We start from the raw sequence: 44,113 nt of genomic DNA on the forward strand, positions 1-44,113 counted from the left end.
GCCGCCCTACATCATCGCAAGCCGGGGTGAGGGCTGCCTTATAATAAATTCCCTACTCCCTTTTAGGGAGCGGCTTGGGGTGAGGGTCGAGGCGTGAAAGCGGCGGGGATTAAAATCCCCGCCCTACATTCAGGCGTATGGCGGTGAATAAAACGGGCGGGTGTAGACACCCGCCCCTACGTCTATGCCCCGCGAATCTCACCGTAGGGGCGACCGGTAGGACGAGTCCTCCACGGTCGCCCGCATCATCGCAACGAGAGGCACGGACTGGACCGTGGCCTACATGGAGTCCTCGAGGTCGGGCACGGACTCCTGGGTCGGCGCGGTCGCCTTTTTCCGCTTCGAGATAATCCGCCGGATGACGATGTACAGCACCACGATGCCGATCGCCACCAGGGCCAGGGTCACGAGGACGCTGACCAGGCGCCCCTCGAAAATCGGCCCCTCGGGCTGCCAGGCCGCGGGGAAGGCCGACGCCCGGAACTTGCCCAGGTAGTGCCTCTCGTCCTCGTCCAGGGACCCGACGACGGCGTTGTAGAGGCCTTCCCGCAGCGGCTCCACGGTGAGGAACCGGTTGCCCCGCGGGGACAAGAGCGGCAGACCGCCGCTCCGCGCCAGCATCTTGCGCGGCATGCCCTCCAGGTCGTAGAGGTACACGGCGGTGTCCGCCTCCTCGGGCGGGACGGTTTCAGGCAAGGCCCCGACGGGCGCGGACTCCTCAGCCCCGGCCGCCTCCTCCACGACCTTCACCGGAACCTCCTCCGCGGTCCCAACCTCCGGCGTGACAGCCTCCTCCGCGGCGGGCTCGGCTTCGACGGGCTCTACCGCGACCGTCTCCACCGTTTCGGGGGCGACCTCCGGCTCCCCGGTCACCTCGACCGCCTCACCGCCGACGGCCTCCGGCGTCGCCCCGGTGACGGCGGTTACATCACCGTCACCTACCGGTGTCGTCTCGTGGGGAACCGCCTCCCCTTCACCGCCGGTGCGCGGCATGAGGACCACCAACCGGCGCCGGTAGGGAACCCAGGCGAAGTCGTATACCCCCTTCGCCACCAGCGTCTGCGCCCCGTCGAGGTCCATGACGTAGAGGGAGCCCTCGCCGTCCACGTAGGCCAGCTCATCGGAACCGGAGCTCCAGGCGAGGGTCTCGGCGGCCGCCGCGTCCCAGGGGTCCTTCACCTCCAGGAGCTTCTCGCCGGAGGCGGAGAAGACGCCGGTGTGCATCCGCCCCTCCTCCTCCTCGACGAGGAGGTACCGGGAGCCGGTCGAGTCCCAGGCCATGCGGTAAAAATCGGTTCCGGTGCGGGTCTGGTCGGCGCCGTCGAAATCCATCAGGTAGGCGTCACGGTCCCGGTCCACGCAGACCAGCCGCGAGCCGCGCACCCGGCCCGAGTAGTCCCGCGCCGCGTAGTAATCGCCCACCTCGTCCACCAGCCGGTAAACGGCGCTGCCGTCCGCCCGGACCGCCGTGAGGGTCCCGGAGTCGGAGATGAAGAGGACCAGGTCGTCGGTCACGAAATCGGGACCCACGGCCACCCCCCCGGCCAGGTAGCGGCTCGTCCCGCCCTCCAGCTCGAAGACCTTGAGGTCGCCCTCCTCCACGTAGGCCAGCATGGTCCCCGATGGGTTCCACTGGGCCGCCCAGACCCACTCGGCGATGAGCTTCTGCTCCCCGCCGGTCTCGTCCAGGAGGATGAGCTGCTGGTCCCGGTCCTTGATGTAGGCCACGGTCCGGCCCACCGCGGAGAAAAGCGGCTCCGTCCGCGTCTTCACCTCCACCCCCGTGTCCACCCCGGTGAAGCACCAGAAGCTGTCGCCGAAGGGCTTGGCGACGCGGTAGGCGATGTGCCGCCCCGAGGGCGACCAGAAGAATTCGTCCACGTCGTCCCGGTGCGCCAGCATCCGGGGCTGGTCGGCGCCGGGCTCCCACAGGTACACCTCGCCCTCGTCCAGGTAGGCCAGCGACGGGTCCTCCTCGCAGCCGGCCGCCAGGGCGGCCAGGGCCGGCAACAGCACGAGGAACCGCTTCGTGAACCAACCCATGTTCATCGCCACCTCAGCTTATCCTTTTGACCAACGCCCAGACGGCGTAGAAGGGGAGGAAGACCAGGAGCAGGGGCCAGGTGAACACCTGCCAGGCCGAGAGGCGGTCCAGTTGTTGCCGGCGGCTGGCGTAGGGCACCTTGTCGCCGAAGCATCCCAGCCAGAGGTAGGCGCGGAAGAGGTAGCGCCCGACCACGAGGTAGAGGAAGAGTCCGGCCAGGACGGCGAGTATGCGCAGGAACATGATCAGACGGCGTCGGTGTAATTAATGCGCCTAATACCCTTTTATCAACTCAAAATCAATCCATCACGTCGGCGGTGCGGCCGCGAATGAAGAGATTACGCGCCCGCCGCGCCAGCGGCAGCCCGACTCTCCAGCCCCAGCCCCCGAAGGCCGAGAGCTTGAGGTCGTGCGCCCCGACGAAGACCGTGTGCGCCCCGCCGAAGCCCTTCTTGAACCTGTACACGCCCCACAGTGGGTGCTTTTCTTTGGGCTCCACCGGCGCCCCCCAGAAGTCGTAGACCAGCGCCCCCCGCGCCCTGGCCCGCTGAATGGCTCTCCACTGGAGGAGCTGGGCCCCCTTGTGCTTGGAATGGCGCTGGGAGCTGGCCCCGTAAACGTAGTACGCGGTGCGCCCGGCATAAATCAGCCACACACCGGCCACATCCTCGCCCTCGAAGCGCGCCAGGAGGAGGTCGCAGGCGTCCGCCTCGGAGAAGGCGTCCCACACCCGGTGGTAGTACGGGGGGTCGTGGGCCAGGAACCGCTGGCGCTCCTCCGTCTCCTCCAACAAATTCACGAAGCGCTCGACGCCCGCGGGGGAGTTGGCCGATTCGATTTCCACCCCGCGCCGCTCGGCCAGGCCGACGTTGTAGCGCGTGTGACTCTCGAGACCGGCTAAAAGCGTGTCCTCGTCCGGGGTCAGGTCCAACAGGAGCGTCCCCCTCGGCTGCACGTCCTGGACGCCGCGGCGGAAGCCCAGGCCGGTTAAAAGACTCAGGGAATCCCCGCCGTCGGGGACGCGCGGCTCGACGGTCAGCACGGCCGCGCGCCGGGCGAAGTCGTGCCCTTTCACCGCGTCGAGCCAGAGTTTAAAAGCGTCGGGACGCGCCGGGTCCCACAGAGGGCCGTAGGGGCAGTAGAGCCAGTTCCGGCCCAGGAACGGAAGCCGACGCACCAGCACCTGCCCCAGGGCGGCCGGCGAGCCGTCGGGACTCCCGACGACGACGCGCAGGACGCGGTAGCCGTAAGCCGCCTTGACCTCGGCCCAGGCGGACGTCTGTGTGGGCGGCGCCCCGTTGAAAGACCCGACCAGGGCGTCCCACCCCGGGGGGTCGAAGAGTGTTTCGCTCGGCGCCAAAGCTCGTCCCTAAGTCGTGCCTTGCAGGTCTTCCTTCTCCCGCTTGGGCAGACGCACGGTGAAGGCGGTCCCCTCACCGGGGCGGCTCTCGAAGGAGATTATCCCCTCGTGGGCGTCCACGATGCTCTTCGAGATGAACAGGCCCAGGCCGGTTCCCTCGGCGGCGCTGGAGCCCCGCTTGTACTTCTCGAAGATGTGCTTCTGCTGCTCGGAGGAGATGCCCGGGCCGTTGTCGGCGACGGAGAAGAATACGTAATTTTCGTCCTGCCCCGTGCCGACGGTAATCTCGCCCCCCCGCTGGATGAACTTCACCGCGTTCGACAACAGGTTGTTTATCACCCGCTCGATCTGAATCGGGTCCAGCATGATGGGGGCCAGCGTCTCGTCCAGGTTCAGGCGCAGGTTGAGCTTTTTCATCTCCAACTGGGCCGCCACGTTCTTCGCCAGGTGCGAGATGAGGCTGTTGAGCTGCAGGCGCTGCATGTCCAGCCGCACGCCCTCCGAGGAGAACTTGTTCATCGCCAGGAAGTCGTTGATGAGGGCCAGCATCCGGTCCGCGTTGGTGGCGATGCTCTGCATGGGCTCGACTATGCGCTCCGAGGGCTCGCCGTACGCCCCCGAAAGCAGTAGCGAGCAGTAGCCCATCACGCTCGTGAGCGGGTTCTTCAGGTCGTGGGTGATCATGGAGATGAAGTCGTCGTTGAGGCGCTGGAGCCGGATTTTGTCCATCGCCTTCTCGACGGCCAGCTTGAGCACGTCGAAATCGAAGGGCTTGACCAGGTAGTTGTAGGCCCCGCGCCGCAGCGCCTCGATGGACGACCGCATGGAGGAGTAGCCCGTGATGACGATGACCAGCGTATGCGGCAGGTTCTCGCCGACGTAGTCGAGCACGGTGAAGCCGTCCACCTTGGGCATCATCAGGTCGGCGATGACCAGGTCGTAGTTCGACTCGCGCAGCATCGAGATGCCCTCGCTCCCGTCGGACGCGGTGTCCACGCGGTAGCCGGTCTGCTCCAACAGGATGCGGATGGAGTCGCACATCCGACGTTCGTCGTCTATGACGAGTATTTTTTCGCGACCGGACTCTGCCACGGCTATCCCTCCCGCGCCGGCAGGCTGATGGTGAACGTGGTCCCCTCGCCGGGGGCGCTTTGCGCCTCCATCATACCATCGAAACTCTGGACGATGCCATAGGAGACGGAGAGACCCAGGCCGGTGCCCTTCTTGCCTTTGGTGGTGAAGAAGGGATCGAAGATGTAGGGCAGGTTCTCCGGGGGGATGCCCAGACCTGAGTCGGAGAAGGAGATGACCACCCGGCGGTCCGAAAGACGGGTGTGGACACGCAGGGTGCCGCCGGAGGGCATGGCGTCCTGGGCGTTGGTCACCAGGTTCAACAGCACCTGGCGCAACTGGTCCGGCGACACTAAAACGCCGGGCAGGTCGTCGGCGAGGTCTTTTTCCACCGCGATGCCCAACTTTTCGAGCTGGATGCCCACCAGCATCAACAGGTCCTCCACGAGCTGGTTGACGTCGGTATGCTCGAGGTAGGCGCTCTCGGGCCGGTAGAAGTCCAAAAGACCGGAGATGATGCGGGCGATGCGCTGAACCTCCTCCTCGATGACGCCGAGGGTCTTGTAGGGTTCGCCGGAGGGATCGAGGTCCCCCCTGGCTATCTGGAGGTAGTTCGTGATTATCCCCAGGGGGTTGTTGACCTCGTGGGCGATGTCGGCGGCGAGCTTGCCGGTGGCGGCCAGCTTCTCCGACCGCGTGAGGGCGAGGCGCAGGTCCTCGAGCTCGCGGATGTCGCGGCTCACGGCCACGCTGCCGGTGAACCGGCCCTTTTCGTCCACCAGCGGGGAAACCGACAGCTCCACCGTGATGGGCGAACCGTCCTTCGTGCGCAGGTCCACCTGGCGAACGGTGGAGGGGCGGCCCTCGTCCAGGCGCCGGGTCATCTCGGCCACCGTGTCCCGGTCGCGGTCGAAGTAGAAGATCCCGATGGGCTTCCCCCGGACCTCGTCCTCGGCGTAGCCCATGGCCAGAGAGGCGGCGCGGTTGAGGATCTCCAGCCGGCCCTCGGCGTCCGCCACGGTCACGAGGTCCGGCGAGGCGTCAATGACCTCGCGCAGATACCGCCGGGCCGCCGACAGCTCCGCCGTCTTGGCGTCCACCTCCCGCTCCAGGTCGGCCGAGTAGTTCGCCAGCGCCTCCTCGGCCTTCTTGCGCTCCGTGATGTCCGTGATGAGCGAAATCATGTACTGGATGGACTTATCGCGGCTGATGAAGTCTATGTTCATCTCAACGGGAATCTGATCCCCGGACATCTTGAACAGGGTCAGCTCGGTGGGCTTTCCCGAGAAGATGGCCAGCTTGTCCTGGTACACCTGCGTGTCGAGCGTCTCCCCCAAAAGCTCGCCCATCTCCCCCGGCTCCTCGGGAACGATGAGGTCGTAGAACCTCTTCCCGACGAGCCCCTCCTCCGCGAAGCCCAGCATCTGCAGGAGAGCCGGATTCGCCATGGTCACCTCGCCCATGCGGTCGGAGAGGCAGATGCCGACGGGGGATTTGCTCCAGATGGAGCGGTAGCGCTCCTCCGACTCGCGCAGCAGCTCCTCGGCCTGCTTGCGCTCCGTGATGTCGCGGACGATGATCAGATCGGCCGGCGCCCCCGAGTACTGGATGAGCCCCACGTTCAGCTCCAGGGGGACGGTGTGCCCGTCGGAGTGTATCCCGGTGACCTCGTAAACGGAGGGCACATCCTCGCCCCGCATGCGCCGTTCGTAGAGGTCGGCGAGCCTGGAACGGTCCGCCGGCACGATGAAGTCGGAGAAGTCCTTCCCCAGCATCTCCCCGGAATCGTACCCGGACATGGCCAGCATGGCCGTGTTCACGAAGACGAACCGGAAATCCTGGACGATGACGACCCCGTCGGTGGCCTGCTCCACCAGGCTGCGGTACTTCTCCTCGGACTCCTCCAGGGCCTCCAGATACTGGGAGCGTTTGAGCGCCACCGAGGTCAGTCGGGCGAAGACCCGCACCTTGGCCAGATCGTCGTCGGTGAAGACCCGGTCCAGGGCGTGGATGAGGAACACTCCCAAAAGGGTATCGCCGTCCATTATGGGCTCGCCCATGACCGATTCGCGGTGCTCCTCCGAGTCGTCGGTCCCCTCGATGTGTACCACGGGGCGGTCGGGGTCGCAGAAGTTGGAGTAGGCGCCGCGCCGGAGCTGGGCCACCTTCCCGCCCAGCCCCACCCCCAGGGGGACCCGGAACGCCATCAACTCGTCCCGCGAGGTGGGGGCGTTCGTATAGATGGGCGCGAGCACGCCCTCCTCGGGATCGAACAGCAGGATGTTGCAGAAGTGGGCGTTCATCAACAGCCGGGCGTTGTCGGCGATCTTGGCCAGCACCTTCTCCAGGTCGGTCTCGTCGGCCAGGGTCATCGTGGTCTCGTAGAGCGTGCGGTACGTGTCCTCCGAGCGCTCGAGCGCCTGATGGTTCTCCGCCCGCTTGATGGCGATGGAGGCCAGACGGGCGAAGATGGAGAGCTTGCCCAGGTCGCCCTCGTCGTAGAGCTTGCCCTCGGCGCCGATGGTGATGACGCCCAGAAGGGTGTCGGAGTCCATCACCGGCTCGGAGATGACCGACTCGATCGAGTCCACCTCCCCGTCGGTGCCCTCGACGTGCACCACGGGGCGGTCGGTGTCGGTGTAGTTGGAGTAATTGCCGGCGCGCTCGAGGGCCACCTTGCCGGAAAGGCCGACCCCCATGGAGACCGTGAAGCCCAGGATGGCCTCCCGCTCCCGGGGCGCGTTGGAGTAGAAGGGCACGAGCACCCCTTCGGACGCGTCGAAGGTGAAGTATGTGCAGTAGATGGAGTCCAGGAGCCGGGTGGCCTGGTCGCAGATCCGGGAGATGATTTTGAAAAGGTCGGTCTCGTCGGCCAGGGTGAGTGTGGTGTCGTAGAGCCGGTGGTAGGTATCCTCGGACTCGGCCAGGGCCTCCAGGTTCTCGGCGCGCAGGACGGCTATCTCGGCCTGCCGGGCGAAGATGGAGAGCTTCTCGACGTCCTCCTCGGTGAAGACGTCGTCCTCCTTGTTGATGCTGATGACGCCGATGACCCGCCCGGAGTCGAACATGGGCACCGCGAGCACCGATTCACGCAGGTCAACCTCATCGCTGGTGCCGGGCACGTGGACGGAGAAGTCGTCGGAATCCCCCAGGTTGAGGCAGAGTCTCTCCCCGGTCTGGGCCACCCGACCGGAGACGCCCTCCCCCAGGGGGATATCGAAGTCCATTATCTCCTCCGTCGCCGTGGGGTCGTTGCAGTAGATGGGCAGGAGGACACCGCGCTGGTCATCGAGGCGGTACACGGTGCAGTCGGACGCCCTGGCCAGCGCCGACGCCTGGTCGGCGATGACCTTGATCACCTTCAGGGGATCGGTCTTGTCGGCCAGGGCCAGGGTGGTCTCGTACAGACTGCGGTACGTCTCCTCGGAGCGGACCAGGTCCTCGGATTTCCGGGTCCTCTTCACCGCGATCTCCGCCTGGCGGGCGAAGACGGTCAGCTTCGTCAGGTCGTCCTCGGTGAATACGGCGTCGAACTTGCCGATGGTGATGACGCCCAGCACGCGCTCGTCGTCGAACATGGGCACGGAGATGAGCGACTCCCGCTCGTCAACCGTCGCGTCGGTGCCCGGGATGTGGACCGAGATGGCCTTCTCCGGGTCGCCGGGGTTGGCGAACATGCCCACGCCGGAGAGGGCCACGTGTCCCGAGAGCCCCTCGCCGAGGGGTATCGTGAAGTCCCTGAATATCTCCTGGTAATCCTGGCGGGTGGAGTAGATGGGCCTGAGCACCGACCGGCCTGAGTCCACCAGGAAGAAAATGCACTTGCGGCTCCCGAGCATGATCGAGGCCTTGTTCGCGATGACCTCGATCACGTGGAGGAGCTCGGTGGAGTCGGCCAGGGCCAGGGTGGTTTCGTAGAGGCTGTGGTACGTGCGCTCACTGGCGGCCAGCTCCTCGATGTTCTTGGTGCGCTTGACGGCTATCTCCGCCTGACGGGCAAAAACGAATAACTTCGCAAGGTCTTCGTCCGTGAAGGAGCCGGTGAACTTGCCCAGGGTTATCACGCCCAGGACCTTCCCGACGTCGAACATGGGCACCGAGATCAACGATTCGCTCGAATCCTCCCCCTCGTCGGTGCCCTCGACGTGGACCGAGACGTCGTCCACCTCACCGGCGTTCAGGTACCGGCCGACGCCCGACTCGGCCACCTTGCCCGAGAGCCCCACGCCCAGGGGCACCTCGAAGCCCATGATGATGTCGCGGTAGTCGGGCCGCGTCGAGTAGATGGGGGTGAGCACATGCCGGTCGGCATCCAGGAGCAGGAAGATGCACTGCTGGGCGCCGAGAAGACCGGTGGCCTGGAGGGCGATGACGCCGATGACGTCGGTGAGCTCGGTGGAGTAGGCCAGGGCCAGCGTGGTCTCGTAGAAGCTCTTGTAGGTCTCCTCGGAGCGGGCCAGCGCCATCTCCGTCTTCTTGCGGTCGGTGACGTCCTCGGTGATGATGACCACCCGGCTCACCGCGTCCCCCTCGTCCCGGAGGGGGTAGAAGTGCTGGGAAACCCACCGGGCACCGCCGGACCGCGAAGGGACTATCTCGACCTCGGGGATGTGGAGGTAGTCGCTACCCTCGTAAACGCGACGGACCTCGGGGAGCCACTCGCCCAGGTACTCATCCTCCTCGTCGAACTTGAGCTCCGTCCGCTCCCTTTTAAAATCGCGGCCGATCTCTTCCTCCGTGACGGCCCAGATGCGCCTCCACGCCTCGTTACAGGAGAGCAGCCGGCCGAAACGGTTCCGCACCGACACGCCCAGGGGCGAGCGCTCGATGAGCGCCCGGCTGAACTCCTCCGACTCGCGCAGCGCCTCCTGGGCCAGGACGCGCTCGGTCACGTTCTCCAGGATGCCGTCTATGTGCCGATCCTTCCCCCGCTCGTCCCGGACCAGGGTGGCGTTGAGCGAGGCCCAGAAGGTGGAGTCGTCCTTTTTCCGCTGCTGGACGCAGAAATCGGTCACGAAGCCCTTCGTCGTCAGCGACTCCACGAACTCTCGGCGCTGCCGGGGGTCGGTGTAGAAGTCGCCCACGTTGACCGACAGCATCTCATCCTCGGAGGCGTAGCCGAACATGGCGTAGAGGGCCGGGTTGGCCGACAGCACCTCCCCCTCGGGGCTGGTGCGGAAGACGCCCACGGGGATGTTCTCCTGGAGGGAGCGGTAGCGCTCCTCGGAGTCGCGCAGGGCCACCTCGGTCAGTTCCTCCTGGGTGATGTCCCGGATGACGGTCACCACCCGGTCCACTCGGTCACCCTTGAAAATCGGTATCTTGCGGGTCTCGGTGATGATCTCCCGCCCGCCGACGACGTTCTTCTCCTCGGTCAGGAGCGTTCGGCCGCTGGAGAAGACCTCCTTGTACTCGGCCCTGACGCTCTTCGGGAGGAACCCGAAGGCCCCGAAGAAGCTCTTCCCCGTCACCACCGGGTCCAGGCCCAGCTCCTCCACCCAGCGCGTGAGTTTCGTGTTGACCAGAGTGATGCGAAGCTTGGAGTCCACGACGTGGATGGCGTCCCCCATGGAGTCCAGGGTCGTGCGGTACTGTTCCTCGGATTCCCGCAGGTGTTCGTGGATAGCCTTGCGCTCGCTCTGGTCCACCAGGATGCCGTCGTGGAAGACTATCTCCCCGTCGGCGTCCCGCACCGCCCGCACGTTGATCTGCACCCAGAAGGTGGAGCCGTCCCGGCGGAGCATCTCCGCCTCGAAATCGGCCACCACATCCTTTTCGGTCAGAGCGTCGAGGAGCTCGAGCCGCCGCTCCGGCGAGGCGTAGAGGTCTACCACCCCCACGTCGAACATCTCGTCGGGGGAGGAGTAGCCGAACATCCTCACGAAGGCGGGGTTGACGGAGATGACCCGGCCGTCGTGCGTCACCCGGAACACCCCCACCGGGATGTTGTCCTGGAGGGAGCGGTAGCGCTCCTCGGACTCACGGAGCGCCTCCGACGCCCGGACGCTCTCCGTGATGTCGAAGCAGTTCCCCAGGTAGGCGGCTCGGCCCCCGTAGGGGATCGGCCGGGCACCGACCAGGAGGACCACCGTTTCGCCGTCCTTCCTCTTGATCCGCATCGTGTACCGGCTGGGGACTTGGGAGCCCGATTTGCGGGCCGCGTCCCGTCGGGCGAGGAGATCCCGGTCCTCCTCGTGGACCAGCTCGCCGGTGTCCAGGGTCAGCAGTTCCTTTTTGGTGTAGCCGGTGATTTCGGCCATCTCGTTGTTGACGTAGAGGAAGTTGGCGTCCCGGTAGATGTAAACCCCGACGATGGCCTCCTCGGAGAGAACGCGGTAGCGTTCCTCGGACTCGCGGAGCGCCTCCTCGGCCAGCTTGCGGTCGGTGATGTCGCGGGACACGCCGACGATGGCGGTGGCCTTCTTCCCCGACTCGTCGTACACCACGGTGCGGGCGTCGGACAGCCAGCGATACTCGCCGTCCGCGTGGCGCAGGCGGTACTCGATGACCGGATTCTCCACCGCCCCGCGGGCGTTGTCCCGCAGCGCCTCCGCGTCCGCCACCACCACGGCCGTGTCGTCGGGGTGGATCCGCTTCGCCAGCTCGCCCGACTTCGCCATCTCGACGAACTGCTCGACCCCGTAGCCGAGGATTTTCACCAGCGCCGGGGAGAGGTACGCGTAGCTCTCATCCTCCAGGTTCACCCGGTAGAAGAGGTCGTTGGTGTTTTCCACCAGGAAGCGGTATCTCTTCTCGGATTCGCGGAGCGCCTCCTCGGCCCGCACGCTCTCGGTTATGTCCATGCAGTTGCCCAGGGTGGTCGCGCCGCCGCCCCCCCCGAAGCTCGGAAGATGCCGCACCCGGAGCTCGACCACGCGGGTCTCGCCGTCTTTGCGCAGGATGTGCATCTGATAGCTGGATGGCACCCCCTCGCCTTTGGCCCGCACCTCGTTGAGCCGGCGGATGAACTCCTGGTCCTCCTCGGGGACGACGTCCCAGGGATTCATCTTCAGGAGCTCTTCCCGGCTGTAGCCGGTTATCTCCGCTAACTTGGGATTCACGAAGACGAAACGGTCGTCCTTGAATATATAGACGCCGACGAGCGCTTCCTCGGTGTAGGTGCGGTAGAGCTCCTCGGAAGCCGCGAGGGCCTCCTCGGCCCGCTTGCGCTCGGTGATGTCGTTGCCCGCTCCGATGAAACGCCGAATCCAGCCGTCCGGGTCCACCAGGGGGATGAGGCGGATTTCGAAGGATTTTCTGCCGGCCCCCTCGCCGAAGCTGGCCTCGTTGGTGTGCACCTTTCCCAGCTTGGCCCACTCGAAGGAATTCCTGATTCTCGCGCATTCATCCGGCGGATGCAGGGCGGATACGGGCCTCCCGTTGTAGTACTCGGTGGTGTGCCCCTCCACCGCGGCGAAGGCGTCGTTGACCTGCTCGTAGTAGAGCTCCCCGTCCTCCCCCTCCACGACCGACCACAACAGGACGTCCACCCCCTCGAAGAGCGCCCGGAGCTCACGCAGGTGCTTGTCCCGATCCTCCTCGGCCCGCACATGTTCGGTGATGTCCACGCAGTTGCCCAGGCTGGCGACGCCCGAGTCGTCGAACCGGAGCGAAGCGGAGGAATGCGAAGCAAAACCCGGGAGCCGCTGCGCCCGGAGCTCGAGCACCCGCACCTCGCCGTCGGAGCGCCGGATGTGCATCCGGTATGTGTTGGGCACCTCCTCGCCCCGGGCCCGGGCCTTCTCCCGCTCCCGCAGGTGACCGTCGCGGTCCTCCTCCAGCACGATGCTCATGGGATCCATAGCCAGGAGCTCTTCCCGCGGGTAGCCGGTTATCTCCTCCATCCGGTGGTTGGCGAAGACGAAACGGCCCTTCTCGAAGATGTAAACACCGACGAGCGCCTCCTCGGTGAAGGTGCGGTAGAGCTCCTCGGACTCCCTCAGGCGCTCCTCGGCCAACTTGCGCTCGGTGATGTCGCGGGTCACCCCGACGATGGCGGTGGCCTTCCCCGCCTCGTCGAGGACGACCGTCCGCGAATCCGACAGCCAGCGGTACTCGCCGTCCGCGTGGCGCAGGCGGTATTCGATGGCGGGTTTTTCCCGCGCACCCCGCGCGTTGTCCCGCAGCGCCGCCGCATCCTCCAACAGCCATCCGAGGTCGTCGGGGTGGATCCGCTTCGCCACCTCGCCGGTCTTCGCCATCTCGATGAATTCCTCGGCCGTGAAGCCGAGGATGCTTTTCATCGCCGGGGAGAGGTACGCGTAGCTCTCGTCCTCCAGGTTCACCCGGTAGAAGACGTCGTAGGTGTTCTCCACCAGGAAGCGGTATCTCTGCTCCGATTCCCTCAGGCGCTCCTCGACCTCGACCCGCTCGGTGACGTCCTCGACGGTGCCCTCGTAGTAGAGCGTCTTCCCCTTCTCGTCGCGCACGGCCCTGGCGTTCTCGCGCACGTGGAGGTTCGCGCCGTCGAGCCGCTTCCAGACCGATTCCAGGCCGCGAATCTCCCCGCCCTTCTCCACCACCCGCTTGAAATCCGCCCGGGAGTGGCCCGACTGGTACCCCTGCTCCAGGTCCCGCCGGGACAGCTCCTCGAAGGAATCGTAGCCCAGCATCCGCACCAGGGCCGGGTTGGCCATGAGCACCCGCCCGTCGGGGGTGGTGCGGTAGATGCCGATGACGTTGTTTTCGAACACGCCCCGGAAGCGCTCCTCGGACACCCGGAGCTCGGCGGCGAGGAGCTGCTGTTCGACGGCCTTCCCGACGATGTCGGAGCAGGCCTTGATCAGGTTAAAGTCGTCCCGGCTGAAATCGAAGGGGGCCATGACGGTGATCGAGCCGGTGATCCGCCCCGCCGAATCGGTGAAGGGGATGCCCAGGAAGGACGTGTTGCCGAACTTCTCCGCTATCGGGGCTGCGAAGGGCCGCAGGGGGCTTTTTTTCTCGACCAGCGCCTCGACCAGGGTACGGATGTCCGTCTGGTTGACTGGCGAGTCGGGCTCGAAGCCCAGGCCGTGGACCGTGGGGTGGCCGGTGCGGATGGTCCGGGCGATGACGCTTTCGCAGTCGAGGGGGATTTTCCAGTTGCTGAAACGCCGGCCGGCCAACTTTTCACCGAAGCGCAGGATGGCCGACGCCACCCGGTGCGCCCGGACGACGAGGCATCGCCCCTCGTCCTCGACGAGGTTCACGCTCGAGTAGGTGGGGAATATCTCCGCGAGCCGCTCAACGGCGGCGTCCAGGACCTCCTGCACCGACCCCATGGTGAAGAGCTCCCGGGAGAGGGCGGCCAGGACGGCGCTCTGCCTTACCCGGCGCTCCAGGGCCTCGGCGCCCGAAATGTCCTCCACCAACCCGTCGAAAACCGTTCGATCCCCGGCGGCCGACAGGGGCTCGAGGGTGAGGGACGCCCGAAGGGTCCCGCCGTCGGTCCTCTTCAGCTCGGTCCCGTACCCCCCGACCCCCTCGCCGGACCCGAGCCGCTCGAAGAGGTCCTTCGCGCGCCGGGGATGGGCCAAGAGGCTCCGCAGCTTGACCCCGACGAGGTCGCCGGGGTCCGTGCGGCCGAGCATCCGGGCCAGGGACCGGTTGGCCCACGAAATCCCCCCGTCCGCGTCGCAGCGGAAGACGCCCTGCGGGATGACGTCGCAGAGGGATTCGAGGCCCGAGTCCGCCCCCCGGTCACCGAGCCCGGACCGGAGATCTCCCAGCTCGGCGATGAGTTGGGCCTTGGTCTTCTTCTCGTCTAGCATCGTTTCACCTTGGATCCCGAGCGGGTGGGCTCACCGGCGAAAAGGCCGGTCGGTTCTGCACATACAAACTGGATTTTACCAGTTTACGGCGGGGGGGACAAGGCGCGGGGAGAGTCGCGAAAAACGGCGCGGGGCGGAGGTGCAGCGGTCCCTTCTCCCTTCCAGGGAGAGGCTCGCCTACTGGCTAGGGTGAGGATCGAGGCCGGGAACGTAGAAAACGCGGCGGCCCGCGGAGGGGCCGCCCTACATCATCGCAATTTGCACGACACGAGCCCGGGAGGGGGTACAGTGACCCCCCTCTCCCTCCGGGAGAGGGGATGGGGGTGAGGGCCACCATATAAAAAAAGGCGGGGCAACGAAGCCCCGCCCTACGGATATTCTTGGGAACGGCTCTACTGGGACGTGATGGTTATCACCCGCTCGGCGGAGTTGGCGCGGATGTCGGTGGCGTACATGCCGTAGAGCTGGGTGGGCATCACGTGATAGACGCCGGGCCGCTCGGCGCGCACGCGGTAGCGAATCTCGCGCTCGCCCAGGGGCAGTTGGCCGTAGAAGAAGGCGGTGAGCTGCTCCTTGAGCTCGCGGTAGGTCCCCGTCTGCCAATCCCATCCCGAACGGTCCTTGGGCAAAAACTCGCAGCCGGCGACCCGCGGGTCCTCGACCGCCACGTAATCGAAGTCGTTGGGGCTCTCGATGGTGAGCACCACCTCGATGTAATCGCCCACCTTCACCGTCCAGTCGCTGTCCACCAGGGAGGTCAGGGTCGTCCCGTCGGAGCCGACGAGGTAGAAGTCGCGCTCGCAGCGGACGGTGTCCCAGCGGGCCGGAATCATCTCCTCCTTGGAGTAGAACTCCAGGGCGGCGGTGAAGTAGAGCCGGCCCGGACCGTCGCTCTTTTCGATGGTGAAGGGCAGGGTGCCCGGCTGGACCTCCTCCCCGGCGCGCTCGGTGGATACCCCGTCGCCCCAGACGTCGGGGGGCGTGAAGGGGGTCTGGATCAGCACCTCGTCCCCCAGCATCGCCGAGGCCAGGTAGTCGGTCGAAAGCTCGCCGGTGTAGGTCATGTAGTCAATCAGAGCCCAAACGGACAGCGCCGTGTCTATGGTGGACTTCCAGCGGTTGGAGCGGCGGTTGACCAGAAGCCAGTGGGCCGCCTTCTCCATCAGCGCGTTGTCCGGCTCGATTTCCAGCATGGCCTTCAGTGATAGCGCCGTGGTCTCCACGTGGTCCTGCCACCAGTACCAGCACCACTCGTATTCGTGGCCCCAGTAGGCGTCTTCGCGGGTCACGTCGGCGTAGCCCCCCATGTTCTCGATCACCAGGCGGGCCTCCCGGTCGTCGCCGTTCTCGTGGAGGAAGAGGGCCAACAGCGCCCGCGAGTAAGAGTCGAGCGTCTCCCGGCGGTCGTAGACGAGCCGCCACTGCTTCTCCGGCACCCCGGCATCCCACAGCGCCAGGGCGTAGAGGGTGTAGATGTTGAGGGTCGAATCTGCGGGCAGGTCTCCGTAGAGGCTCTCCAGGTAGCGGACGCCGGACTCGCCCATCTCCTGACGCTTGCTTTCCAGGTCGGGGTCCACCCAGCTCACGTCGCCCACCTCGGCCAGGGCCACCATGACGTAGCTGGTGATGTGCTCGCTGGAGTACCCGCCGGCCCACCAGGGCCAGCCGCCGTCGGCGTTCTGCTGGCCGTAGAGGCGGGTGATGCCGCGGTTGACGGAATCGGACGCCGAGCCCTCCACCGCTCCGGGCGGCACCCCGAGCTCGTGCATGGCCTTGGCGAAGATGGCCGCGGGCCAGAAACGCGACGCCGTCTGCTCGACGCAGTTGTAGGGGTAGTACTGCAGGAAACTGATGGCGTCCTTGAGGCTTCCGGCCAGGCTCGGGTGGAGCCAGACGCGCAGGTGGGTCTGGGCCGGGTCTATCTCCTCGGGCAGCCGGAAGGTGAAGCGGTAGGGGTCGTCCTCGGCGCGGCCGGACTCGAAGAGGTACGCGGGCGCCCCGTGGGGGACGACCTCCAGGCGGCGGATGAGCGCGTCCGAGCCCCGGTCGGTCTTGGCCGCCCCGGTGAGGGTGACCAGCCCGGCCTCTTTAGCCGCCAGGCGGAAATTGAAGACCTGCTCGCCGCCCGCGGGGATGGAAAGGTCGTAGAGGTCCGGGGTGAGCAGCTCGACGGCGCCCTCGGCCTCGGCCACCAGCCCGGCCTGGCCCTTGGCCGCCTTGGCGGTGTAGTTGCCCACGTTCAGGGTGAGGGTGGTCTCGTCGCGCTCGGTGAGGTAACGCGGGTACTGGAGCCGCGCGACGACGGGCAGGACGGTGCGGAAGACCGTCTCGTCCTGGCCCACCCGGTCCTTCTCGAAGGCCCAGACCACCACCTGCCAGCCGGTGAGGTCGTCGGGGAGGTCGAAGCTGACGGAGGCGCGGCCCCGGGAGTCGGTCTTTATCTGGGTCTGCCAGTAGGCGGTGTCCTTGAACTCCTCGCGGATGACGCCGGACAGCTCCTCGATGAGCCCTGCGGCTCCGCGGCCGCTCACCTCGCCGGACTTGGGGGCGGCCTCCTCGAGGGTCCGGGCCGACATGGGCATGGCGGTAGCCTCGGCCTCCGCCGCATCCGTGGCGTAGCCGGCCCCGCCCATGCCGCCGCCGTCCATCATCATGTCGTAACTGGCGGTCGTGATGTCGGAGAGCCTGTCCAACTCCGTGGAGGCGAGCCCGAGCTGGGAGATCATCCAGCCGTGCGGCAGCGCGCCCGCCGGGCTGCCCCAGTAGTCGTAGAAGTCGTAGTACGTCCAGTAGTCCGCGGAGCTGGCCTGGTAGAGGTAGCCGTAGTTGAAGTTCTTGAAGAAGAAGTTGCGGACGTCGGTGTGCCGGGGAGCGCCCAGGACGAAGAGGGCCGTGTCGAAGACGGTCACGGTGAGCCGGGCGTCGGACACCGCCCGCCCGTCGGCGTCGGTGACGGTGAGGTTCAGCGTGGCCTTCTCGCCCGGCGCGTAGCTCGCACGGGAGGGCTCCACCCCTACGGCGAGCACCTTCTCCTCGGGCACCACGGGCACCGCGATGCTGGCGGTGTACTGGTCGCGCTCGAAGAAGGACAGAAGCCTGAGGGTGGTCAGGGGCGCGTTGGCGCCCTCGAGTTTGATCACCTGCGAGGTCTCCCCCTCGCGGATGGTGACCGGAATCGTCTCGCGGACCAGTCCGCCGCTCTCGACCAAAAGGATGCCGCGCACGGTGGACTTGTTCCAGGATATGGTCGCCCGGGCGGTGTCGCCCACGGCGTAGAAGTCCTTCTCCACGGTGAGGGTCAGGCTGGGCAGTATCTCCTCCGGCTCCACCGGCTCCTCGGAGACGTAGGCCCAGGAGAAGTGCTGGCGCCGGCCGCTCCACGGGTCCTCGAAGTCGGCCACCAGGATGTAGGAGCCTATCTCGAGCCCCGCGGTGCCCAGGGCGAAATCGAAGGCGCCCTCGTCGCCGGTCACGCCGGTGTATATCTTCAGATAGCCCTGTAGGTCCTGAGTGTCCCAGTTGTAGTAATTGGTGGGGACGTAGTTGAGGGTGATGGTCACCGGAACCCCGGCCGCGGGCTCCTGGAAGAGGTCTATGAGGCTGAAGGTGCCGGTGAGGTCGTCGCCGGATTCCACCGTGTCGGCGTCCAGGGTCAGGGTGGGCATGTAGAGGTGGCGCGCCGCGTTTGTCCCCGCGGAGCCGTCAACCGCCCGGCCCGAGGAGTCCGACACCGTCAGCGACAGATCGAAGTCGTAGAAGTAGGTGTACCAGCCGTAATCCCAGAACTGCTGGTTCTCGTCGCCCTCGGGCCCGACCAGCATCACCGGGAAGCTGGCCGTGCCGTCGGCGCCGAGATCCACCCGCCCCGAGTAGACCTGGGTCGGCGAGTACCACCACCACCAGGAGTAGTAGTCGTCGTAGCCGGCTTCCTCGAACCAGGACGGTATCGTCTCTTTGTCCTCGCCGGGAATCTCCGGCATCCACCAGCGCGGGGTGCGGGTGACGGTGTAGCGGACCTCGCCCGCGGCCACCGGCTCGCCGTAGAGGTACTTCGCGGCCACCGAGGCCTGCGCCTCGCCGCCCAGGCGCAGGGGACCCTGCTCCAGGCTGACGGCCACGTCGAACTCCGGCTTCTTGTACTCCTCCAGACGGATGTAGGAGTAGATGACGGAGTACTGGTAATCGTCGGCGTCGGTGTAGTAGGCGTAGAAGTAGATGTAGCCGAGCTGGGCGTCCTCGGGGATGTCGAAGGAGCCGCCGGCCCGACCCCGGGAGTCGGTGACGACCTCGCCCTCGTAGATGGTGTCGCCCGCCGTGACCTGGATTTCGAGCTTGAAGTTCTTCACCTGCTCGTAGCCGTAGATTCTGCCCGAGGGCTCTATCTCACGGCGCAGCATGAGCTCCCAGTTGAGCGTGTCGCCGGGCTTGTAGAGGGTGCGGTCGGTGCACAGATACCCCACCGGCTGCTGGCCGGAGAGGGCGTTGAACTCGTAGATGTCGGCGACGGCGTAGTGCCCGTCCTTCTCCGTCACGGCGATCGGGTACTCCAGGTACTCCTCCGGGGTGGAGAACTCGATCCAGCCGTCGGAGTCGGTCGTCCCCTCGCGGGCGAGCTCCTGGTACCAGGGGGAGGCGTTCTCCTCGGCCCAGAGCTCGACCTTGGCGTTGGCGGCCGGCGTGCCGTCGTCCAGCCAGGCGCTCCAGACGTACCCCGCCCCTTCGCCGCCCAGGATGACGCACCCCAGGTCGGTGACGTTGAAGGTGGCGGCCGAGGAGATTTTATCGTCCACGAAGGCGGCCAACAGGTACAGCCCCGGCCCCGGGTTCGGCAGGGTTATCTCCCTGTAGAAGGGGTTGTAGTCGTCGAGGCCCGGGAGCTGCTGGGGGTACACCGCCGCCGGCTCCCAACCGGTGAGGTCGGGCCGGGAGTCCTCGTCGGGATCCACCTCGGCGTAGTACCCGTCGTAGAAGGCCATGAGCTCTTCGGAGGAGACGGGGTAGAGGCGCAGCTCGGCCGAGTCGGCCAGCCGGCTGGTGTACGACAGGGCGATGACCTCGCCGGTGGGCTGCACGCCGTCCACCTGGGGGAGCTGGAGGTGCGGGGTGGTGAGTCGTGTGGCGTTATCGCGCGCCGAGCCGTAGGAGTCCCAGGTGTCGGCGAAGCGGGCCGCCGCGTCGCGGTAGATCTCCAGCGCCTCGAGGGCTGAGTCCATGAAGACCTCGAAGTAGCCGGCCCGGGCGATGGCGACGTTGTAGGCGGACTGGCAGTCGGGCCAGCGCTCGAGCATCCGCGCCCACCGCCGGTCGGCCTTCGCCAGAATCGCGGCGTTCTCGGCGTGCCGCTCGGACATCAGCTCGCGCCACTCCGGCAGCTTCGGCGGGGTCTCCGGGTACTCCAGGATGTAAACCGCCCCCAGCTCCCGGTTGCCCATGGCGAAGTACGCCTCCTGGGCGATTTCCGGCGAGCAGTCCAGGTCCACGACCCGCTCGTACTTCTCCCACCACCAGGCCTCGGGGTCGAAGTCCTCCACGTAGGAGCCGTCCTCATTCATGAGGTACATGGTGGCTATTTCCATGTAGAGCCGCGCCAGGCGGTCCACGCACTCCTGGTCGTAGGGCTCGTCTAGCTTACCCTTGACCTTTTCCATGACCGCCGCCGCGTCCAGCTTGAGCTTCTGGATCATGTAGGCGGACTGGTAGTAGGCCAGCTCGGTGTTGCCCCACCAGTAGAGGTTCTCGGAGATTTTGAGCATGCCCAGGGCGCCCCAGTACGTGTCGGGGAAGTCCTTGGTCAGGCGCAGGAAGTACTCCGAGGTGTGCTCGTAGTCGTAGAGGTACTCCGCCGACAGCGCCGCCTTGTAGAGCGCCAGCGGCAGGTACTCACTCCCCGGGTACTCGGAGATGAGCTTCTCGTAGGATTCCAGGGCCAGGTGGTAGCTCTTGTCCTCAAAGTGCTGCTCGGCCTCCTCGAAGATGGAGCGTTCACCGGCCCAGGCGCCGCCCGCAAAAAGCAGGATGAATAGCGCCACCAGGAAAAACCGTCGTCCCATCGGTCCTCCTCGCAAGGGGAATTATATTAATACGTTTCGCATGAGCGTAGGGTTGCAAGACGCGGGACCCGGTCCGGGGTGGCCGGAGGGGGGGCCGCGTGGTAAGCTAGGGGTCGGAAACAGATTTTAAAGTATAGCACAAGCGGGATACCGGGATGCTTTTACGGGGGAAAGGCGTGGTGGTGGGGCTTTCCGGCGGGGTGGACTCCGCGGTGGCGGCGGCGCGCCTGGTGGAGGCCGGCGCCCGCGTGGCCGCCGTGACCCTCCTGACCGCAGACGAATCCGATTGCGTGGACGGGGGCCAGACCGGCTGCTGCACACGGGCCGAGGCCGACGCCGCCCTCGCCGTCGCGGAGCGCCTGGGCATCCGCCACTACCGCTACGACGAGCGGGACCGCTTCCGGGAGGAAATTTTCGCCGAGTCGGTGCGGGTGGCCTCCCGGGGCGGCACACCCAGCGTCTGCCCGCTGTGCAACGCCCGCCACAAGCTGCGGGTCCTGGCCGAGAAGGCGCTCATCCTGGGCTTCGAGCACGTCGCCACCGGCCACTACGCCCGCCTGGAGCCCAGGCTCGGGCGGACGAGGTTGCTGCGCGGCGCGGTCCGCGAGCAGGACCAGAGCTATTTCCTCCATGCCGTCCCCCTCGAGCTGCGCGATATTCTCATCCTGCCCCTGGGGGAGGAGGACAAGACTACGGTGCGCGCCGAGGCGCTCCGCCGGGGCCTGGACGTCCACGACAAACCGGCCAGCCAGGACCTGTGCCCGGCGCTGGCGCGGGGGCTGGAATCGGCGCTGAGCAGGACCGCCCCGGAGATGACCCGGCCCGGCCCCATCCTGGACCATCACGGCCGCGAGCGCGGGACGCACGACGGCCTCTTCCGCTACACCATCGGACAACGGCACGGGCTCGGCCTGGGCGGGGGGACCGGCGAACCGCTGTACGTGATCGGAAAAGATTTCGCGAACCGGGCGCTCCTCGTCGGCCCCGAAGATAAGCTCTGGAGCCGGGAGATGACGGTGGAGCTCGAGGGCCCCGTCGCCGACCCGCTCCCCACGGGGCTCGATTGCCAGCCGCGGCGCAACCATCCCGGCGCGCCGGTGGAGGTCACGTGGCGCGAGGGGGACACGCTGGGGGTCCGCTTCCTCGCGCCGCAAAGGGCGCTCACGCCGGGGCAGGCGGCGGTTTTTTACCTGGGGGAGGAGGTGGTGGCCGGCGGCGTCATCTGGCCTTGCCTGAGGGCCTGACTTGCGCTATTATTATGTAGAGGTAAAAGGCCTTCAGGAGGTGGGGGGAATGAAAGCGGTTTGGCTGTCGGTTTTAGTCCTGTGCGCGGCGGCAATGGCCCAGGACACCGACCCGCCCTACGTGGACCAGGTGTACCCGTGGGACGGCGAATACGATAGTTACGACGATATCGTATTCCACTGCATTGACGAGCAAAGCGCCATCGAAAGCGATACCATCGTCTTCACCCTGGAAGACGACACGCTGGGCGGGGGACGAACCGTCAGGAAAGCCGCCGGTGTACCGATTTCACCGACCGTTCTCCTCCCCGGCGACCTTTATATAGACGACACCGACCCCTTAGACGTCATCTGCACCTTTGACCCCAAATATCCGTTGGCCTTTGACAGAACTTACACCGCCACCGTGGATGGCTGCCTGGCCGATATCTGGGGCAATGAGATGGGAGAGGACTTCGTGTGGAGGTTTGGTGGCATGAGCGTGGAGGAAACGAGCTGGGGGGAGGTCAAGGCACGGGAGTGGTAGGCGGTCGAGCGTGGAGGACTCGTCCTCCCGGTCATCCTTATTTTGTGCCAAGAGATAAAAGGTATTCAGGAGGTGGGGGGAATGAAAGCGGTTTGGCTGTCGGTTTTAGTCCTATGCGCGGTCGCATCCGCCCAGGACACCGACCCGCCCTACGTGGACGAGATTTACCCCGAGGACGGCGATCCGGCACCGGATGAAAGGATTATCATCTTCCACTGCAAGGACACTGAAAGCCCTGTGGACCTCGACACCATAGATTTTACAGTCTGGGAAGACTGGCCCTGGTTGGACAGGTCGATAACCGTGGATGCCGTGGAGGTTTTGGAGCGTACACCGAAAGTCATCAGCACCGTCCCCGGGGACCTGGACATAGACGACACAGACCCACAGGACGTCGTCTGCACCTTCGTACCGGAAGGAGATTTACCTGAATTCGATCACATCACCTGCACCGTGGCCGGGGGCCTGGCCGATATATACGGGAACGAGATGGTAGATGATTTCGTGTGGGAGTTTTGGGTAGATGTCAAAGAGGCGAGCTGGGGGGAGGTCAAGGCGCGGGAGTGGTAGACCCCCGTTATTCAGGCAAAGGTGGAAATACGTGAGGAGGTGGGGGGAATGAAAGCGGTTTGGTTGTCGGTTTTAATCCTCTGCGCGGTCGCGTCCGCCCAGGACACCGACCCGCCCTACGTGGACGGGATGGACCCCGGCGATGGTGAGAACCCGGTTCCCATCGACACCGACATCATCTTCCACTGCAAGGACGACCTCTCGCCGGTGGACACCGACACTATCGACTTCGCCGCCAGGGATACGACCCTGGATAAGGCGATTACCGAATGTACCGGGGCGGTTGAGGGCGTTTCGCCAGAACCTACCCGCACCATCGCCGGGGACCTGAACCTCGACGACTCCGACCCGCAGGACGTCGTCTGCACCTTCTACCCGGACGACCCGCTAAGTGACGGCGATGACATCACCTGCACCGTGGACCGCATGTTGGCCGACCGCCAGGGCAACGAGATGGGAGAGGACTTCGTGTGGGTTTTCTATACGTATATTCCCGATGGGGTGGAAGAGGCGACCTGGGGGGAGGTCAAGGCGCGGGAGTGGTAGGCGGGCGAGTTACGTAGGGCGGGGATTCCCATCCCCGCCGCGTTTTCTGTATTCCCAACCCTGACCCTCACCCTAGACCGAGCCACGCTTGTTACGATGACGTAGGGGCGGGTGTCCACACCCGCCCGTTTATTTCTAAGGCAGCCCTCACCCCTAACCCCGTCGGCGCGCCGCCCCCACGGCGAGAGGGGGCCGCCTTCAGCGGGGGAGGTCTCGATCAGGGCACTACCACAGGGCCTTCAGACCGCCCCATGTGACCTCCCGGACGCCGAGCTCGGTCTCTATGGTCACGCCGATGAAGAAGTTGCCGAAGTCGCTCGTGGATTCCCAGCTCCCGTCCCTGCAGAACAGGTTGTGGAATCCGTACAGGCCGTCCACGACGATGTAGGCGTTGTCCTGAGGCCCGTTTTGCTCCACGGCCACCAGGAGCCAGTCCCCGTCCACGATGACGTCCAGGTCCACGCTGTACTCGCAATCGAAGTCCACCATCCACCGGCCCAGGTCCTCGCCGGGCAGGTCGCCCCCGGACCCGGAGAAGAGGTGGATATAGGAGCAATCGTAGCTGTAGCTCACCGGCTCGCAGCAGGCGTACATGCCCACCACGCGCACCGGCGGCCCCCCCATCATGTCGGTGGGGAAGCCGCAGGCGAAGTATTCCACCTGCCGGTAGAAGCCCACCATGCCCACGGCGATGTCGTCGTGCCAGCAGTAGGTCTGTTCCTCGGGCGGCACGGGCTCGATCCGGATGCCCTCGAAGGCCGCCGCAGCGGTGCAGGCGACAAGCGCCCCGAGGACGGCTGCAATGAAAGTACGCATCACGTCTTCCTCTCCTTAAGGGTGACCGGGATCACCACAAGGTTTTGATCAGCCCCCAGGTGCTCTCCACGACCTGGGGCGGCTCGCCCTCCCAGTAGCAGCGCAGCATGGCGTCGCACCAATCCACCCAGCCATATACGAAATGGTAAGTGTGGCCGGTGCCGTTTCCATCGAGACCCAGCGCGTCGCACAGGGGGTAGTGTCCGATATACTCCAGGGCGACCCAGAAGACGCCGTCGGTCAGCTCGACGTTTACGTCGGCCCACTGCCAGCCCGGGCCGCTGACGCAGGTCTCTTCCAAACTCATGCCGGGCCGGCCGTCCGAGTCGCTCATGACGTAGAGGTAGACCCCCTGGTAGGTTGAGTCGGGCCAGTTGGGCAAGATGTACGCCCCCACGCTCAGCACGGTGCCGACCGCGCCACCGGTCTTCTCCTCGTCGAACTGAACGTGCCAGAACGGCGCTTCAATATCTTCATCCCAGGGAATTTGGGACGAAATGCACGTGCCGTCGTCCCAGTAGAACTCGTACACATCGGCGCCCGCACCGATGGCAAGCAGGGTCAGAACCAATATAACTTCGGTTCTCATCTCGACATTTCCCCTTCTTTTACCACAGGTTTTTAATCCGACCCCAGGTGCTCTCTCGTATGGTCACCTCGCCGTCTTCCCAGTAGCAGCGGAGCATCAAGTCGTACGGCAGCCAACCGTCCGGCCCGGGGTGCCAACTGTGACCGGTGCCGCCGTTGGAGTCGTAGCTGATGGCGTCGCAGGCGGGGTACAAACCTATCTGCTTCCAGCCCACCCAGAAGGTGCTGTCGGAGAGCTGGACGTTCACGTCCACCCATGAGTACTGGCCCGGAATGCCGGGGGCGTAAACCTCGACGAGCTCATCGCCGGGGTAGCCGTCAGGGGTGTTGTTGATAACGAAGAGGTAGCAACCCTGATAGGTGGAATCGGGCCAATTGGGGCGGGTGTACACTCCGAGACGGGTCACGACGCCGTCGGTCCGACCGCCGGTCAGTTCCTCGTCGAAGACGACGTAGTACCGCGCGGCGAAGTTGAAGGCGTAGGAGCCGCCGGGGACGCCGTTGTCCCAGTAAAACTCGTGTTCCACGGCCCACGCGCCCAGAGCCGTGACCAGCAAGAGGATTGCGCTGACGGTTCTCATCTCGTTCCCTTTCCAGATTCGGTTCCGGGGCCGAGGGCCGTCCCGGTTTTTCCTGTGAAAAAAAGTGAACGGGCAAAGTATTCCCTCACCTAATAGAATATATCCTTCGGAGTCAAATTTCCAATCCGCCGGTAAAAAAAAGAAGACGGCCCGACGGGGCCGCCTTCCGGGGAGCTTTGAACGAACCTATCTCTCCTTCGGGATGTGCAGGGGGCGGCCCAGGGCGTCCAGGCAGGCCTCGCGAACCATCTCCGGCAGCGTGGGGTGCGCGTGGATGGTGCCCGCAACGTCGGAAAGGGACAGGCCGTTGTGCACCGCCAGGCAGAGCTCGCCGATCAAATCGCTGGCGTGGGGCCCGATTATCCCGCCGCCGATGATCTTGCCCCGCTCGTCGGCGATGACCTTGACGAAGCCCTCGGAGTGCATGGAGGCCAGCGCCTTGCCCGAAGCGCGGTAGGGGAAACGGCCCACGGTGACATTCTGGCCCGTCTCGTGGGCGTCGTCCTCGGTGGCGCCCACGGCGGCGACCTCGGGGATGGTGAAGACGCAGCGCGGCACGGCGGCGTACTCCACCTCGCCCCGCTCGGTGACCATGTGCTCCACCGCCGTCTCGGCCTCGTAGCTCGCCACGTGGGCCAGCATGTGCCCGCCGATGCAGTCCCCGGCGGCGTAGGTCCGGGGGAGGGTGGTGCGCAGGCGGCTGTCCACCACGACGGCCCCCTGCCGCACGCTCAAGCCGAGCCCCTCGACGTCCACGCCGGGGAAAATGGGCCGGCGGCCCGTGGCCACCAGCACCCGGTCGCACGCCAGGTGGAGGTCCTTGCCGTTCCCCTCTTTGTGGAAGACGGCCTCGAAACCACCGTCGCACTCGTCGAGGCCCAGGACGCGGGTGCCCGTGTGGACGGTGATGCCGGCGCGCTTGAGCTGGCGTTCGAGCTCGGCGCCCAGCTCCGCGTCCTCCATGGGCAGAGCCCGCTCCAGCATCTCCACCACCGTCACCCGGCTGCCGAAAGCGGCGTAGATGGAGGCAAACTCGAGGCCGACGACCCCGGCCCCGATGACCAGGAGTCTGGCGGGTATCTCCTCGAAGCGCAGGGCGTCCTCGGAGGTCCAGGCCAGCTCGACGCCCGGGACCGGCGGCAGGGCGGGCTCGGAGCCGGTGGCGATGAGGGTGTAATCGCTTTTGACGACGACCTCACCGTCGGGACCCTGGTAGGACATCACGCCGGGCGCCTCCAGGCGTCCCTCGGCCTCCACCAGCTCCACCCCCGCTTCCTTCAACAGGCCGCGGACGCCGGTCACCAGCCGGTGGACCGTGTCGTCCTTCCGCTTGCGCAGCGCGTCGAGGTCGTAGCGGAGGTTGTCCAGCAAAAGGCCCGAGCGCCGGAAGCCCTTGCCGGAGAGCTCGGCGTACAGCCCGGCGGCGTGGACCAGGGTTTTCGTCGGGATGCAGCCGACGTTGAGGCAGGTGCCGCCGAGCCAGCGCCGCTCGAGGAGGGTCACGCTCGCGCCGAGCTGGGCGGCGCGCAGGGCGCCCACGTATCCGGCGGGACCTCCGCCGAGGATGCCGATCCGAATCAAGGCTGAAACCTTTCGTGAACGGGTAACGGACCCGGTAAATTAGCACATAAGGCCGCGGCTGTCAACGCGGGAACCGCCGGTCGCGCCCCGCCGTTTCTTTATGAAAGGGCGGATACGGCACCTGCCGCTCCCCCTTTCGCCCCCGCCCGCGGGGTGGTACGATTACCCAATCCGTTCCCCAGGGAGGAAACGCCGTGAAACGATTCATCATGGCCCTCTTGATCGTCACGACGACCGCTCCGGCCGCCTTCGACGCGTACGCGACGGGGGCGCAGGGCTCGGTGGCCGTGACCGACGACGCCCGGGCGCTGTGGATCAACCCCGCCGGTCTGGCCCACAGATTATCCGCCAACGCCTACCTCTCCTGGGGCTCGAGCGGGGAGGTGTGGGAGGAGTGGTCCACGGGGCTCCAACTGGGGAGCCTGGGGTTCGGCTACCGGGGCGCGCCGGCGGCCGCGGACCCCGAATCCCGCGAAAACGGCTACAGCCTGGCGCTGGGGTTCGGCGCCGAGGCCTTTAGTCTCGGCCTTTCGTTGGATTGGTACAACCGCACGAACACTCCCGAGGACCCGCGGGCCTTCGACATGCGCTTCGGCGTCCTGAGCCGACCCGCCCAGTTCCTATCCATCGGGGCCACGGTGGACAACGCCCTGGGCGACTCGCTGGCCGGCGTCCCCCTCACCCGCACCTGGACCGGGGGCGTCGGACTGCGGCCACTGGCGGTTTTCCTCCCCGGAAATCAGGACCTTCTTACCGTGAGCTTCGACGTCGGCTGGCGGGAAGATGAGAGCACGGGCGCCGTCGGACCCGGCGAACAGGAGGGGCTCTTCTGGAGGCTGGGGGCCGAGGCCCGCCCGCTGGACGGCCTGGCGCTCAATTTCTCCTACTCCGACGACGGGGAGATGAGCGTCGGGGCGAGTCTGGACTTCGATTATTTGACCCTGGGCTGGGGCGGGGCGCTCGCCGACGGGGACCTCTCGAACCAGGGCGCCTCCATCGCCTTCAGCCTGGAGCGAAGGGAACCGCTCTTGAACCTGGCGCCGGTGCAGGTGCTGGTGCTGGAGGTCACCGGGGCGATTGACGACGAGCCGCCCTTCTTCTCCCTCCTGGGCTCGGGGGGCGGGAGCGACCTCACCGACCTCCTGCGCGACCTGAAGCGGGCCCGGGACGACTCCGACGTGGACGCCGTGCTCCTGGAGATACAGCCCGTCAGCGGCTCGTTCGCCGGATTGTCGGCGGCGGTGCAGGAGCTCGGGGCGGAGATTGACCGCACCCGGGCCGCGGGGGTCCCGGTTTACGCCGTGTTCACCGGCGAGGGGGCGAACCCGGCCGCCTACTACCTGGCCTGCCACGCGGACAAGATTTTCATCCCCCGGGTGAGCGAGCTGGAGGGCCTCGGCCTCGCCATGCACGTGATGCGCTTCGGCGGGCTCGCCGAGGGGTACGGGATAGACCTGGAGACGCTCACCGCCGGCGATTACAAGTCCAGCTTCTTCCCCACCACCAAGGGGGCGTCCGAGGTCCAGGCCGAGGCGCTCCAGGATATGCTGGAGGGGGTCCACGGACAGCTCCTGGCGCTCATCGCTGAACGGCGGGGCCTGAGCCCGACGCGGCTCGACGAGCTCACCGACGCCTTCGTCATCCACCCCGCCGACGCGCTCGAGCTGGGGCTGGTGGACGGCATCGGGGGGGCGGAAGAGGCGCTGGTGGCCCTTGCGCGCGCGGCCGGAGCAAATCCCGAAAACGCGGACGACGTCCCCCTGATCGAAGTGGCCTCCCGGCAGTACTGGGAGAACGAGTGGGGCAACCGGCCCCGCATCGCCGTCATCGGGGCCTACGGCTCCATCGCGGTGGGGCGGAGCTCCTACAGCATCGTGGACGGCTCGAAGGTGATGGGCTCGCAGACTATAGCGGCCGAGCTCGACGACGCCCGGAGGGACCCGCTGGTCAGGGCGGTCGTGCTGCGGATAGATTCGGGCGGCGGGTCGGGGATAGCCTCCGACGAGATAGCCCGCGCCGTGGAGCGCTGCACCGCCAACGGCAAGCCGGTCATCGCCTCCATGGGCGACGTCGCCGCCTCGGGGGGCTACTGGATCGCCTGCCCCGCCGACTTCATCTACGCCTCGGGCTCCACCTACACCGGCTCCATCGGCGTGGTCGGTGTGCTGCCGTCCCTGGAGCGGCTTTTCGAGGAGAAGGGCGTGGTGCGCGAGGTGTACCAGAAGGGGAAGTCGGCGAACCTGGGCGACATCGGCCACCGGCTGACGGACGAGGAGCGGGCGGCCTACGAATCAGAACTGGCCTACTTCTACGACATTTTCATCAACCTGGTCGCCGAGAGCCGCGGGATGGACCCGGAGGCGGTGCGGGCCGTGGCCGGCGGGCGGGTGTGGACCGGCTCCGAGGCCCTGGAAAACGGCCTGGTGGACGGGCTGGGCGGTCTGCGCGAGGCGGTGGAGCTGGCGAGGCGCGAAGGGGGCATCGAGCACCCCGACCCGGACCTGGCCACCTACTACTCCTTCGGCTCGGTGATTTTCAAGCGCATCGGGGGGTATCTGAGCGATCTTTTCGGCCTGGGCCCGTTCTCGGAGTTCGAGCTGGAGCTTTAGGGGCTTGGGAGTCCGCATATCTCCGCGACGACGTAGGGGCGGACCTTCAGGTCCGCCCGCGGGCGACCGTGGAGGACTCGTCCTACCGGTCGCCCCTACGGGTCGGGTTTGCTGGATATTGACGTAGGGGCTGGTCTCCCGGCCCGCGCCCCGCCGCCGCGACGCCTTTTTTTTCGCCGCGTTGATGATACAATGGGTCAGCCTTAAACACCCCGCCTTGCCATGAACGACACCCACCCAGCCCCGCCCCGGAACCCCATCGGCAGCCAGATAGTCGTCGGGCTGATGCTGGCGCTCCTGGCGGTCAAGGTGGTGGACCTCCAGGTGACGCAGGCCCACGAACTGGTCGCGGCCAGCGAGGAGAACCGCCTGCGACGGGTGCGCATCCCGCCGCCGCGGGGGGAAATCTACGACCGCCGCGGGGAGGTCCTGGCGACCAACGAGGCGGCCTACGCCGTGGGGATACTCTCACCGCCCGACCGTCCGCCCGAGGGGGCCGGGCTCCGGCGGCTGTGCGAGTTGCTGGGCCTGGATTCAGCGACGCTCCTGGACCGCTTCGAGAACGGGCGGAGCTACCCCTACGAGCCGGCGGTCCTCGTCCCCGACGCCGACGACGCCCTGATCACCCGGGTGGCCGAGGCCGACCTGGACGAGCTGGTCATCGTGGACCGACCCCGGCGGGTGTATCCCCAGGGCGAGACGCTCTGCCACGTCCTGGGCTACACCGACGAGGTCCGGCCCGAGGAGCTCTCGACCCGCTACCGCATGGGGGACCTCATCGGGCGCAAGGGTCTGGAGGCCTCCTACGAGCCGGAGCTTGCCGGGCGGCCCGGAGTCCGCTACATCGAGGTCAACGCCCTTGAGCGCCGCATCGGTGCCTCCTCGCACACCACCTCCCCCGAGCCGGGGAACAGCCTCGTGCTGTCCATAGACCTGGGGCTCCAGCGCCGGGCCGAGGAGCTCCTCGACACCCTCACCTACCGGCGACCGTACGACTGGTCGGGCGACCGGCCGTGGGTCGAGCCGGAGCCGGGGCTGCGCGGCTCGATAATCCTGATGGACGTGAACACGGGCGAGGTTTACGCCCTGGCCGCGCGGCCGGGCTACGACCCGAACCGGGTGGGCGTCCGGGCCGATCCCGACTACTGGGGAAAACTCCTGGTTGACCCCGAGAAGCCCCTCCTGGCCCGGGCCTACCAGTCCACCTACCCCCCCGGCTCCACCTTCAAGCTGGTGGACGCCACGGCGGGCCTGCTGATGGGGAAGGTCTCCTCCGACGTGGCGGAGAACCCCGCCGACACGCGGAAGAAGGAGGAGCGGCCCTCGAGCTACATGGACCAGCCCTGCGGCGGCGTATTCCGCCTGGGCGACACCCTTTTCCACTGCTGGGGCCACATCGGCCACGGCCGCCTGGCGCTCTCCGAGGCCATCGGCTGGAGCTGCAACGTCTACTTCTACCAGCTCGGCCTGCGCATCGGGATCGAGGGAATAGCCGAGTACGGGCACCTCTACGGCCTGGACGAACCCACCGGGGTGGACCTGCCCCACGAGCGCGCCGGGCAGCTCCCCTCCATCGAGCGGCTCGAGGAGCGCTGGGGGAAGAACTGGCCCCGGGGCCAGATTTGCAACAACGCCATCGGCCAGGGCGACGTGCTGGTGAGCCCGCTGGAGCTGTTGACGGCGTACGCCGCCGTCGCCAACGGCGGCCGGCTCCTGGAGCCGCGCATCGTCCGGCGCATCGTCTCCCCCGACGGCACCCGCCTGCGGGACGTGCCGCCCCGCGTCCACCGCGACCTGGAGCTGCCGGAGTGGGTCCGGGAAACGCTCATCCAGGGCTTCCGCAACGTCCTGAAGCGCTTCGGCGCCAACCCCCGTGACCTGTGCGGGAAGACCGGCACCTCGGAGAACCCTCACGGCGAGCCCCACGCCTGGTTCTGCGGTTTCGCGCCCTCCGACGACCCCCGGGTGGCCGTGATAATAATGATAGAGAACGGCGGCTTCGGCGAGAGCTACATCCGGTACGCGAAGGAGCTGGTGGGCTACGTGCTCGACGAGGACCTGGACGAGCGCGGCGCGGTCTCCTGCCTGGACTTCGAGGCGCTCAAGCTGGCCCGCCGCCTGAACGGGGGCGGAAGTTGAGGGGCCCGCCCACCAGAAGGGTCCAGCCGGACTGGTTGATGCTGGGGGCGGCGCTGGCCCTGTCGGCGGCCGGGGTGCTGGTCAACGCCTCGGCGGGGGGCGAGGCGGCCCTCGGGATACCCCGCTGGGCGTTGCAGCTCGTGTGGACCGTGCTGGGGGCCGGTGTAGCGGCGGCGGCCGTGTTCTTCGACCACCGCAAGCTGGCCGGGGCCGCGCCATTCCTCTACGCCGCAGTCCTCGTCCTTCTGACGGTCGTGCTGGTCCTCCCCGGCGCCGGGGGGGAGGCGAGGCGCTGGCTCACCCTGGGACCGGTGAACCTCCAGCCCGCGGAGCCGGCCAAGCTGGCCTTCGTCCTCGCCGGGGCGGCCTACCTGGCCCGGCGGGATGAGAGGCCGGGGGCCGGGCGGGTGCTCGCGTTGACTTTTCTGGCGCTCGTGCCCACGGCGCTCGTCGCAGTCCAGCCCGACCTCGGCACGGCCTTCGTCTTCGTTCCGCTGACCCTGGCGCTCCTCTACTGGGGCGGGGTGCCGTGCTGGAAGCTGCTGCTCCTCCTGGCGCCCCTGGCGGCGGCCCTGGCGGCCTTCACCGACACGCCGGACTGGATCGCCCGCGCGGTGGACTCGAGCCTCCTGAACTCGCCCCTGGGGGCGGTCTTCCGGCCGTGGTGGTGGCTGGGGATGGGGGCGCTGGTCGCGGGCTGGCTCATCGGCCGGCGCAGGAAGGAGCCCTTCTTCGGCTTCCTGCTCCTGGCGGCCGGGGCGGCGAGCGTCGTCCTCCCCCTGGGCTGGAACCTCCTGAAGGCCTACCAGCAGCGGCGGGTGCTGATGTTCCTCGACCCCACCGCCGACCCCAAGGGGGCGGGCTACAACCTCATCCAGAGCCGGATCGCCGTGGGCTCCGGCGGCGTCTGGGGCAAGGGCTTCAGCCAGGGGACCCAGGGGCAGCTCGCCTTCCTGCCCGAACGCCACACCGACTTCGCCTTCAGCGTCTGGGCCGAGGAGTGGGGGCTGATCGGAAGCCTGGTGGTGATTCTCCTGTTCGCGCTCCTCCTGGGGCGGATGCTCCGGGCGGCGGGGCGGGCCGCCGACCGCTTCGGCTCCCTGGTGGTTTACGGGGCGGCGTTGATGCTCGCCTTCCACGCCGCCTTCAATATCGGAATGTGCCTGGGCCTCTTCCCGGTGGCCGGGCTGCCGTTGCCGTTCGTGAGCTACGGGGGCAGCTTCGCCCTGGTCTCGTGGCTGGCGGTGGGCCTGGCGGCGGGGGTGGAGCGCCGGGCCCGGCTGTCCATCTTTTAGGAGAAAAAATGAACCGAGCCGTCGCCGTCGTCGCGGGTCTGGACACCTCGGGCGGGGCGGGGCTGGCCGCCGACCTGCGCACCGCCGCCGCGCTCCGCGTACCATGCGCCGCGGTCCTCGCCGCCGTGGCCGTCCAGAACGCCGAGGGCGTCCACGCCGTGTTCCCGACGCCGGAGGGGGCCTTCGCCGCCCAGCTCCGGTCCGTGCCCTGGAAAAAAACCGGCGCCTGCAAGCTGGGGATGATCTATCTCCCCGAACTGCTGGACCTCCTCCTCGACGCGCTGCCGGCGGGGATTCCCCTGGTGGTGGACCCGGTGCTCGGGGCCACGGCGGGGGGGTCGCTGGCCGTGCCGGGGTTGGAAGAAGCCCTGGTGGCCAGGGCCTTCCCCCGGGCGACGCTGGTGACGCTCAACACCGACGAGTGCGCGAGGCTCACGGAGGAGGATTTCTCCGACCTCGCCGCGGCGCGGGGGCTGGCGCCCCGCCTGGCGGAAAGGCTCGGCACCGCGGTGCTGTTGAAGGGCGGCCACCTGGGGGGCGCGCCCATTGACGTACTGGCCGCAGGCGGCCGCCTGTACGAGTTCTCCGGGCGGCGGGCGAAGGTCCCGCCCCGGGGGACCGGCTGCACGCTCTCCACGGCGGTGGCGGCGTACCTGGCCCTGGGTGAGGAGCTGCCGGCGGCGGTGGGGCTGGCCCGGGAGCTGGTGAACCGGGCGGTGGCGGCGGCCTACCCCGGCCCGGCGGGCCCCGTCCCCGCGCCGTAATGCGAAGGATCGGTCGGACCGACGACCGGCCACTTACCCCTGCCAACGGTTGGCAAACACGGATACTGTGACCCAACTTTAAGGAGCAACGGTGCGACTCTCCGACTCCCCCGAGCTCAACGACGGCTTCGTCGGGTTCTACAAACGGGTGTTCACCGACGGCGCCCTGGACAAGAAGACCAAAGAGATGCTCGCCGTGGCCTTCGCCTACGGCGACGGCTGCGTCCCCTGCGTCCGCGCCCACGAGGCCAAGGCCCGCCGCCTCGGCATGACCGACGCCGAGTACCGCGAGCTCGTTGCCGTCTGCGAGGTGATCGCCGCCGGAAGTGTCCGCGAGCGCTTCGTCGAAAGCACGGGCTGAGCCGGGCTGAATCATCGAATCAGCATACAACAATAAACCGGGGGACGCCGCCCTTGACCGCCCGTCACCGCTGTGCTAGGCTCACCGCCGGATGCAGATAAATTTTCGACCGCGAGGAGGACGAATGGCTTCCGAGTTAGTCGTGACCGGCACCGACGACAATTTCACCGCCGAGGTGGAGGCCCAAGACGGCGCAGCTCTGGTGGATTTCTGGGCCCCCTGGTGCGGGCCTTGCCTGGCCATCTCCCAGGCCGTTGATGAAATCGCCGAGGAGTACCAGGGCAGGCTCAAGGTCGTCAGGCTCAACGTGGACGAGAATCCCAACGTGGCCGCCAAGTTCGGTATCCGCGCCATCCCGACCCTCCTCTTCTTCAAGAAGGGCGAGGTGGTCCGCCAGGTGGTCGGGGCCCAGCCCAAGAAGCGGCTGGTCAAGACCGTGGACGAGGTGCTCTAGGCCGTGGTGGATGCGCTCATCGTCCTGGGGTTCGTCGCCGGGTGGTTCGTCCTCGCGCGGTGGGTGCTGCCGCGGCTGGGGATTCACACCTGAATGGCCAAGCGCTGCGGCCCTCCGGACGGGCGGCCGCCCAAAGAAGAGTACTGAACCTCTGATGAAAATAAAAGTCCCGACCGGGGCCTTTTCATTTGCAGCGGCGCCGGGGTGAGGGGGCATGTCCCCTCCCCCCTCTGGGGGGAGGGCTAGGGAGAGGGGTGTAGCGAGCGGGTGTGGACACCCGCCCCTACGTCATCGCAGACGGGGGTGAGGGGCAAAACGGCCCCCCTCTCCCCGTGGGAGAGGGGATGGGGGTGAGGGCTGCCTTCTTCTCCCTCCCCCCTCTGGGGGGAGGGTTGGGGAGAGGGGTAAAACGGGCCGACCTAAAGGTCGGCCCCTACGTCATCGCAGTGAGGGTGTGAGTTAAACGCGGCCGCCCGACTTGACCGCCCCGCCGGCGCGGTCTATACTTTTCCCGCCGCAACCACGCACCCCGCCGTCGAACCCCCCTTTGTGAAAGGAACGGGGACGGCGCCCGAGTTACCCGGCGCCTTGACGGGCCGCTGAACCGGCCGGAGAAACCTACTCCCCCGCCGGACAAGCCCGCCGGTCCCCGAACGACGGCAAACCGAAGGTAACGTATGATCCTCAAGCTTTCCGAAGGCGCCTACCCCCGCGTCGAGAGGGGCGAGGGTCCGCCGGTAGTCATGCTCCACGGCATGTTCGGCTCCCCGGACAACTGGCTCCACCAGGTAGAAAACCTCTCCCGCTCCCGCCACATGGTTGTCCTGGAGCTCCCCATCTTCGACGAGAAGTGGGACGACCCGTCCGTCAAGGGGCTCTCCCGCTACGCGCTGGAGTACCTGGACTGGGCCGGCCACGAGAGGGCTGTGTTCGTCGGGAACTCCCTGGGCGGGCACATCGCGCTGTACCTGGCCTGCCACCACCCGGACCGGGTGCGGGCGCTGGTCCTCTCCGGCTCCTCGGGGCTCCTGGAGCGGGGCTACGAGCAGGGCCTGCCCACCAGCCCCGGCCGCGAATGGATTTACGGCCGCGTCGCCCAGGTCTTCTACGACGAGAAGACCATCCGGCCCGGCATGGTGGACGAGGTGGTGAATTTCCTCGACTCCCGGAAGAACAAGTTCCGCCTGGTGAAGGTGGCCAAAGCCGCCAAGCGGACGCACATGGGCGCCGACCTCCACCTCATCACCGCCCCGACGCTTTTAATCTGGGGCCGCCAGGACGAGGTTACCCCCCTCGAGGTGGCCCGGGAGTTCAAAGAGGGCATCAACGGAGCCGAGCTGGTCCTCTTCGACGAGTGCGGCCACGCCGCGATGATGGAAAAAGCCGCGGAGTTCTCGGAGATACTGGGAAAATTCCTCGACCGCCTGGCCTGAAGCACGCGTATCCCCCGCCGTGGCCAAACGGGCGGGATTTTTTTAAGAGAGCCCCCGGGCATGTCCATAGTTGACAAGGTCAAGGGCTCCATCCTGCGCCGGGTTTACGACCGGCGCATGCGCGAGCTCGGGGAGGTGTTGAAAAACCCCTGGCGCTGCCAGGAGGAGGCGTTCCGGGTCATTTTAACGGCCGCGTCGAGCACCGCCTTCGGCCGCGACCGGGGCCTGACGGCGGGGATGACCCTGGCCGAGTTCCGCCGGCGCGTCCCGTGCGCGCCCTACGAGGCCTTCGATCCCTACATCGGCCGGATGCTGGCCGGGGAGCGGTCGGTGCTCTGGCCGGGGCTGGTGCGCGAATTCTCCCTGACCAGCGGCACCACCGCGGCGCGCGGCAACAAGTACATCCCCTTCACCCGGGGGGTGTGGCTGTCGAACTCCAAGGCGGCCCGGGACAGCCTCTTCTTCCACGTCCGGCGGCGCGGCGGCGACTTCGGCATCTTCACGGGGAAGATGCTCTTCCTCGGCGGGACCACGACCCTGAACAGGGAAGGCCACGGCGTTTATTCCGGCGACCTCTCCGCCCTCACCATCCGCCGCCTGCCGCTCCTCTACCGCCGCTACTACCTCCCCGGCTACCGCGTCGGCGCCATCCCCGACTGGGAGGAAAAGATTGACCGCATCGCCCGGATGGTCCGGGGCGTGAACCTCACCTTCATTTCCGGCATCCCCTCCTGGGTCCTGGTGCTCCTGGATAAAATCCGCGCGGACCACGGAAAACCCGAGGCCACACTCAGGGAGATTTTTCCCAATTTCCGTCTCTTAATCAGCGGCGGGGTGAACGTCCACCCCTACCTGGACCTCTTCCGCCGGACGGTCGGCCCGGAGGTGGACTTCGCGGAGACCTACCCCGCCTCGGAGGCGTTCATCGCCGTGCAGGACGGCGCGATGGGGAACGGGATGCTGCTGGAGGTGGACGGGGGGATTTTTTACGAGTTCGTCCCCGCCGGGCGCATCGAGGAGGACGACCCCCCGCGCCTGGCCCTCCCCGAGGTCAAAACGGGTGAGAACTACGCGATTGTGTTGACCACCCCCGGCGGCCTGTACGGCTACATCCTGGGCGACACGGTGCGCTTCGTGAGCACCGACCCGCCACGGCTCGTCGTCACCGGGCGGACCAAGCACTTCCTGTCGGCCTTCGGGGAGCACCTGATCGTGGAGGAGGCAGAGGAGGCGGTTCGGACGGCGTGCGAGCGGACCGGCGCGCGGGTCCTGGACTTCACCGCCGCCCCGGTCTTTCCGGAAAAAAGCGGGGAGCTGCCGCGTCACGAGTGGCTGGTCGAGTTCGAGACGCCGCCCGAGGACTTGACGGCCTTCGAGCGGATTTTAGATGAGCGCCTCGGGGAGCTCAACGCGGACTACGCCGTCCACCGGCGCGACGACGCCAGCCTCCTGCCGCCGCGGGTGACGGTCCTGCGACCGGGGAGTTTTTACGCGTTCATGAAGGCGCGGGGGAAGCTGGGAGGGCAGAACAAGGTCCCGCGATTGAAGAACGACCGCGAATTCGCGGAAATGCTCCACGAATTGCAGTAGGGCGGCCTTTCCACGGGCTGCCGCGATCTCCCTCTCCCTGTGGGAGAGGGATTAAGGGTGAGGGCTTCCTTTAAAAAAACACGGGCCGACCTGAAGGTCGGCCCCTACGTCATCGAAACCAGGATTGCACGTATTACCGGCTCACTACCAACCGTTTTGTCAATGTCCCCGCGCCGGTTTCCAGGCGGTAGAGGTACACGCCGGAGGGGATTTCTTCGCAGTTCCAGGAAACCTCGTGCCGCCCCGCGGTCTGCACCGAATCCACCGGCGTCGCAATCCGCCTCCCCGACAGGTCGTAAATCGCCAGCACGACCCGGCCGTCGGCGGGAAGCGAGTAGGCGAAATTCACGGCACCCCGCGCCGGGCTGGGGTAGGCCGCGTCGAGGAGGAACGTAAACGCCTCTTCGGGAATCGTCACCGCCTCCGTGGGGCCGAAGCGGCTGACCGTCCCCTCCGCGTCAACGACTTCCAGCCAGTAGATATAACTCCCACCGGGCTCCACGCCGCGGTCGAGGTACTTGGATGAATCGCCGGGCATCAACCCGGAGATTGCCACCGGCTCTACAGCGCCCCGCAGGACGCGCACTCCGGCCGGTTCCTCGCCATCGAACGACCACGTCAGAAGGACGCTTCCACTACTCAAAGATGCTGATAAATGAGCTAAATCAACACCGATATCGTCTCTCCATTCTGCGAACATAAGGTTGCCATCAGATTCGTTGAAAAAGGCAATCCTAGCATATTCGGTGTTTGGATCTAAAGCAATAGAAGCACCTCGACCCACGTTACCTGTACTATAAACAGTTGATTTATCCCATGATGCTCCGTTATAAAAAGCGCATATTAGGTCACCGTTCTCAACATCATAGTAGGTTACTCTAGGGTAACCTGAACTGTTGAAAACAATTGTCCTCGAACCATTTGAGTTAAATTCGCCGTCCGTATCTACTACCTCAGTAGTAAAATCATCACCGTCGAAAGTTGCTAGTCTTATTTCTGCTATACTACCTCCCTGTGTTTCGCTATTCCAGATAACTGATGGATAATTTGTTAAAGGATTTATCGCAATAGAAGTATATGTAAGGAATGATGTATCACCTGCTTCGCCTACCTGATAAACAGCCCAGGAATCTGTACCATTCCTTTTAGCTGCACGTGGCCTACCCCAATCATAATCAAAATAGGACACCCAAGCATCGTCTTCGCTATCAATAGCAATTGAGCAATATTCACCCTTTATGTAAGAGGGCTCGATAGTTTCGAATTGCCAGCTTCCTCCACTAAAATATGCGTAATTTGGATCGTAATCAGTACCGCCCACATAATAAACCACATTCGGCATTCCAGTTGAGTTAAATGCTAAGTCTTGGTAGAACTCGCTATCTGCGTCAATAGTTTCTATATTCCATTGACTTCCTGACCAAGTTGCATATTTTAAAGCCCAGTTAGTATTGTCCCAATATGCTATGCTTGGTCTCCCATTTGTCGGATTAATATCAATTGATGGTAACCTCCCGACATTTGCCGAATCGTCAACCGTAATTAAATCCCATTCATTTCCATCGTAATATGCGTAACGAAGCTCACCATACCATGTATCTGTATCCCTCTTTGTGTATGCGATATGATAGTCACCATTATTATCAATAGCCAGAGAGACCCATCTACCAACTTCATCGCCGTTTGTATCAATTGTGGAAATTGACCAACCTTCGCTGGCGTAAGAAGCCTGAAAGGCAAGTATGGCGATGAGCATAATGAAAAGCTTCTTCATGATGACTCCTTATGGCGGGTGTTGGTAACCGTTTATCCGATGCGCCGGGATGTTTCTTATAAGCTCATCAAATCTTATATAGCACGGGGGGGGGGGGGGGGGGGTCAAGGGAAAAATGTTGAATATTTTAAAAGAATTTCCAGATATGGAAAAACCGCCCTCCGAGGCGGTTCTTCTTTGCCTATCACGGTGTTTTTCACACATACGGGAGGGCTGCCCCTCACCCCTGCCCTCCCCCCAGAGGGGGGAGGGGGGCTACTTCAGGCCGTACTCGTTCAGCTTGCGGTGCAGTGTCCGCAGGCCGATGCCGAGCACCTTCGCGGTCAGCGTCCGGTTGCCCTCGTTCTTGGCCAGCGTCATGCGGATGACCTCGCGCTCGACCTGGCTCATGGTCCAGCCCACGGGGACGCGGATCATGGAGGAGGGCCGGATGGCGGCGACGCGGTCCTTTATCTCCGGCGGCAGGTCCTCCACCGTCAGCTCGGTCCCCCGGGCCAGCGCCACCATCCCCTCCACCGTGTTGGAGAGCTCGCGGACGTTGCCGGGCCAGTCGTAGGTGAGCAGGAGGTCCAGGGCGGCGGGCTCGACGCCGGTGACGGGCCGGTCGTGCCGACGGGCGGCCTGGGCGATGAAGCGGGAGATCATGGGCATGAGGTCCTCGGGCCGCTCGGTGAGCGGCGGGACGTATAGCTGGACCTTTTTCAGGCGGTAGTAGAGGTCCTCGCGGAAGCGCCCGGCGCGCATCTCCTCGGCGGGGTCCTTGTTGGTGGCGGCTATCAGGCGCACGTCCACCTGAAGCGTCTCCTCGCCCCCCACGCGCTCGAACCGCTGGTCCTGCAGCACGCGCAGGAGCTTGACCTGTGTGGCGTGGGGGATTTCGCTTATCTCGTCCAGGAAGAGGGTGCCGCCGTTGGCGCGCTCGAAGGCGCCGGAGTGCCTTTTCACCGCCCCGGTGAACGACCCGCGCTCGTGGCCGAAAAGCTCGCTTTCCAGAAGCCCCTCGGAGAGGGCGGCGCAGTGCAGCTTGATGTAGGGCCCGTCGCGGCGGTTGCCCCGGTGCTGGATGGCGTCGGCCACCAGTTCCTTCCCCGAGCCCGAGGGGCCGGTCACCAGGACGGTGATGTCGGTGCGGGCGAGCTGGTCCACCATCTCCAGGATGCGCTTCATGGGCGCGCTGGCGGCGATGATGCCCTCGTCGCCCAGCCGCTCGTCCAGCCGACCGCGCAGGGACTCCAGGTCCCGGCGCATCCGCCGGGTCTCCAGGGCGCGCTCTATCTGCAGCAGCAGCTCGTCGGGGTTGACCGGCTTGGTGAGGTAGTCGTAGGCCCCGACCCGCATGGCCTCCACGGCGCTCTGGACGGAGCCGTGGCCGGTGAGGACGATGACCGCCAGGTCGGCGTCGCGCATCCGGGCCCGGGTGATGAGATCCATACCCGAGCCCGAGGGGAGGACGAGGTCCACCAGGAGGAGGTCCACCTCGTTGACGGCCAGGGCCTCGCGGGCCTCCTCCACGTCGGCGGCGGTGAGGGTGCGGTATCCGGCGCGCCCCAGGGTGCGCTCCAGCGCCCGGCTCACCTCCGGGTCGTCATCAACGATGAGTACGAGCGGCTTGGACATGGGTCATCCCCCGGCAGGGGTTTTTGTCAATCGGCGGTCCGCGCGGGGGGGCGCGACCCCAGGGTCAGCTCGGCGATGGCGCCGCCCCCGGGGCCTGCCTCCAGCGTCACGTCCCCCCCGTGGAGCCGGGCCACCTTGCGTGCCAGCGGCAGCCCGACCCCCGTCCCGTCGGGCCGGGTCGAGCTGAAGAGCTTGAAATGCGCCTCGGGGTCCGGACCGGGACCGGGGCCGTCGTCGGAGATGGTCACCCGGGCTCCACCCTCGGGCCGGCAGCGGCAGCGGATGAGCCCGCCTTTACCGCAGGCCGCCAGGGCGTTCAAGAGGAGGTTGAGCACGGCCTGGCGCAGAAGCGTCCGGTCGCCCTCCACCGGCGAGGGCCGGCAGTCGCATTCCAGCCGCACGCCGGACTCGCGGAGCTGCGGCTTCAGGAAGGCGGCCAGGTCCAGGCACAGCTCGGCCAGCTCCACCTCCTCCACCCGGAGCGCCGGGGAGCTGGCGAAGTCGCGGAAGGCGGTGGCGATGGCGGCGAGTTGGTCAATCTCCCGCCCGATGGCGTCGGCTATCTCCAGGGTCTCGGCGTCGGCGCCCAGCGCGCGCAGGTCCTCGCGCAGCATCTCCAGGTTGAGACGCATGGCGTTCAGGGGGTTGCGCAGCTCGTGGGCCAGCGCCCGGGCCTGGGTCTCGAAATCCTCCGCCTTCACGACGCTCCCCTTGCCGTGGCCGGGACCCGCGGCGCCACCACCGTAAAAAATTCGTAATTCTCCGCCTTCACGTTGCTCCATCTACCGGTACGTTACACCGCCGCGGTCAAGTCGAGGGGCTCAAAACCCCTTGGCGGGGGTGACCAAGCACTTGACCATCGCTCCGGCGGCAAAAGGTAGACCACCTCACTCGGAACCTCTCGGATGGAGCGGTCCCGTTTAACCGAGCCCCAGCTCCCGGAGCTCCACGCCGTGGTGCTCCCGGGCGTAGCTCTCCAGGTCGCCGAGGAGCTCCCAGAAGAGCTCCGGGTCGTCCTGGGCGATGTTGTCCATGGTCGCCTCCAGGCGCTCGGAGGTCCAGCCCACGGTCTCGAGGTACTCCTCTATCTGGTCCTCGTCCAGGAAGCCCCGCTCGGCGGCGAGGTCCACCATGCCGTAGAGGGTGTCCTTGAGCGGGAGCGGCCCGCCCTCGCGGGTACCGTAGAAGAGCGCGAGGGAGAGGACTATCACCCCGACGGCGATCACGCTCAGGATGAGTAACAGGCGCTTCGTAGGCGACACGGCACCCCCTTGACCGACACGGGATCGGAACTCGGGCGGGGCTCGGTCTCGGGCGTGGTCGGCACCCCCACGACCGGGGTGGCGACGACGGCCGGGATGATCCCCCCCGTGACTGTGAAAACGACCGGTCGCTCCCGGCGGCGCGCCGGGGAAGGCTCAATCATCCTTCGGCAGCCCCCGCGATGCCCGGTAGGCGTCAATGAGCGCCCGGAAACCCTCGGGGTCCTCGGAACGAAGGTGCTCCACGGCCGACTCCAGCTCTCCGATGGTCCAGCCCAGCCCCTCTAGCGCCGGTTCCGTGTCCCTCCCGGCCGACCGGGCGTCCAGGTAGGCGAAGTACGCCTCCCGGAGGCTCGCCGGGTGGTCGGAGTCGCAGGCGGCGAAGAGGAGCGTCAGCAGGACGAGTACGAGGGAAACGCGGGGCATCTACTCCGCCTCCCGGCGAAGAACATCCAAAAAACGACGCAGGCGGGCGGGGTCTTCCAGAATCCGCCGGGTGGCGCGGACCAGGGCGGCGGTGTCCAGGCCGGCCTCGAAGACGGCTTTCTCCGGCGGGGTCCCCGCGTAGATGCGGGCCGCGACGGAGGCCACCTCCGCGTCGCCGGGCTCGGCGCACCCCCCGAGGAGGGCGGCCAGCCCCAGCGCCAGAAAAAATGCGCGCACGGTTACTCCACCGCCCGGCAGGTCCGCTCCCAGCGCACCGTCCCCGACAGGCCCAGGTCCTTGTCCACGGCGTAGGGGTCGTCGGAGAAGAGGACCCCCACGACCCTGCCCAGCACGAGCTCGGAGTCGAGGGGCCCCCAGATGCGGCTGTCGCGCGCGTCGGGGCGGTTGTCCCCCATCACGAAGAGGTACCCCTCGGGGACGGTGACCGGCCCGAAGTCCTCGCGGTGGGTCCGGCCGAGGTAGGGCTCGTGGAGCGGCCTCCGGGCGCCGTTGACGAAAACCAGCCCCTCCCGTATCTCCAGCGTCTCCCCGCCCAGGGCGATGACGCGGCCGAAGAAGTCCCGCCCCCCGCCCGTGGGGGAGGCAAAGCAGATGACGTCGCCCCGGGACGGCTCGGCGCGGGCGTAAACCAACTTGTCCACCAGCACCAGGTCCCCCGGTAGAAGGGTGTCGGTCATCGAGTGGGAGGAGACCTCGTAGGGGCAGAAGAGGAAGAGCCTGACGCCGACGACGAGCACCAGGGCGACGAGGACCGCCTGTCCCAGGCGGCGGGCGGTGCACAGCGGTGTTTTATCCTCCGTCGCCATCCGCCCCCCTAGCGCACCACGTCCAGCATCCGGTCCCAGCGGACGTAGCCCAGCACGGCCAGCCCCGATTCCCCGTCGTCCCGCATCTGGGGCAGGTTCACCGAGAGGTACACCATAAAGGCCTTGCCGATTATCTCGTCCCGGTGGACGTAGCCCAGGCTCCCCCGGCCGTCGTCGGAGGAGTTGCGGTTGTCGCCCAGGACGAGGTAGCTCCCCGGCGGCAGGACGTGCTCCTCCTCGCCGAAGCGCTCCCCGCCCCGTGTCCGGCCCCAGGCGCCCTTCGCCAGGTACGCCCGCTCATCCAACCGCTCCCCGTTCACGGCGAGGTAGTCGCCCGCGAAGCTGAAGCGGTCCCCGGGCAGGGCCAGCAGCCGCTTGACGTAGTCCTCCTCGCCGCGCCGGAAGACGACGACCTCGCCCCGTCGGGGCTCCCGCACCAGGTAGGCCAGCCGGTTGACGAGGATGAAGTCCCCCTCGACCAGCGTGGGCCGCATGGAGCCCGAGGGGATCCAGCTCGCCTGAAAAACGAACAGACGCAGCAGGACGGCGATGACGAGCGCCGCGCCGAAGGCCGCCAAGAGCCCCAGGAATCTGCGGCGCCGGTCGGAGGTCGGCCCGCCGCCCTTCACCGCGCTTTCAGCGGTCTCCGGCGCACTCGGCAAAAATTCTTCCACGACCGATCACTTCACCGTGTCCATCATCCGGTCCAGGCGCAGGTGTGTGACGTAGAACGGGATGTCCAGCAGTTCGAGGTTCATCTGTTCGTTCTCGCCCTCGGGACCGGCGAAGCTCATGTAGATGACGAAGGCCTTGCCCTTGATGTCGTCCCCCTCCAG

Annotated in this window: 30 protein-coding genes; 12 read left to right on the forward strand and 18 right to left on the reverse strand. The window is 66.5% G+C overall.

Annotated elements, in window-relative coordinates:
• Positions 1–279: 279 nt before the first annotated feature.
• The 6 genes from VM054_02310 to VM054_02335 all read right to left on the reverse strand — a co-directional run bounded on the left by VM054_02310 (position 280) and on the right by VM054_02335 (position 20,274).
• The gene (locus tag VM054_02310; GenBank protein HUT97895.1) at positions 280–2,043 is read right to left on the reverse strand and encodes a hypothetical protein; all 1,764 of its coding nucleotides are present in this window, start codon (positions 2,041–2,043) and stop codon (positions 280–282) included.
• A gap of 13 nt (positions 2,044–2,056) precedes the next feature.
• Positions 2,057–2,287, reverse strand: coding sequence for a hypothetical protein (locus VM054_02315; protein ID HUT97896.1), 231 nt, complete (start codon positions 2,285–2,287; stop codon positions 2,057–2,059).
• Between the two features lie 55 nt (positions 2,288–2,342).
• Positions 2,343–3,404 carry a peptidoglycan bridge formation glycyltransferase FemA/FemB family protein gene (locus VM054_02320; GenBank protein ID HUT97897.1) on the reverse strand — a complete coding sequence of 354 codons (1,062 nt, stop codon included), beginning with the start codon at positions 3,402–3,404 and terminating at the stop codon, positions 2,343–2,345.
• A gap of 9 nt (positions 3,405–3,413) precedes the next feature.
• Positions 3,414–4,496, reverse strand: a complete 1,083-nt coding sequence (locus VM054_02325) for an ATP-binding protein (GenBank protein ID HUT97898.1) — start codon at positions 4,494–4,496, stop codon at positions 3,414–3,416.
• Between the two features lie 2 nt (positions 4,497–4,498).
• On the reverse strand, positions 4,499–14,224 hold the full coding sequence (locus VM054_02330) for a PAS domain S-box protein (protein HUT97899.1): 9,726 nt from the start codon (positions 14,222–14,224) through the stop codon (positions 4,499–4,501).
• Between the two features lie 392 nt (positions 14,225–14,616).
• Positions 14,617–20,274 carry an MG2 domain-containing protein gene (locus VM054_02335; GenBank protein HUT97900.1) on the reverse strand — a complete coding sequence of 1,886 codons (5,658 nt, stop codon included), beginning with the start codon at positions 20,272–20,274 and terminating at the stop codon, positions 14,617–14,619.
• A gap of 155 nt (positions 20,275–20,429) precedes the next feature.
• Here VM054_02335 and mnmA point away from each other — a divergent pair, with 155 nt between their 5' ends.
• The 4 genes from mnmA (at position 20,430) to VM054_02355 (ending at position 23,160) form a co-directional block, all read left to right on the forward strand.
• Positions 20,430–21,518 (forward strand): tRNA 2-thiouridine(34) synthase MnmA, encoded by a 1,089-nt coding sequence (gene mnmA / locus VM054_02340; protein ID HUT97901.1) that lies wholly within the window; start codon positions 20,430–20,432, stop codon positions 21,516–21,518.
• Positions 21,519–21,567: 49 nt separating this feature from the next.
• Positions 21,568–22,044 carry an Ig-like domain-containing protein gene (locus VM054_02345; GenBank protein HUT97902.1) on the forward strand — a complete coding sequence of 159 codons (477 nt, stop codon included), beginning with the start codon at positions 21,568–21,570 and terminating at the stop codon, positions 22,042–22,044.
• An 81-nt stretch (positions 22,045–22,125) separates the two neighbouring features.
• A complete protein-coding gene (locus tag VM054_02350) occupies positions 22,126–22,614 on the forward strand; it encodes a hypothetical protein (GenBank protein HUT97903.1) in 489 nt (162 codons plus the stop codon).
• A 48-nt stretch (positions 22,615–22,662) separates the two neighbouring features.
• Positions 22,663–23,160 (forward strand): Ig-like domain-containing protein, encoded by a 498-nt coding sequence (locus VM054_02355; GenBank protein ID HUT97904.1) that lies wholly within the window; start codon positions 22,663–22,665, stop codon positions 23,158–23,160.
• Positions 23,161–23,385: 225 nt separating this feature from the next.
• Here the strand turns inward: VM054_02355 and VM054_02360 are convergent, their stop codons facing one another.
• The 4 genes from VM054_02360 to lpdA form a co-directional block, all read right to left on the reverse strand.
• A complete protein-coding gene (locus tag VM054_02360) occupies positions 23,386–23,976 on the reverse strand; it encodes a hypothetical protein (GenBank protein HUT97905.1) in 591 nt (196 codons plus the stop codon).
• A gap of 31 nt (positions 23,977–24,007) precedes the next feature.
• Positions 24,008–24,565: a hypothetical protein gene (locus tag VM054_02365; GenBank protein HUT97906.1), complete on the reverse strand. Its 558-nt coding sequence runs from the start codon at positions 24,563–24,565 to the stop codon at positions 24,008–24,010.
• Between the two features lie 19 nt (positions 24,566–24,584).
• On the reverse strand, positions 24,585–25,145 hold the full coding sequence (locus VM054_02370; GenBank protein HUT97907.1) for a hypothetical protein: 561 nt from the start codon (positions 25,143–25,145) through the stop codon (positions 24,585–24,587).
• Between the two features lie 186 nt (positions 25,146–25,331).
• On the reverse strand, positions 25,332–26,726 hold the full coding sequence (gene lpdA / locus VM054_02375) for a dihydrolipoyl dehydrogenase (GenBank protein ID HUT97908.1): 1,395 nt from the start codon (positions 26,724–26,726) through the stop codon (positions 25,332–25,334).
• 194 nt (positions 26,727–26,920) lie between these two features.
• Here lpdA and sppA point away from each other — a divergent pair, with 194 nt between their 5' ends.
• From sppA to VM054_02415, 8 genes are all read left to right on the forward strand, one after another.
• Positions 26,921–29,335 (forward strand): signal peptide peptidase SppA, encoded by a 2,415-nt coding sequence (gene sppA / locus VM054_02380; GenBank protein ID HUT97909.1) that lies wholly within the window; start codon positions 26,921–26,923, stop codon positions 29,333–29,335.
• 222 nt (positions 29,336–29,557) lie between these two features.
• A complete protein-coding gene (gene mrdA / locus VM054_02385) occupies positions 29,558–31,474 on the forward strand; it encodes a penicillin-binding protein 2 (GenBank protein HUT97910.1) in 1,917 nt (638 codons plus the stop codon).
• The gene (rodA, locus tag VM054_02390; GenBank protein HUT97911.1) at positions 31,471–32,769 is read left to right on the forward strand and encodes a rod shape-determining protein RodA; all 1,299 of its coding nucleotides are present in this window, start codon (positions 31,471–31,473) and stop codon (positions 32,767–32,769) included. Before mrdA ends, rodA begins: the two co-directional genes overlap by 4 nt.
• A gap of 8 nt (positions 32,770–32,777) precedes the next feature.
• Positions 32,778–33,533 carry a bifunctional hydroxymethylpyrimidine kinase/phosphomethylpyrimidine kinase gene (locus VM054_02395; protein ID HUT97912.1) on the forward strand — a complete coding sequence of 252 codons (756 nt, stop codon included), beginning with the start codon at positions 32,778–32,780 and terminating at the stop codon, positions 33,531–33,533.
• 91 nt (positions 33,534–33,624) lie between these two features.
• Positions 33,625–33,894: a carboxymuconolactone decarboxylase family protein gene (locus VM054_02400; GenBank protein HUT97913.1), complete on the forward strand. Its 270-nt coding sequence runs from the start codon at positions 33,625–33,627 to the stop codon at positions 33,892–33,894.
• 124 nt (positions 33,895–34,018) lie between these two features.
• The gene (gene trxA, locus VM054_02405; GenBank protein HUT97914.1) at positions 34,019–34,348 is read left to right on the forward strand and encodes a thioredoxin; all 330 of its coding nucleotides are present in this window, start codon (positions 34,019–34,021) and stop codon (positions 34,346–34,348) included.
• Positions 34,349–35,025: 677 nt separating this feature from the next.
• The gene (locus VM054_02410) at positions 35,026–35,781 is read left to right on the forward strand and encodes an alpha/beta fold hydrolase (protein HUT97915.1); all 756 of its coding nucleotides are present in this window, start codon (positions 35,026–35,028) and stop codon (positions 35,779–35,781) included.
• Between the two features lie 60 nt (positions 35,782–35,841).
• Positions 35,842–37,371, forward strand: a complete 1,530-nt coding sequence (locus VM054_02415) for a GH3 auxin-responsive promoter family protein (protein HUT97916.1) — start codon at positions 35,842–35,844, stop codon at positions 37,369–37,371.
• 133 nt (positions 37,372–37,504) lie between these two features.
• On the opposite strand, the gene VM054_02420 is transcribed toward VM054_02415, so the two are convergent.
• The 8 genes from VM054_02420 to lepB (VM054_02455) all read right to left on the reverse strand — a co-directional run bounded on the left by VM054_02420 (position 37,505) and on the right by lepB (VM054_02455) (position 43,951).
• Complete coding sequence (locus tag VM054_02420; GenBank protein ID HUT97917.1) at positions 37,505–39,145, reverse strand: T9SS type A sorting domain-containing protein; 1,641 nt, start codon at positions 39,143–39,145, stop codon at positions 37,505–37,507.
• A 255-nt stretch (positions 39,146–39,400) separates the two neighbouring features.
• Complete coding sequence (locus VM054_02425) at positions 39,401–40,762, reverse strand: sigma-54 dependent transcriptional regulator (GenBank protein ID HUT97918.1); 1,362 nt, start codon at positions 40,760–40,762, stop codon at positions 39,401–39,403.
• A gap of 26 nt (positions 40,763–40,788) precedes the next feature.
• Positions 40,789–41,463, reverse strand: coding sequence for a HAMP domain-containing sensor histidine kinase (locus VM054_02430; GenBank protein HUT97919.1), 675 nt, complete (start codon positions 41,461–41,463; stop codon positions 40,789–40,791).
• Between the two features lie 219 nt (positions 41,464–41,682).
• On the reverse strand, positions 41,683–42,024 hold the full coding sequence (locus tag VM054_02435; protein ID HUT97920.1) for a hypothetical protein: 342 nt from the start codon (positions 42,022–42,024) through the stop codon (positions 41,683–41,685).
• A 156-nt stretch (positions 42,025–42,180) separates the two neighbouring features.
• Positions 42,181–42,450 (reverse strand): hypothetical protein, encoded by a 270-nt coding sequence (locus VM054_02440; protein ID HUT97921.1) that lies wholly within the window; start codon positions 42,448–42,450, stop codon positions 42,181–42,183.
• Complete coding sequence (locus VM054_02445; GenBank protein ID HUT97922.1) at positions 42,451–42,687, reverse strand: hypothetical protein; 237 nt, start codon at positions 42,685–42,687, stop codon at positions 42,451–42,453.
• Between the two features lie 2 nt (positions 42,688–42,689).
• Positions 42,690–43,277 (reverse strand): signal peptidase I, encoded by a 588-nt coding sequence (lepB, locus tag VM054_02450; GenBank protein HUT97923.1) that lies wholly within the window; start codon positions 43,275–43,277, stop codon positions 42,690–42,692.
• Positions 43,278–43,285: 8 nt separating this feature from the next.
• Positions 43,286–43,951, reverse strand: coding sequence for a signal peptidase I (lepB, locus tag VM054_02455; GenBank protein HUT97924.1), 666 nt, complete (start codon positions 43,949–43,951; stop codon positions 43,286–43,288).
• Between the last annotated feature and the right edge of the window lie 162 nt (positions 43,952–44,113).

This window comes from bacterium, from assembly GCA_035528375.1.
In the GTDB taxonomy this organism is placed as follows: Bacteria; RBG-13-66-14; RBG-13-66-14; order RBG-13-66-14; family RBG-13-66-14; genus RBG-13-66-14.

Coding starts and splice junctions, on each gene's coding strand:
- VM054_02310 (HUT97895.1), bottom strand. CDS start 2,043: ATGGGTTGGTTCACGAAGCGGTTCCTCGTGCTGTTGCCGGCCCTGGCC.
- VM054_02315 (HUT97896.1), bottom strand. CDS start 2,287: ATGTTCCTGCGCATACTCGCCGTCCTGGCCGGACTCTTCCTCTACCTC.
- VM054_02330 (HUT97899.1), bottom strand. CDS start 14,224: ATGCTAGACGAGAAGAAGACCAAGGCCCAACTCATCGCCGAGCTGGGA.
- VM054_02335 (HUT97900.1), bottom strand. CDS start 20,274: ATGGGACGACGGTTTTTCCTGGTGGCGCTATTCATCCTGCTTTTTGCG.
- mnmA (HUT97901.1), top strand. CDS start 20,430: ATGCTTTTACGGGGGAAAGGCGTGGTGGTGGGGCTTTCCGGCGGGGTG.
- VM054_02345 (HUT97902.1), top strand. CDS start 21,568: ATGAAAGCGGTTTGGCTGTCGGTTTTAGTCCTGTGCGCGGCGGCAATG.
- VM054_02350 (HUT97903.1), top strand. CDS start 22,126: ATGAAAGCGGTTTGGCTGTCGGTTTTAGTCCTATGCGCGGTCGCATCC.
- VM054_02355 (HUT97904.1), top strand. CDS start 22,663: ATGAAAGCGGTTTGGTTGTCGGTTTTAATCCTCTGCGCGGTCGCGTCC.
- VM054_02360 (HUT97905.1), bottom strand. CDS start 23,976: ATGCGTACTTTCATTGCAGCCGTCCTCGGGGCGCTTGTCGCCTGCACC.
- VM054_02365 (HUT97906.1), bottom strand. CDS start 24,565: ATGAGAACCGAAGTTATATTGGTTCTGACCCTGCTTGCCATCGGTGCG.
- VM054_02370 (HUT97907.1), bottom strand. CDS start 25,145: ATGAGAACCGTCAGCGCAATCCTCTTGCTGGTCACGGCTCTGGGCGCG.
- mrdA (HUT97910.1), top strand. CDS start 29,558: ATGAACGACACCCACCCAGCCCCGCCCCGGAACCCCATCGGCAGCCAG.
- VM054_02395 (HUT97912.1), top strand. CDS start 32,778: ATGAACCGAGCCGTCGCCGTCGTCGCGGGTCTGGACACCTCGGGCGGG.
- trxA (HUT97914.1), top strand. CDS start 34,019: ATGGCTTCCGAGTTAGTCGTGACCGGCACCGACGACAATTTCACCGCC.
- VM054_02410 (HUT97915.1), top strand. CDS start 35,026: ATGATCCTCAAGCTTTCCGAAGGCGCCTACCCCCGCGTCGAGAGGGGC.
- VM054_02415 (HUT97916.1), top strand. CDS start 35,842: ATGTCCATAGTTGACAAGGTCAAGGGCTCCATCCTGCGCCGGGTTTAC.
- VM054_02420 (HUT97917.1), bottom strand. CDS start 39,145: ATGAAGAAGCTTTTCATTATGCTCATCGCCATACTTGCCTTTCAGGCT.
- VM054_02425 (HUT97918.1), bottom strand. CDS start 40,762: ATGTCCAAGCCGCTCGTACTCATCGTTGATGACGACCCGGAGGTGAGC.
- VM054_02440 (HUT97921.1), bottom strand. CDS start 42,450: ATGCCCCGCGTTTCCCTCGTACTCGTCCTGCTGACGCTCCTCTTCGCC.
- lepB (HUT97923.1), bottom strand. CDS start 43,277: ATGGCGACGGAGGATAAAACACCGCTGTGCACCGCCCGCCGCCTGGGA.